The 57,671-nt window shown below is 72.2% G+C and carries 46 protein-coding genes, 2 tRNA genes and 3 pseudogenes (2 of these 51 only partly in view); 24 read left to right on the top strand and 27 right to left on the bottom strand.

Going from position 1 to position 57,671, the window contains the following annotated elements:
- A protein-coding gene (locus OV079_RS04390) for a metallophosphoesterase family protein (protein WP_267766423.1) crosses the window boundary here: on the bottom strand, positions 1–553 show its beginning. It extends 629 nt beyond the left edge of the window; the window shows 553 of its 1,182 coding nt (coding positions 1–553); it begins with the start codon at positions 551–553; the stop codon falls past the left edge of the window.
- A 527-nt stretch (positions 554–1,080) separates the two neighbouring features.
- Between OV079_RS04390 and OV079_RS55560 the strand changes: the two genes are divergently transcribed.
- The 8 genes and pseudogenes from OV079_RS55560 to OV079_RS04355 all read left to right on the top strand — a co-directional run bounded on the left by OV079_RS55560 (position 1,081) and on the right by OV079_RS04355 (position 9,819).
- The gene (locus OV079_RS55560; protein ID WP_267766422.1) at positions 1,081–1,662 is read left to right on the top strand and encodes an RNA polymerase sigma factor; all 582 of its coding nucleotides are present in this window, start codon (positions 1,081–1,083) and stop codon (positions 1,660–1,662) included.
- On the top strand, positions 1,659–2,399 hold the full coding sequence (locus tag OV079_RS04380; RefSeq protein WP_267766421.1) for a hypothetical protein: 741 nt from the start codon (positions 1,659–1,661) through the stop codon (positions 2,397–2,399). The genes OV079_RS55560 and OV079_RS04380 overlap by 4 nt, the downstream gene beginning before the upstream one ends.
- A gap of 15 nt (positions 2,400–2,414) precedes the next feature.
- Positions 2,415–4,733, top strand: coding sequence for a CHAT domain-containing protein (locus tag OV079_RS04375; RefSeq protein WP_267766420.1), 2,319 nt, complete (start codon positions 2,415–2,417; stop codon positions 4,731–4,733).
- A gap of 423 nt (positions 4,734–5,156) precedes the next feature.
- Positions 5,157–6,263, top strand: a complete 1,107-nt coding sequence (locus tag OV079_RS04370; protein ID WP_267766419.1) for a trypsin-like serine protease — start codon at positions 5,157–5,159, stop codon at positions 6,261–6,263.
- Positions 6,264–6,414: 151 nt separating this feature from the next.
- Positions 6,415–7,380, top strand: coding sequence for a hypothetical protein (locus tag OV079_RS04365; protein WP_267766418.1), 966 nt, complete (start codon positions 6,415–6,417; stop codon positions 7,378–7,380).
- Between the two features lie 43 nt (positions 7,381–7,423).
- On the top strand, positions 7,424–8,341 hold the full coding sequence (locus OV079_RS04360) for an arginine deiminase-related protein (protein ID WP_267766416.1): 918 nt from the start codon (positions 7,424–7,426) through the stop codon (positions 8,339–8,341).
- Between the two features lie 226 nt (positions 8,342–8,567).
- Positions 8,568–9,164, top strand: a pseudogene (locus OV079_RS57240) (hypothetical protein); the annotation flags it as partial.
- A gap of 19 nt (positions 9,165–9,183) precedes the next feature.
- Positions 9,184–9,819 carry an SGNH/GDSL hydrolase family protein gene (locus OV079_RS04355; RefSeq protein ID WP_267766414.1) on the top strand — a complete coding sequence of 212 codons (636 nt, stop codon included), beginning with the start codon at positions 9,184–9,186 and terminating at the stop codon, positions 9,817–9,819.
- Between the two features lie 129 nt (positions 9,820–9,948).
- Here OV079_RS04355 and nadA read toward each other — a convergent pair whose 3' ends face one another.
- Positions 9,949–11,394, bottom strand: coding sequence for a quinolinate synthase NadA (gene nadA, locus OV079_RS04350; protein ID WP_267766413.1), 1,446 nt, complete (start codon positions 11,392–11,394; stop codon positions 9,949–9,951).
- A 141-nt stretch (positions 11,395–11,535) separates the two neighbouring features.
- Here nadA and OV079_RS04345 point away from each other — a divergent pair, with 141 nt between their 5' ends.
- From OV079_RS04345 to OV079_RS04335, 3 genes are all read left to right on the top strand, one after another.
- Positions 11,536–13,458 (top strand): thioredoxin-like domain-containing protein, encoded by a 1,923-nt coding sequence (locus OV079_RS04345; protein WP_267766412.1) that lies wholly within the window; start codon positions 11,536–11,538, stop codon positions 13,456–13,458.
- A 72-nt stretch (positions 13,459–13,530) separates the two neighbouring features.
- Positions 13,531–14,865: a hypothetical protein gene (locus OV079_RS04340; RefSeq protein WP_267766411.1), complete on the top strand. Its 1,335-nt coding sequence runs from the start codon at positions 13,531–13,533 to the stop codon at positions 14,863–14,865.
- A gap of 584 nt (positions 14,866–15,449) precedes the next feature.
- Positions 15,450–15,899 carry a hypothetical protein gene (locus OV079_RS04335; RefSeq protein ID WP_267766410.1) on the top strand — a complete coding sequence of 150 codons (450 nt, stop codon included), beginning with the start codon at positions 15,450–15,452 and terminating at the stop codon, positions 15,897–15,899.
- A 66-nt stretch (positions 15,900–15,965) separates the two neighbouring features.
- On the opposite strand, the gene OV079_RS04330 is transcribed toward OV079_RS04335, so the two are convergent.
- From OV079_RS04330 to OV079_RS04315, 4 genes are all read right to left on the bottom strand, one after another.
- The gene (locus OV079_RS04330) at positions 15,966–16,979 is read right to left on the bottom strand and encodes a radical SAM protein (RefSeq protein WP_267766409.1); all 1,014 of its coding nucleotides are present in this window, start codon (positions 16,977–16,979) and stop codon (positions 15,966–15,968) included.
- Between the two features lie 82 nt (positions 16,980–17,061).
- Complete coding sequence (locus OV079_RS04325) at positions 17,062–17,913, bottom strand: UbiA family prenyltransferase (protein ID WP_267766408.1); 852 nt, start codon at positions 17,911–17,913, stop codon at positions 17,062–17,064.
- Between the two features lie 279 nt (positions 17,914–18,192).
- Positions 18,193–19,230, bottom strand: a complete 1,038-nt coding sequence (locus OV079_RS04320; RefSeq protein WP_267766407.1) for an MYXO-CTERM sorting domain-containing protein — start codon at positions 19,228–19,230, stop codon at positions 18,193–18,195.
- 302 nt (positions 19,231–19,532) lie between these two features.
- Positions 19,533–21,182, bottom strand: coding sequence for a vWA domain-containing protein (locus OV079_RS04315; RefSeq protein WP_267766406.1), 1,650 nt, complete (start codon positions 21,180–21,182; stop codon positions 19,533–19,535).
- A gap of 646 nt (positions 21,183–21,828) precedes the next feature.
- Here OV079_RS04315 and OV079_RS04310 point away from each other — a divergent pair.
- Together OV079_RS04310 and OV079_RS04305 are read left to right on the top strand one after the other, a co-directional pair.
- Positions 21,829–23,025: a glycosyltransferase family 4 protein gene (locus OV079_RS04310; protein WP_267766405.1), complete on the top strand. Its 1,197-nt coding sequence runs from the start codon at positions 21,829–21,831 to the stop codon at positions 23,023–23,025.
- A gap of 42 nt (positions 23,026–23,067) precedes the next feature.
- Complete coding sequence (locus OV079_RS04305) at positions 23,068–23,640, top strand: low affinity iron permease family protein (protein ID WP_267766404.1); 573 nt, start codon at positions 23,068–23,070, stop codon at positions 23,638–23,640.
- Between the two features lie 64 nt (positions 23,641–23,704).
- Here OV079_RS04305 and icd read toward each other — a convergent pair whose 3' ends face one another.
- The 5 genes and pseudogenes from icd to OV079_RS57235 form a co-directional block, all read right to left on the bottom strand.
- The gene (gene icd / locus OV079_RS04300; protein WP_420829391.1) at positions 23,705–24,934 is read right to left on the bottom strand and encodes an NADP-dependent isocitrate dehydrogenase; all 1,230 of its coding nucleotides are present in this window, start codon (positions 24,932–24,934) and stop codon (positions 23,705–23,707) included.
- A gap of 136 nt (positions 24,935–25,070) precedes the next feature.
- Entirely contained in the window at positions 25,071–28,424 is a 3,354-nt protein-coding gene (locus OV079_RS04295; RefSeq protein WP_267766402.1) for a tetratricopeptide repeat protein, read from the bottom strand.
- A 939-nt stretch (positions 28,425–29,363) separates the two neighbouring features.
- The gene (udk, locus tag OV079_RS04290) at positions 29,364–29,999 is read right to left on the bottom strand and encodes a uridine kinase (protein WP_267766401.1); all 636 of its coding nucleotides are present in this window, start codon (positions 29,997–29,999) and stop codon (positions 29,364–29,366) included.
- Between the two features lie 408 nt (positions 30,000–30,407).
- Entirely contained in the window at positions 30,408–30,734 is a 327-nt protein-coding gene (locus OV079_RS04285; protein WP_267766400.1) for an AAA-type ATPase lid domain-containing protein, read from the bottom strand.
- A gap of 169 nt (positions 30,735–30,903) precedes the next feature.
- A pseudogene (locus OV079_RS57235) lies at positions 30,904–31,750 on the bottom strand (sigma-54-dependent transcriptional regulator); the annotation flags it as partial.
- Positions 31,751–32,247: 497 nt separating this feature from the next.
- On the opposite strand from OV079_RS57235, the gene OV079_RS04275 reads away from it, so the two are divergent.
- Positions 32,248–33,312, top strand: a complete 1,065-nt coding sequence (locus OV079_RS04275; RefSeq protein ID WP_267766398.1) for a sensor histidine kinase — start codon at positions 32,248–32,250, stop codon at positions 33,310–33,312.
- Between the two features lie 222 nt (positions 33,313–33,534).
- Here the strand turns inward: OV079_RS04275 and OV079_RS04270 are convergent, their stop codons facing one another.
- Both OV079_RS04270 and OV079_RS55555 read right to left on the bottom strand, forming a co-directional pair.
- Positions 33,535–34,143, bottom strand: a complete 609-nt coding sequence (locus OV079_RS04270) for a c-type cytochrome (protein WP_267766397.1) — start codon at positions 34,141–34,143, stop codon at positions 33,535–33,537.
- Positions 34,144–34,578: 435 nt separating this feature from the next.
- A complete protein-coding gene (locus OV079_RS55555; RefSeq protein WP_267702332.1) occupies positions 34,579–35,967 on the bottom strand; it encodes an OmpA family protein in 1,389 nt (462 codons plus the stop codon).
- 855 nt (positions 35,968–36,822) lie between these two features.
- Between OV079_RS55555 and recA the strand changes: the two genes are divergently transcribed.
- Complete coding sequence (recA, locus tag OV079_RS04260) at positions 36,823–37,893, top strand: recombinase RecA (RefSeq protein WP_267766396.1); 1,071 nt, start codon at positions 36,823–36,825, stop codon at positions 37,891–37,893.
- A 360-nt stretch (positions 37,894–38,253) separates the two neighbouring features.
- Here the strand turns inward: recA and OV079_RS04255 are convergent, their stop codons facing one another.
- The 7 genes from OV079_RS04255 to OV079_RS04225 form a co-directional block, all read right to left on the bottom strand.
- Entirely contained in the window at positions 38,254–38,676 is a 423-nt protein-coding gene (locus OV079_RS04255) for an HNH endonuclease (protein ID WP_267766395.1), read from the bottom strand.
- A gap of 45 nt (positions 38,677–38,721) precedes the next feature.
- On the bottom strand, positions 38,722–38,934 hold the full coding sequence (locus tag OV079_RS04250; protein ID WP_267766394.1) for a hypothetical protein: 213 nt from the start codon (positions 38,932–38,934) through the stop codon (positions 38,722–38,724).
- A gap of 14 nt (positions 38,935–38,948) precedes the next feature.
- Positions 38,949–39,021, bottom strand: a tRNA-Ala gene (locus OV079_RS04245).
- Between the two features lie 23 nt (positions 39,022–39,044).
- Positions 39,045–39,117: transfer RNA gene (locus tag OV079_RS04240), tRNA-Ala, on the bottom strand.
- Between the two features lie 318 nt (positions 39,118–39,435).
- Positions 39,436–39,603, bottom strand: coding sequence for a hypothetical protein (locus OV079_RS04235; protein WP_267766393.1), 168 nt, complete (start codon positions 39,601–39,603; stop codon positions 39,436–39,438).
- 579 nt (positions 39,604–40,182) lie between these two features.
- On the bottom strand, positions 40,183–40,704 hold the full coding sequence (locus OV079_RS04230; RefSeq protein ID WP_267766392.1) for an SRPBCC family protein: 522 nt from the start codon (positions 40,702–40,704) through the stop codon (positions 40,183–40,185).
- On the bottom strand, positions 40,692–41,066 hold the full coding sequence (locus OV079_RS04225; RefSeq protein WP_267766390.1) for a YgaP family membrane protein: 375 nt from the start codon (positions 41,064–41,066) through the stop codon (positions 40,692–40,694). Before OV079_RS04225 ends, OV079_RS04230 begins: the two co-directional genes overlap by 13 nt.
- 647 nt (positions 41,067–41,713) lie before the next feature.
- On the opposite strand from OV079_RS04225, the gene OV079_RS04220 reads away from it, so the two are divergent.
- The gene (locus OV079_RS04220; protein WP_267766388.1) at positions 41,714–42,139 is read left to right on the top strand and encodes a hypothetical protein; all 426 of its coding nucleotides are present in this window, start codon (positions 41,714–41,716) and stop codon (positions 42,137–42,139) included.
- A 61-nt stretch (positions 42,140–42,200) separates the two neighbouring features.
- Positions 42,201–44,486, top strand: coding sequence for a neutral/alkaline non-lysosomal ceramidase N-terminal domain-containing protein (locus OV079_RS04215; protein ID WP_267766387.1), 2,286 nt, complete (start codon positions 42,201–42,203; stop codon positions 44,484–44,486).
- 66 nt (positions 44,487–44,552) lie between these two features.
- Here the strand turns inward: OV079_RS04215 and OV079_RS04210 are convergent, their stop codons facing one another.
- On the bottom strand, positions 44,553–44,876 hold the full coding sequence (locus OV079_RS04210) for a putative quinol monooxygenase (RefSeq protein WP_267766386.1): 324 nt from the start codon (positions 44,874–44,876) through the stop codon (positions 44,553–44,555).
- A gap of 53 nt (positions 44,877–44,929) precedes the next feature.
- Entirely contained in the window at positions 44,930–45,841 is a 912-nt protein-coding gene (locus tag OV079_RS04205; RefSeq protein WP_267766385.1) for a DMT family transporter, read from the bottom strand.
- Between the two features lie 144 nt (positions 45,842–45,985).
- On the opposite strand from OV079_RS04205, the gene OV079_RS04200 reads away from it, so the two are divergent.
- Both OV079_RS04200 and OV079_RS04195 read left to right on the top strand, forming a co-directional pair.
- Entirely contained in the window at positions 45,986–46,498 is a 513-nt protein-coding gene (locus OV079_RS04200) for a GNAT family N-acetyltransferase (protein WP_267766383.1), read from the top strand.
- Positions 46,498–47,388, top strand: a complete 891-nt coding sequence (locus OV079_RS04195) for a class I SAM-dependent methyltransferase (RefSeq protein ID WP_420829500.1) — start codon at positions 46,498–46,500, stop codon at positions 47,386–47,388. Before OV079_RS04200 ends, OV079_RS04195 begins: the two co-directional genes overlap by 1 nt.
- A 102-nt stretch (positions 47,389–47,490) precedes the next feature.
- On the opposite strand, the pseudogene clpA reads toward OV079_RS04195, so the two are convergent.
- Together clpA and clpS are read right to left on the bottom strand one after the other, a co-directional pair.
- Positions 47,491–49,867 (bottom strand): annotated as a pseudogene (clpA, locus tag OV079_RS57230) (ATP-dependent Clp protease ATP-binding subunit ClpA).
- Positions 49,854–50,198, bottom strand: coding sequence for an ATP-dependent Clp protease adapter ClpS (gene clpS / locus OV079_RS04175; protein ID WP_267766377.1), 345 nt, complete (start codon positions 50,196–50,198; stop codon positions 49,854–49,856). The pseudogene clpA and the gene clpS overlap by 14 nt, the downstream one beginning before the upstream one ends.
- 201 nt (positions 50,199–50,399) lie before the next feature.
- Between clpS and OV079_RS04170 the strand changes: the two genes are divergently transcribed.
- A complete protein-coding gene (locus OV079_RS04170) occupies positions 50,400–51,467 on the top strand; it encodes a GNAT family N-acetyltransferase (RefSeq protein WP_267766376.1) in 1,068 nt (355 codons plus the stop codon).
- A 187-nt stretch (positions 51,468–51,654) separates the two neighbouring features.
- Here OV079_RS04170 and OV079_RS04165 read toward each other — a convergent pair whose 3' ends face one another.
- The 3 genes from OV079_RS04165 to OV079_RS04155 form a co-directional block, all read right to left on the bottom strand.
- Complete coding sequence (locus OV079_RS04165; protein ID WP_267766374.1) at positions 51,655–52,263, bottom strand: peptide chain release factor-like protein; 609 nt, start codon at positions 52,261–52,263, stop codon at positions 51,655–51,657.
- Positions 52,236–52,361 (bottom strand): hypothetical protein, encoded by a 126-nt coding sequence (locus OV079_RS04160; protein ID WP_267766373.1) that lies wholly within the window; start codon positions 52,359–52,361, stop codon positions 52,236–52,238. Before OV079_RS04160 ends, OV079_RS04165 begins: the two co-directional genes overlap by 28 nt.
- A 246-nt stretch (positions 52,362–52,607) precedes the next feature.
- Positions 52,608–54,158 (bottom strand): hypothetical protein, encoded by a 1,551-nt coding sequence (locus tag OV079_RS04155; RefSeq protein ID WP_267766372.1) that lies wholly within the window; start codon positions 54,156–54,158, stop codon positions 52,608–52,610.
- A 485-nt stretch (positions 54,159–54,643) separates the two neighbouring features.
- Here OV079_RS04155 and OV079_RS04150 point away from each other — a divergent pair, with 485 nt between their 5' ends.
- From OV079_RS04150 to OV079_RS04135, 4 genes are all read left to right on the top strand, one after another.
- Entirely contained in the window at positions 54,644–54,772 is a 129-nt protein-coding gene (locus OV079_RS04150) for a hypothetical protein (RefSeq protein ID WP_267778869.1), read from the top strand.
- A complete protein-coding gene (locus OV079_RS04145; protein ID WP_338088867.1) occupies positions 54,760–55,110 on the top strand; it encodes a hemerythrin domain-containing protein in 351 nt (116 codons plus the stop codon). The genes OV079_RS04150 and OV079_RS04145 overlap by 13 nt, the downstream gene beginning before the upstream one ends.
- Positions 55,111–55,124: 14 nt before the next feature.
- On the top strand, positions 55,125–57,254 hold the full coding sequence (locus tag OV079_RS04140) for a prolyl oligopeptidase family serine peptidase (RefSeq protein ID WP_267766369.1): 2,130 nt from the start codon (positions 55,125–55,127) through the stop codon (positions 57,252–57,254).
- Positions 57,255–57,329: 75 nt separating this feature from the next.
- Positions 57,330–57,671: the 5' end (the start) of an FG-GAP-like repeat-containing protein gene (locus OV079_RS04135; RefSeq protein ID WP_267766368.1), read on the top strand. The gene runs 843 nt beyond the window's last position; 342 of the gene's 1,185 nt are visible here — the first part of the coding sequence; it begins with the start codon at positions 57,330–57,332; its stop codon lies off the right edge, out of view.

The raw sequence follows: 57,671 nt of genomic DNA, 5'->3' as shown, positions 1-57,671 counted from the left end.
TGGGGTTCTGCTCGCGCAGCGCGGCGACGTGGTGGGCCAGGTAGGCCGCGCCGCCGGCGTCGACCGACGTATTGGCGTCGATCTTGACCTTGCCGCCGCTGCCGCTCGGCGGCTCGAGGTTGCCGTGGAAGTCGTTGAACGCGACGATCTGGACCTTCACGAAGGTCTCCTCGCCGGTCGTCTCGGTGGTCCCGTCGGTCGTCGCGTCGGTCGTCCCGACCGTCGTCTCGCCGGCGGTCTCGGTGGCCGTGGTGTCGGTGCCGGTGCTGGTGACGCCGTCGGTCGTGTCGGTCCCGACCGTCGTGGTGGTGCTCGTCGTCGTGCCCTCGGTCGGGTCCGGACCGGTCGTCTCACTCGCCGTCGTGTCCGTGCTCGTCGTCCCGGTGGGCGGCGTGTCGGTAGTCGATGTGGTCGGCCCGCCGTCGGTCGTGCTCGTGCTCGTGTCGTCGGTCGTCGTCGGCTGCGTCGCCGAATCACCGCCGCTCGCACCGCACCCGCTCGCCGCCAGCGCGAGCGCCCACGCGGGCGCGCGCAGGGGTTGCATCCAATTCATCTGCATAAGTCTTGGGCTCCCGAAGTCGGGCGTGCATACCACGAGGCTCCGCGGCGAGGTGTCACGGTCGCGCCAAGCTCACGCCGCTGCCGCCATTCACTGGAGCTTCCCCCGGGGCGTCGTGGGGCCTGGCCCGAGCCGCGCGAACCCGCGATCGCGGGGGAAAGCCCCCGCTTCCACCTCCGAAGCCGAGTGGGTGTCTCTCGAGGCATCATCGCATTCGCGGCGCGACGATGCTCGGCGCATTGCGGGCACTCGCGTCGTCGCAATCATCAGACCGTCGATTCGGCGACCGTCGCGGCGGCTCGACCCGGCGCCTCGCGGGCGAAGCCGCGCCCCGCGTCGCCGAGGATCGGCCCGCGGCCCGGCCCCGGCTCGCGTGCGAAGATCCGGGAGCGACCAGTTCCCTCGACGCCGGCGCGGCTGACCGGGCCGCGCCCTCGTCCTAGCTCACAGCAATCCGTTCAGTGTGGACCGCGCGGCGCCGTGCTACCAGAAGCCATGTCCGATTGGACCCGAGAGAGCTCGTGCGCGCGCTCGACAGCCGCGATCCGGCCGAACTGCAGGCGCTGGTGACCGAGCTCGAGCCACCGGTCATCGCGGCCCGCGCCCTGCTGTTTCACAGGAAACCGTGGCTCCGCGTCGGCCCCGAGCGCAGCAAAGAAGACGACGTGCAGTCGGTGCTCACATACCTGTTTAATCGCGACGCGAGGGTCCTGCGGAAGTTCGGCGAGAGCCCCGATTTCGTCCACAAGGAGGGCGCGCTGCGGCGATTCGTGATGGGGGTCACGATGCTTTGCTTGCAGAAGCTGTGTCGTAAACGGGCCCTCGCCTGGGAACTCCTGGAAGAGGACATGACCTCGACCGACCCCAGCGACACCACCGGCTCGAGCATCGAGGTGCTCGACCGCTTGATGGACGCCAAGCGGGCCGTGGGCGCGCTGTCGCCGAGCGACCAGGAGCTCTTCGCGCTCATCTATGACCAGCAACTGTCGCAGGACGAGCTGTGCGAGCGGCTCGGCATCTCGGCGCAGACCTATCAACAGCGCAAATCGCGGCTCCTGCGGCGGCTCGCGCAGTTCTTGAGGCCCCAGGGAGGTACGGCATGAAGGCCCCGACGAACCACTCGAATCCGGACGACGACGCGCTCGACGCCAAGCTGCGCGCGCTCGAGGACATCCCCGAGCCGTGGCTGGCCGTCGGCGAGGGCCGCACGACCTCCGAGGCCGCGTTCCCCGACGATCCCGCGCTGCGCGAACAGCTGGCGCCGCTCGATCCGGCCGCGCGCTCGCGCATGGCCGCCCACGCGCTCGCCACCCTCTCGGCCCCCACGCCGCCGACCGAGCTCCCGCGGCCCGCTCAGGCGGCCCCGGCCGAGGCTCCGCGACCGGGCAACGTCGTGCCGCTGGCGCCGCGGAACACTCGCTGGCTGCGCTGGACCGCCCCGCTGGCCGCCGCGGCCGCCGCGGTGCTGCTGGTCGTCTTCCGCCCCTCCGGCCCGGCCGGCGACGGCACCGGCGCGGGCGAAGTGCGCGTATTCCCGGCGCTGCGCGGCGACGAGGCCGGCGGCGCCGAATTGCGGGTCACCGGCGGCGATCACTTCTACTTGCAGTGCCGCAGCGACGATTCGCTCGAGGTCGTCGCGGTGCGGGCCACCAAGGCGGGCGAGCCCGCGAATCAGCGGATGCTCGGCGGCAAGCCGGCGCCGCAGGACGGGCGCGGCCAGGCCTTGCACGTCCTCGCCGACCTCGGCCGCGGCACGTGGGAGGTGACCTGCGGCGCGCGCAACGTTCAATCGGGGCAGTTCGTGTGGCTCGGCCCGCCCGCGCGGCTGATCGTCGAATAGTCATTCGGTGCAGCGATGAATCCGGCGATCCTGGCGGCGGCGCTGTGGCTCCGGGCGACCGGCCTCGAACCGCCGATCGATCCGGCCGCCGCGCTGCGCGAGGAGCGACGCGCGGCTCACCGCGCCGGCGATCCCCGGCGCGAGCTCGACCTCGTCGACCGCGAGCTGGCCGCGCTCGCCGGTGATTCGCCGGACCGCCTGGCGGCCGCCTGCGACGCCGCCCAGGCCGGGTTTCGCGTGTGCGGCGAGCGGCTGCCCGAGCTCGGCTGCGCCGGCGAATACCTGCAGCGCTACGCCGACGCCGGCTGTCTCGCCGACCCGCTGCAGCTCCCGCGCCATCACTTCATGTGGGCGCTGCACTGGCAGCGGCAGATGGACTTCGCGGCCGCGCTGGCGGCCCTGCGCCGCGTCGTCGAGGCCGCCCAGCCGCTGCTGCTGGCCCGCCTGTTCCGCCGCGATGCACAGGGCGCGGCGGAGCTCCTCGACCTCACCCGCGACCTCGCCGCCGCCGCCGCGCTGCGCACCGAGCTCGCCGCGCACCTGCGCAACCGCGTGGCCTGGGACCGCAGCTTCGCCGCGCTCTCGCTGTTCCTCGACGTCCTCGCGCGCGAGGGCGACGCCTACGCCGCGGCGGTCCTGCGCAATCAGATCGCCTGGGGCCTGCTCGTATTGCGCGAGGCCGGGCTCGCGGGCGCCGATCCGGTCCCGCTGCTGACCTCGGCGCTGGCCACCTTCACCGCCGACGGCACCCGCGACCGCTCCCAGGCCGACAACGTGCGCATCAACCTCGCCCTCGCGGCCCTGCAGCGCGGCGCCCTCGACGAGGTCGAGCGCGTGCTCGCCGGCCTCGGCGACGCGGCGATGAGCCCGGAGGAGCGCATGTGGCTGCACATCATCCGCCTGCGCGCCGCGCTCGCCCGCGGCCGCGTCGACGAGGCGATCGAGTGGCAGGCCGCGCTCGCCGGCGCCGACCTCGGCGAGGTCGTGCCGATGGGCGAATGGTTCGTCGCCTGGACGCGCGGCCTCGTCGACGAGGCGCGCGGCGATCGTGACGCGGCGATCGCCGCCTACGAGGCCGCCGAGGCGGTGCTCGAGGCCCACGCCCACGCGCGCAACGTCGCCGCTTACGGCGCGGCCGCCGACGGCCGCTATCGCATGTTCGCCGCCACCACCCGGCGCCTGCTCGACCTGCGCCTCGGCGACGGCGACGACGGGGCCGCGCTGTCGCTGGCGCGGAACGCCCGCAACCGGGCCCTGCGGATGCACGCGCGCGAATGGTGCCAGGAGGCCGAGCGGCCGCGCGACGACCTGCCCGGGCCCGGCGCGCTGCACTTGTTGTATTTCCCGCTCGACCCCGCCGGCGCCGACGACCTCGCCCCGTGGGTCGGCTTCGCCGTCACCGCCACCGGTGTGCGCGCCGAGGCGCTGCAGGTCGCGCCGCTCTCCGGCGATATGCACCGCCTGTCCGAAGAGACACTCTCGACATTCTCCGAGCAGCTGCTCGCCCCGTTCGAGGCTGACATCGCCGCCGCCGAGGTCGTGACGATCTTCCCGACCGACGCCCTGCACGCCCTGCCGTTCCACGCCCTGCCGTGGGACGGCGGCATCCTCCTCGACGCGGCGCCGGTGCAGTACGGCCTCGACGTCGCCGCCTGCGGCGAGCCTGCTCCGGGCAACGGCGGGGCCCTCGTGATCAGCGGCAGCGACTATTCACTGCCCGAGGAGGGCCGCGCGGTGACTGCCGCCCTCGCGGCCGGCGGCGTGCGGGTCGACCACCGCGCCGCCGACTCGCCCGAGCCGTTCGCGCCGCTCCTGACCGGCGGGGCCGCGCTCGCCCACCTCGCCGCGCACGGCCAGCACCCGGCCGACGAGGCGGTGTTCGCCGCCGACGTCCAGCTCGCCTTCGGCGGCGCCCACGTGCTCACGCGCGAGACCATCCTGGCCGCGCCCGCGGTGCCGCAGGTCGTCTACCTGTCGGCGTGTCGCTCCTCGTTCGTCGACGCCGACACTCTCGGCGGCGGCCTCAGTCTGGCGCACGCCTTCCTGCTCCGCGGCGCGCGGCAGGTCGTCGGCTCGGTGCGCGACGTCGACGCCGACGCCACCCGCACCTTCGCCCTCGAGTTCTACGCCGCGCTCGCCGGGCTGCCCCCGGGCGACGTCGCCGAGGCCTGGCGAGCCGCCTATCTCCGGCCCGCGCGACCGTCGAGCCGAGCCTTCAGGACGACCTGCGGATGCTGCGGTTGTTCGTGCCGTGATCGTTGCAGGCGCACCGAGGACGACGATGGAGCATTGAGCCAAGGGACCCCGATCGGACGTCGCAGAAGCGAGCAGTGACACCGCTCACTGTCATGGCGAAGTTTCGCGTATCAGTCAGGCCCGGCGCGTGGGCAAGACCTCGATACAGGAGCTCACCATGGTTTACGCGCGATTTCGTCCATCGCCCTCTCGGTCCTGGCGAGCGCTGCGCTCGCCAACCTCCTCGCCTGCGATGTCGAGCCCGACGTCGAGCTCCGCGAGCTCGACGGCGAGGGCGACGCGCCGCTCGACGAGAGCCCCGGCGGCAGCTATTGCCGCGGGTGCGTCACCGACTTCCGCGTCGTCCCCTCGGAGACCCCCGGTCAGGCCCACCTCGAGCTCTGCGTCGACCTCGCGGTCAAGCGCGTCGACAGCGTCAGCACCCTGCCCGGCGCCGCCGGCAACCCGGCGTGGTTCGCCGGCATCGACTGGTCGCTGTGGAACCCCGCCAACGCCGAGGTGGTGTGCGAGGACTGCGATTACCAGGTCACCAGCTCCTCGCTCGGGGGCCACGCGCTGCTGCGGATCTCCGACCTGCCCACCGCGATCACCGACGACCTCACCGGCATGGACATGGTGCTCGGCACCGGCCTCAGCCCCTACCCCGAGAACCTGCGCGAGTTCCCCAGCGTGAGCATCAGCGACGCCAGCGGCCCGTGGAGCTGCGGCAACCTCGGCAACCTCGAGCTCACGGGGGCGCCCGATCCCGGCGGCGTCGGCGACGACGAGATCCAGCCCGACGACGAGATCGCGGCCGCGGCGGTCCACATCGCCTACGACTGGCCGCACGGCGGCGTGCGCTCGTGCAGCGGCGTGCTCGTGTCGCCCACCCAGGTGCTGACCGCCGCGCACTGCTTCCACGCCACCACCGCCCCCAAGCACCTCAAGCTCAGCGTCGGCGAGCGCGCGCCGGTGCTGCAGCCGAACGAACCCACTTTCGGCGCCGTCTCGATCACCACGCACCCGAGCTGGAACGGCGCCAAGCCGGCCCTCAAGTTCGACCTCGCGATCGTCGAGCTCGACCACAAAGTCTCCGTCCCGCCCGTCGCGCTCGCCGGCTTCGATCCGCTCCCCAACTGCGTCGCCAAGGTCGAGGCCTACGGCTTCGGCGTCGGCGCCGTCGCGGCGGACATGTTCGACTGGGGCATCCTGCGCAAGGTCGGGCTCCTGGCCCAGCCCAAGCTCTGCGTCGATGCGGGCGGCCAGCACTGCATCGACACCGACACGCTGCTCGCGTACACCCCGCCGGGGGGCTTCGCCGCCGACGCGCACGGCCTGTGCCACGGCGACAGCGGCGGCCCCGTGGTCGCCACCTGCGGCGATTATCGCCAGGTCGTCGGCGTCACCGCGGCGCGCGTGCTCGCGGTCCCCGACAACCGCGACATCCCCGACGAGACCCCGCTCGAGCCGCTCGCCGCCGCCTTCGCCTTCACGCACCACAACGTGTGCGGCCGCGACGACGCCGTCGGCTTCGCCGCCACGCGCCTCGACAGCCCCGAGGTGCAGAGCTGGCTGGCCGCCACGCTCGGGTGGCCGGAGATCATCGAGGTCCCGCTGAGCAAGTTCTGACGCATCCGCGGCGCGCGCCCGCACCGGACCGCTCGCGCCCGCGCGGGCGGATCCGCGTGTCCTGCCACAGATCGTGCGCGAACCCGAGACTGGCGCGCATGCCCCTCGCGCTCTCGACCCCCGCAACCTCCTTCCTCTGGCGCTCGCGTCCGTGCTCGCCGCCTGCCCCAAGCCCGACGATCCCGAGCAGGACGACGGCTCGGGCGCGCCGGGCGACAGCGAGACCGCGGGCGCCTCCGCCCCGGGCGACACCGCCGAGGTGGCCCCGACCACCAGCACGACGACCGGTGCCGACGAGCCCACCAGCACCGCCACGAGCGAGAATTCCACCACGGGACAGGACCCTTCGGACAGCACCACCGCGGCCGACACGAGCACCGGCGAGCCCGACTTCGGCCACTGTCCGTACGCCCCGGACGGCGTCGACGTCACCCTGACGCGCGTCGAGCAGGGGCTCGCCACCGACCTCAGCGCGCGCGAGTGCGGCGCCGTCGAGCAGCTCTCCGGCCTGCAGGTGATCGCCGCCGGCGTCGATCACCTCGCGGTCTCGGTCTGCGCGGACGCGACCTGCGGCGCCTGCGACCCCGCCGCCACGCTCGACCTCGCGCTCGCAATCCCCGACGGCCTGGTCGGCCTGCCGGCGCAGCTGGCCGCCGGCGACTGCCTGCAGCTGGGCGTCGAGTGGAGCCGCGCGGGCGCCGACCCGACGCAGTGCGAGGTCGGCGGCCTGGCCGTGGTCGGCCTCCGCCGCGGCCACCCCGAGCCTGTCCCGAAGTTCATGTACCGATCCACCGGCGCCGTGCCGCACACCGACCCGGTCGGCCCCTTCGCGCTCACCGGCCTCCTCCACGGCCCGGGCGCGATCGCGTGCCCCTGCGCCGGCGACTGCTGCCCCGAGCCCCCGGGCGCGCGCCGGCTCCGCTTCATCGCCGCGCTGTGGAACGCCGAGATCGAGAGCCCGCCCGTCGACCCCGGCGCCACGATCCCGCTGTTCCTGTTCGGCACGCCGGAGGGTGATGACCTCTACGGCGACCTCTCCCTCGCGCGGGCCGACGTCCCCGGCGACTGCGACGCCCAGCCGCGGTACGAGTGGCTCCTGAGCGTCTCCCCCGGCTGAGGCCGCTGAGCGCCCCGGCCCCGGGTGGTAGCATGCGCGGCCGATGATCGTCACCAGTCCGGCGGACTTCCTGGCCGCCCTCCCCGAGCAGATCGAGGCCCGCGGCGCGTGGGGCAAGCCGACCATGTCGGCCGCCATGGTCGTCAGCCCGATCGGCTTCCGGCTGAGCCCCGAAGCGACCGACAACGCCTACATGCAGGCCGGCGAGATCGACGTCGAACGCGCCTTCGCCCAGCACCACGGCCTCGTGCGGGCCCTCGGCGCCTGCGGCCTGCCCGTCCTCGTCTTCCCCGGCCGCGCCGGCCTCGACGACGCGGTGTTCACCAACAACGCCTTCGCCACCATCCCCGACCGCCTGATCGTCGGCTCGATGCGTCACCCGGTCCGCCGCGCCGAGGCCGCGCGCGACGACGTGCGCGACCTGTTCACCTGGACCTTCGGACATGCCCTCACGGACATGACACAAAAGCCAGGCGTATCCGAGCTGACGGGTCCGCTCGTGATCGACCGCCGGCGCGGCCTCGGCCTGTGCGGCCTCAGCCAGCGCGCCGACGAGCTCGGGTGCGCCGCCATGCACACCGCCTTCGGCCTGCGCCTGACCTTCCGCTTCGCCCTGCAGCCGAGCGAGTACCACACCAACGTGGTCCTCGCGGTGCTGGCCGGGCGCGCCTGCGTCCTCCACCCCGGCTCGTTCGCCGACCCGGAGGTCCCGGCCGCGATCGCCCGCGCCTACGAGGGTCGCACCCTCGAGCTCGACGACGCCGAGAAGCAGGCCTTCGCCGCCAACTGCATCGCCGTCTCGGAGCGCGACCTGATGCTCAGCGCCACCGCCTTCCGCGCGCTCCGCCCGGCCTCGCGCGAGGCGCTCGAGCGCTGGGAGTTCCGCCTGCTCCCGGTCGAGGTCGACGAGTTCGAAAAGGCCGGCGGCAGCCTGCGCTGCCTGATCGCCGAGATCTTCTGACCCCTCGGCCCGCCGATCGACAGGCCGATTCAAGACGACGCGTTCGCCCGAAGTCGGCTTCGCCGAGCCCATCGCTATCACCTGCACTTCGGGACAGGTGACCATCCTCGTCGCCTCGCGCTCGGGTCCGGCGGCGACATCGGTGAGCGCCGGTCCGCAGCCGCGAAGGTCGGCGCGTCCGCGCGCCGCCGTGCGCCTCGCGACCCGCTGATAGACTCCCTGCGCCATGCGGACGCTCTCGATCTCCTTGCTGCTGCTCGTCGCCTGCAACGGCGGCGGCGGCCCCGGCGACACCGACGCCTCGACCGCCGCCTCGACGACCTCGACCTCCACCGCGGACGCGACCACGAGCACGACAGCCTCGACCGACTCCGCCGGCACCAGCGGCGACGAGCCCGTCACCGACACCGCCGCGCCCACGACCTCGACCGCGACCAGCACCACCGGTCCCGTCGATCCGTCCGCGACGACCACCGGCACCACCGACGACAGCACTACCGGCGAGCCGGTCGAGCCGCCGGGCATTCACTACGTCGGCCGCCACGACGACAGCGATCCGAGCGCCATTCGCATGAGTTGGTCGGGCGTCGGCGCGGTCGTCCGCTTCGACGGCACCGACCTCCACGTCGACCTCGACGACAACGGCCGGTGGTTCACCGTCGTCGTCGACGGCGAAGTCCAGCCGCCGCTGAACACCCAGCCCGGCGCCCAGACCTACCCGCTGGCGACCGGCCTCGCCCCCGGCGAGCACACCGTCGAGCTGTACCGCCGCACCGAGGGCTCGTTCGGCGTCACCACCGTCCTCGGCTTCGACGTCGGCGGCGAGCTGCTCGCCCCCGCCCGTGACGCGGCGGATCCAGGTCATCGGCGACTCGATCTCCTGCGGCTACGGCAACGAGGGCGTCTCTCCGTGCAGCTTCTCGGCCGAGACCGAGAATCACTGGCTCACCTACGGCGCGGTCGCGGCGCGGGCCGTCGGCGCCGAGCTGCACACGGTCGCCTGGTCGGGCAAGGGCATGGTCAACAACTACGGCGACGACGTGTTCGAGCCGATGCCGCAGATCTACGACCGCACGGTCGCCGGCGACGGCGGCACCGCGTGGGACCACGCGCGCTGGCAGCCCGACGTCGTCGTCATCAACCTCGGCACCAACGACTTCAGCACCGACAAGGACCCCGCCGAGGACGTGTTCGTGCCGGCCTACGTGGCGTTCTTGACCCACCTGCGCGAGGTCTACCCCGACGCCTTCATCCTCCCGGTCGCGCCGCTCTTGTGGGGCGACGAGGCGACGATGGTCGCGGGCTACTTGCAGAGCGCCGTCGACCAGCGCCACCAGGCGGGCGACATGGACGTCGCCTTCGCCGACATCAACGCCCAGGCCGACGGCTGGGGCTGCGACGGCCACCCGAGCGTCGCCACGCACGAGGCCATGGGCCAGAACCTGGTGACCGCGCTGGGCGAGCACCTCGGCTGGTAGACCACGCCGCCGCCACCGCAACGGCGAAGCAGCGTCAAGCTGTCCCCGGGGACATGTCCCCGGGACCCGCAGCGCTGGACCGCTGCGACGCGCCGGCCGCGAGCGCCCGCGCCTCGCCTCCGCGCCCCGCTACGACGCCGCCGACAGCCCGCGCGAGCGGATGTCTGCGACCAGCGCCGCCGGCAGCTGCTTGGTGCGCGAGAACTCGCGCATGTGGCGGATCGGCAGCTCGCCGAGCTGCGCGATCGTCTGCTCGCCGATCTTCTCGACGTACTTGCGCGGCGCGAACGCGACCAGCTTGTCGCCGGCCTCCGGCGCGCGGACCAGCACCTCGAGCAGCGCGTCGAGCGAGTTCATCTTCATGAACGGGCAGGTCGCGCAGCCGCCCGCGGTCGAGCAGCCCTCGCCGCCGGCCACGCCCGGCACCAGCGGCAGGTGGACATCGCCGGTCGCTACGACGGCCGCGTCGGCCACCGGGAACACGATCTCGACCTCGACCGGGCGCGGCAGCGTCTGCAGCAGCGCGCGCAGCTGGTGGACGATCGCCGTCACCATCCCGGCCTCGGTCCCGAGCACGAACTGCAGGCGCACCGGTGACCTGTCCCCGGGGACATCCCCCACCTTCTTCACCTGCGCGGTGATGTAGTCGAGGATGTTCGACGTCGAGCCGACCACCCCGTGGCCGGCGCGCTGGGCCTCCAGCGCCAGCGCGAACATCTCGCCCGGCACCTCGAGGTGGGCCGTGACGTGGGCGTCCGCGTAGTGCTCTTGCACCCGCCGCACCACCTCGGCGCCGAACATGTGGTGGACGATGCACGAGCCCTGCTCGAAGTGGTGGAAGCGGGGCAGCAGCGCGCGGATGCTGGCCGCGTCGTGGGCCGGGTGGAGCGCGCGCACGGCCGCGTCGTCCATGTCCGCCAGGCTCGTCAGCAGCGCCCGCAGGTTCTCGCCCATGTACGTGTCGGGCCCGAACCACACGTGGCCCTCGGGCACCTGCGCGAACGCCTGCAGCACCGTCTGGATCACGTTCGAAGACGTGCAGGTGATCGTCGGCACCAGCGATTGCGCGTACGCCTTGGTGCGCAGGCTGGTGTTGATATACACGACGTGCAGCGAATCGGGCGTCTGCGCCGCGCGGCGCAGGTAGGCCGCGTAGGCCGGCGCCTCGGCGGCCGCCGCCAGCGAGCAGCCGATCGGCTCCGCGGCCACCCTGTACACCGGGACATGTTCGAAGCCGGCGGCGTCGAGCACCGCGCGGACGTTCTCCGACATGAAGTCGACCCCGAGCACCACGATCGCCCGCGCGCCGTCGCGGCCCATCTGCAGCGCCCGGTCGGCCATCACCAGCGAGTCGGAGATGTGGATGTGCGGCCAGTCGCAGGCGAACAGCACGCCCTGCAATTCCGCGTCCATGTAGAAGTGGGCCACGATCCCCGCGCCGCTGGCCTCCAGCAACTCGCGCAGCCGCCGCACGGTGGCCGGATCGGGGTCGAGGAACGCCGCCTGGGCCTCCGCGAAGGCCCCCTGGGCGGCCGCGCCGCCGGCGCGGAGCACGAGCGAGGGGAACGGCTGCATCGCCGGCAAAGCCTAGTGCCCGGACCCCCCTGTTTCAACCGCCGCCGGCCCGCATGATCGCGTTCGGGAGCGCCACGGACGTCACGCCACCTCACGCCCATCGGCCCTCGCCCGCGCCCCCCGGTCGGCTAGCGTCCCGCCATGGAACGCCTCCGCGCCCCCGAGCTGGAGCCCGCCCGCGCCTGGCTCGGCACCACTCGCCCGCTGCGACTCCGCGAGCTCCGCGGACACGTCGTCGTCCTCGACTTCTGGACGTCCTGCTGCGTGAACTGCATGCACGTCCTGCCGGTCCTGCGGGATCTCGAGCGGCGCTACGCCGACGAGCCGGTGGTCGTCATCGGCGTGCACTCGGCCAAGTTCCCCGGCGAGGCCGCCCCCGAGCGGGTCGCCGACGCGATCGCGCGCCACGACGTCGCCCACCCGGTGGTCGTCGACGACGGCCTGGCGATCTGGGAGCGCTACGCGATCCGCTCCTGGCCCACCCTCGTGGTCATTCGCCCCGACGGCACGATCGCCGCCGTCGCCCCCGGCGAGCCCGACCCTGCCGCCCTCGACACCCTCGTCCGCGGGCTCCTGGCCGAGGGCGAGGCCCACGGCACCCTCGCGCGCGAGCCGCTGACGATCCCGCGCGGCGAGCCGCCACCGCCGCGGCCGCTCGCCTTCCCCGGCAAGGTCGCGGTCGCTGGCGACGGCCGGATCGCCGTCGCCGACTCCGGCCACCACCGCGTCCTCGTGCTCTCGGCGGACGGCGACGTCCTCGTCACCATCGGCTCGGGCCACCGCGGCCACCGCGACGGTCCGCTCGCCGAGGCCCGCCTCGACGACCCGCAGGGCCTCACCTGGGCCGGCGACGGCGCGCTGTGGATCTGCGACGCCCGCAACCACACCGTCGCCCGCGCCGATCTCCGACATGACCGTTTGGACACGGTCGCAGGGACAGGTTCTATGGGACATGTCCCGATCGCCAGCCCCTCGCCGGCCCGCACCACCGCCCTGCGCTCGCCCTGGGACCTCGCCCTCGTCGGCGAGCGCGTCCTGGTGTGCCTGGCCGGCTCGCACCAGCTCGGCGTGCTCGCCCCGGCCGCGGGCGGCGGCTTCACCGTCGACATGCTGGCGGGTGACGGCCGCGAGGCGCTGGTCGACGGCCCGCCGCGGGTCGCCTGCTTCGCCCAACCCTCCGGCTTCGCGCGCGCCGGCGACCAGGTGTGGATCGCCGACAGCGAGACCTCGGCGATCCGCGAGCTCGACCTCGCGAGCGGCGACACCCGCACCCTCGTCGGCGCCGGCCTGTTCGACTGGGGCGCCGAGGACGGCCCGTTCGCGGCCGCGCGGCTGCAGCACCCGCTCGCGGTCGCGGTCGCCGCGGACGGCGACCTCGTGGTCGCCGACACCTTCAACGACCGCCTGCGCCGCCTCGACCGCCGCGCCGGCCGCGTCTCGACCCTGTCTCTCGGGACAGCTCACGAGTCCCTGCGCGAGCCGGGCGGCCTCGCGGTCCTGGCGAGCGGCGACCTCCTCGTCGCCGACACCGGCCACCACCGCCTGGTCCGCCTCGCCGCCGACGGCCGCTTCAAGGGCGAGCTGGAGGTCCGCGGCGCGCCTCCGGTGCCGGCCGCGAGCGACGAGCCGCCGCCGCCGCTCGCCGCCGCCCCGGCCACGCGCTGGTTCGACCTCGTGCTGGAGCAGGCCCCCGCGCTCGCGCCCGGCCGCGTGTCCGGCCGCCTGCGCCTGCTCGCGCCCGCGGGCTGGAAGTTCAACGACGGCGCCCCGCAGCGGCTCGCGCTCGAGGTCTCGCGCCGCTCCGATCTGGTCACAACCGCCGACCGCATCACGCTTTCGGGACAGGACCGATCCGACATGTCCGTGGAGCTCGACCTCGCGGTCGCCGAACTCCCCACATCGGAGGTCCGCAGCGAGCTCCTCGTGCGCGTCGACGCGGTGCTGTGCGGCGGCGACCCGGAGGTGTGCGCGCCCTCGCAGGCGTGGCTGCGGATCCCGCTGCTGCTCACGAACGCCGGCGCGGCCGCGTTCTCCGTCGATCTGGCGCTGGCGAGCCCCGTCTGAGCGATCTCGCATCCCGGCGCCGGCGCGTCGGCCGGTGCGCACGTCGAATCACGGTGCTATGGCTTTGCGACGATGTCTCGCCGCTTGCTGCTCCTGGCCCTCACGAGCGCCGCCTGCTTCTCCGACGACCCCCCGCAGCTCACCGCCACCGTCACCAGCGACGACACCAGCACCAGCACGACCATCGGCACCACCGCCGTCACGCCGACCACCACCACCGGCGACGAGACGACGTCGACCTCGACCACCGGCACCACCGAGCCGGTCGTGCCGACCACCTCCACCGGCGACACCTCGACCACCGACGACACCTCGACCACCGGGGAGCCCGTCGTCGATCCGTGCATGGACAAGGACCCGATCTGCCCCGAGGGCCCGAGCGGCGCGCCCGGCAGCGGTTTGGAGCCGCTGGACCGCTGCAACTTCGCGCTCACGCGCGCCCCCGAGTGGGACAACCTCGGCCCGCTCGCCGACGCCCTCGCCGAGACCCTGCCGACCCGCACGATCGCCGAGCTCCTGACCGACCTGAACAACGTCGCCGAGCCCGCGCCGACCGTGCCGGGCGACGTCGCGGCGCTCGAGCTGGCGTTCCGCTGGGACGACGAAGACTTCAGCAAGGCCTGGTGGGTCCCGCAAGGCCTCACCGGCAGCGCCGACGCCTACGATGACGGCCGGCTGGAAGGCCGCGACGTCGTCCTGATCGGCTGGTGGTTCGCCAAGGAGCTGGCGATGCTCTCCTTCGACAAGGGCGTGCGCGTCAGCCTGGTCGACTTCACCGACGCGCCCGACCTCAGCCTGCGCCACATCCTCCTGGTCGAGCCCGTGCCCGGCGACCCGGTCGACTTCAAGCCGGTCCCGATCCGCGCCGCCAGCATCGCCTGGTACGGCGACACCCTCTACCTCGCCGACCCGACCCAGGGCCTGCGGGTGTTCGACATGTCGCGCCTGCTCGCGGTCAACCCCGGCGTCGACAAGGTCGGCTACGACTCCAAGATCAACGACTACTACGGCGGCCTCTACTCCTACGTCGCCATGCAGATCGGCGCCTACAAGCCCGCCTCCGACTGCGCCCCGCGCTTCTCCACCGTCGCCCTCGATCGCAGCACGAGCCCGCCGGAGCTGGTCGTCGGCGAGTTCTGCGACGGCGTCGACGCCTGCGATGGCGCCTCCGACGGCCGCGTCTTCACCTGGCCGATCGACCCGGTCACCGGCCGCCTGCCCTCCCTCATCACCTGGGCCAGCTTCGCCGCCTACACCGGCGAGAGCCAGATCGAGGGCATCACCCGCAGCCAGGGCACCTTTACCTGTCGAGCAGCGCCCCGCCCGGCGACGCCGGCGCGCTCCACGTCGTCCCCGCCGCCGGCCCCGGCGTCCCCCACGGCTGGATCGACACCCCCAGGGCCGTGATGCTCGCCGGCGACCGGATCTGGAGCCTGTCCGAAAAGCCAGGCGCGAGGTTCGTCTTCTCTGCCAGCCGCGCCGCCTACGAGTGAGCCTCGCGTATCCCTGTCCCACAGGACAGGCTATCTCTGCCGCCGCCAGCGAGGACGCGAGCCTGTCCGAAAGGCCAGATAGACTCGCAGCCGCCTGTGCGCGCGCCGGGTTCGCGAGCCTGTCCGAAGGAACACCTTCCGCGTCGCGCGCCCTCGAAGGGACACCTTCGCCCCCGCGCGATCGGGGTCGCGTGGCGTCGATAACCTCGCAGTCGTCTGCGCGCGCTGGGTCCGCGAGCCTGTCCGAAGGAACATCTTCCGCGTCGCGCGCCCCCTGCGACGCTCGTGGTTCCGCGGCCCCTCGCACCCCTCCGCGCCGTCCAGAGCTCCGCGCTTCTCGTAGCTCGCTGTCGGCGCCCGCCCCCTGGGAATTGCGACATGTGACAGCCCCGTCGCGCCCTCGCCCGCTCGCGCGCCAAAATGTCGCTGGACCCCCCGGCCCGCGCCCCTAAAACCGCGATTCCTCGCTGGCACGCGTGCTGCAACCGAACGCCGCAGGTGTCTCCGGTGTTCCAGCGCCTCGTCCGTCCCGTCCTCGACGGCCTCAGCCTGCTCGTCTTCCTGTTCGCCGTCACCTGCGCAGTGCGCCACATGCTCGGCCCCGGCTGCAGCGGATACGCCTGCCTCGACTCCGCGCGCGACGAGCTGCAGACCTCGGCCGCGCTGCTCGAGCAGCAGGCGCACCTCGACCTCGACGGCCTGCAGGCCAGCCTGGCCCACGGCGACTCGCTGACCGAGTTGCACGTCCCGGGCCGCCGCGGCCGCCTGGAACCGCTCGACCCGTGGCAGCGCCCCCTCGTGCTCCGCCCGCTGGACGGCGAATGGCTGCTGGAGCTGCGCTCGCGCGGCCAGGACGGCCGCCTCGACACCGACGACGACCTGTACTTCCGCATGACCCGCGCCGGCGAGGCCGTGTTCGACGCCGAGACCGCCCGCCACATGCCCTGAGGACAGGTCAATTACCAGCCGGGCGCCCCGCGTAGCGAACGCCCGCCGCATGCCCTGCAGGACCGCTCAGCCCGCGCGCCCGGGCGCCCCGTCCCCGCGGCGCAGCGCCGCCGCGATCGCCTGCGGGTCGAGGCGGAAGATCAGATCCGTCTCGACGTACGGGCTGATCGCGCAGCCGTCCCCGGCCTGCGGGTGCGGCATCTCGAAGAACGCGCGGGCGAACCCGACCTCGCGGCCGTTCAGGTACTTGCCTGTCCCCGAGGTCAGGTGGCACGGCACCACCCGGCCCTCCGGCATCACCGTGGCGAAGTAGCGCCCCGCGTGGCAAGCCGCGCAGTCGTGGAACCGCGGCGCTCGTCGCAACCTGCGCAAAAAGCCAGGCGAGGCCCCGAGCGGCAGCCCGCGCGCGCGCAGGCGCTCGAGCCGATCGGCCACCTCGGCCAGCACCGCCGGCGTGAGCGCCGGATGCAGCCCGGCCTCGGCGTCGAAGCACTCCTCGTGCGCCGGCTGAAAGTACGCCCACACCCCGAGCGACCCCGCCAGCTCCGCGATCTCCTCGATCCGCGCGACGTTCCACGGCCCCACCACAGTGATGGTCGCCACCGACATCCCGAGCCCGCGCGCCTGCTCGATCGCCGCGATCACCCGCGCGTACGAGCCCGGCCGCCGGCGCACCAGATCGTGGACCGGCTCCGGCCCGTCGAGCGACAGCACCACCATGTCGAGGATCCCCGACATGTCTTTCAGGACATTTCCCGTGCGCCAGCCGTTGGTGTTCATCGACGTGAAGCAGCCGGCCCGCTTGGCGTGACCGACGATCCGCGGCGCGTCGCGGCGGAGCAGCACCTCGCCGCCGGAGAAGCTGGCCCGCGCCATCCCGGCCGCCCGCAGCTCGTCGATCGCCGCGCAGAACTCGGCGTCGCTCATCTCCTCGGCGGCGCGCTCGGGGATCTCGCAGTACTCGCAGCGAAAGTTGCACCGGTGCGTGAGGATGAAAGTGACGCTGAACGGCAACGGCTTCCCGACCGCCCGCGCCGCCCCCAGCCGCACCAGGTCGCGCGCCTTCGCCAGCGCAGTCACCTCGCACCTCCCGCGCCCCACGCCCCAAGCGCCTCGATCCCATGACCTCGCGGCCCTCGTGCCGCCCTCGCTCCTCGCGCCGTCACCCCGCACCTCCCGGCGCCAGCGCGTAGATCGCAGCCCCCGTCGCCAGCGCCAGCGCCCGGTGCCGCCGCCGCGCCCGTGCGGGGTCTGCCTGACCGATCAGCCATGCCCCGAAGGCCAGCCCCGTCGCGCCGCCCAGCGCCGCCCACGGACCGAGCAGCGTCGCCGCCGCCAGCGACCCTCCCACGGCGAGCCAGCGCCCGGCCGCGGTCACGCCGGCGGGCCCCAGCCACTGCGCCGTCGTATACGCCCCCGCGCGCCGATCCTCGCCGACGTCGGCGCGCTCGTGGACCAGCTGGTTCTGCAGCAGCAGCGCCGTGAACACCAGCGACATGCCCCAAAAGCCAGGTGTGCGCGGCGTCCCGACCAGCGCCAGCAGGGGCGCGAAGATCGCGGCGTTCGCCAGCGTCCCGACCCCCGGCAGCCGCTTGAGCCGCGGACCCACGCTGTACAGCGCCCCCGTCGCCAGGCTCACCGCCGCCGCCCCGGGGCCGCCGCTGTGGCCGGCGGCGACCATCGCCAGGGCCCCGCACGCCAGCGCCGGCACCACCGCCGCACTCCCCACGTCGGTCCCGACCAGTGGGTTCTTGCCCGGCGCGTCGGCGCCGCGATCGCCGTGCGCGTTCAGCCCGTAGGCGCAGGCCAGACACAGCGCGCCCGCGAGGATGCCCCAGAGGACAGGCCTCATCGAACATGTCCCGGAGAGCATGTCCCCGAGCGGCGCCCCGGCGAGCGGCAGCGGCACGAAGTGGGCCCACTGCCGGACCCGCAACGCCCGCAGCCCCAGCGCCAGCGGCGCGCGAGCCCCGGCCGCCCACGCCGCGCCGAACGGCTGGCGCGGGCTTGCCACGGGCGCTCGGAGTAGGTCACGCCCGCCGACGATACCCCGCGCCGTCCCCCGGGTCACGCGACCGCGCCCCCGCGCCGACGAACGCGAGGGCGCGGCAAATCACGCCCGTACGAGCCGGTGCACGTCGCCATGCCGCGGCTGGCGACGCTCACGAGCCTCGATGCTGCCGACCGTCAGCCCCCTCACCGCGGCCCCAGCCCCCATCGACACGAACCGCGATCGACGAGTTCGGCCCGGCCCGTGACGGTGCGACCGGTACGCGAACGATCGGCGCCCACGTCAGCGCCGACGTCGCCGCGAACCCAGCCCGGCCAGGACGAACAACCATGCCCAGGACGCACCGTCGCCGCCGACCCGGCAGCCGGACTTCTCCGCCGGCGGCTCCTCGCCGAACGGCGTGCCGTCGTCGTACTCCAGCGGCCCCACGCACTCCCAGGACTCGATCTGCTCCTCGGTCGGCTCTTCGGTCACCACGTGCGGCTCGCCGGCCTCCGCGCGCGACAGGCACTGCGGCGCTCCCGACACGGATGTCCCATCGACCAGGTTGGTCACGCCGAGCACCACGCAGTACTCCGCCTGCGCCGCCGTGAAGTCGATCGTCCAGCTGACGTCGTGACGCGCCGGGTACGCGAACCGTCCGTCCGGGTCCGGCTGGCCCGCGGCGTCGAGGCGCTGGACCCAGACCAGGGCGCTGGCCGCTTGCGTCCGCGGCAGCGACGACGTCTCGACGTACAGCGCCGGCACCTTGTCGATCTCGGTGAAAGTACACCGCTCCGTCTCGCCGCAGCTGCTGGTCAGCTGCGATTCGCAGCAGACCCGGCCGCGGTAGCCGATCGTGCTCTCCAGCGGGTCGACGACGTCGGCCGTCGGTGGTGCGAGCGCCGCCACCGGCTCGGCCTCGACCGTCAGCGGGAAGGTCGCTTCGCCGTCGGCGTTCCCCACCCTCACCTCGTACACGCCCGCCTGCAGCGGCTCGACCGGGCGCACCACCACCGCCACCGTCCACGACGGCTCGCCCTCTCGGAGCGCCGGGCCCAGGCGCAGCACCTCGATCTCCGTCGCCAGCGCCTCGCCGTCCAGCGTCAACGCGACATCCACCAGCGCCGCCGCCTCCGCGAGCTCCACGTCGTACAGGCCCCCGAACAGCGCGAAGACCCCGCCCTTGGCCGTGTAGAGCATCTCCGGCGGGTTATCGATCTCCCAGATGGAGAGCCCCGGCTCGGGGACCGAGACCGAACACGCCGACGCGCGGTCGGGCGTCGACGCGACCGCAGCGGCCAGGATACATGCCCCAAGAAACCTGCTCTTAAGTTTCATCGTCGTCCTCCACCGGCGTCGCCGCTCCCCGGCGTCCGCGCGCGCCTCGGTCGTCGGCACCCCGACGACCACGATCCCATTGCGGCGCGGCGGACCGCGGAGACCATCCTCACCGAGGATATCACGCCATCGCTCCCCCTCGCCCCACGCTCGCAAGACACCTCCGAGGCCCGCCGACCTCGGCGCGGCCCATCGCTCGCTTGGGACACGACCGGGGTTCAAGCACCCCTCGCGCGCCCTGGCACGGGCCAACAAGGCGCGACGGACGCGGCTCGCGAACCCCGTGAACCCCGGCCGCGGCGCTAGCACTCCTCGGCCGCGTCGCGCAGGCAGGTCGCCGTATAGGTCGCCCCACGCACGCGCGGCCCGGCGCGGCGCAGCTTGAACTCGACGTTGGTGTCGTCGTTGTCGCACGGCACCGACTCCACTCCGGTCTCGGGATCCTTGATCGTCGACATGTCGTCGCGCTTGCTCGGCGTGAGGCCGCGTGGGTCAGTGAGGACGATCGTGCACACCGAGCTGCCCTCGGGCACCTCCCACTCGTCCTCGCCGATCGGCAGGCACGGCGGCAGGTCGACCACCTTGTCGTCGACGCGCTGCTGGATCTTGCAGTCGGCGTCGAGCGCCTCGGTCGAGAGGTCGCGGTCGGCCACCATCGTCGTCCCGCACACCGGCCGGAACGCCCGCTCGATCTGCTTGGCGATGCCCTCGAGCGCCGGCGTGTAGTCGTCCTCGCAGATCGAGTAGAGGTTGCGATCCTCGCCCGCGAACGCCTCCGCGACCGCGCGCTCGCGCACCGGCGGGACCGCCGTGCTGCCGCTGCCGTCGCTGTTGTTGACGCAGCCGGGGGCGATGCCGAAGTTCAGGTCCTGCTCCGAGCCGGCCTCGGCCTCCGCGTACACGATGTCGGCCTCGCCGCGCTCGTAGCCCGCGGGCACCCCGGCGATCAGCGACACCAGCACCTCGCGGCTCGGGTCGATGATCTGCTTGTCCGCGCGGATCTTGGCCAACAGATCGACGTAGCGCGAGATCGGCCGCAGCACCGCGTCGGCGTCGGCCGCCCCGGGCTCGCCGTCGATGCTGTAGTTCGCCGGCTCGCACCCGTCGTACACCGGCCCCGGCCCGCTGCACTGCACGCCCGCGTTCCAGCAGGTCGCGCTGGTCGGCGCCGGCCCGTTCGGGTCCTCCCAGAACGTCTTGTCGTCGATGAAGATGTCCTTGAAGCCAGGTTCGAACGAGCAGTCGGTCTCGTCGGTCACCAGCACCACCGACAGCAACGCGTTGTCGCGCATGAACCCGTAGTGGCCCTCGCTCGGCGCCAGCGCCTTCTTCAGCGCCAGGTACATCGACTCCAGCGGCTGCTCGTGGCCGCAGCCGTTGATGCCCTGCGGCCCGAAGCACGCGAACGCGTCGGCCACCTCGACCCCCGCCGGCAGGTTGCTGACGTCGTCGATCTTCTCGATCCACGGCCGCGCCCGCCGCTCGGGATCGAGGTCGGTGCTGGTCGGCGTGATCGCCAGCGCGTCGCTCGTCAGCCCGCACACGTCGGTGCAGGCGAACGCCGCGTCGATGTCGTTGAATTGGAACGCGCCCTCGCCCAGCCGATCGAGGCAGCTGCGCAGCACCAGGTCGCCGCCCTCCGGCGTGGTCGCGGCCGCATCGCAGCGCGGATTGCCGCTGTCGGTGGTGGTGACGCCGATCCGGTAGTGGGCGCCCATCTCGTCGAGCCGGCGGGCGAACGCCTCGAAGTTGCGGGCCAGCCGGGCCTGCTCCTCGGCCATCGAGCCCGAGTTGTCGATCACGAACAGGATGTCGACGTCGCCGCCCTCGTCGAGCGGGATCCGGATCTCGTTGTTCTCGGTCTTGCAGAGCTCGACCCCGACCACCGGGTGCTCGAGACACGCACCGAGGGCCACGGACACGAGGGGAAACAGGATTGCGCGGGACTTCATGGCGATGGGCTCCGTTGTTGTCGTCCCCGGTTGCAAGCTCGTGGCCGCGTTGATCTCGTTGAGAAAATCGCCGCCGGCGCGCCGCGATCCAGCCAACACGATTGGCCAACCCGGTTGATTCGCCAACATGGTTGCCAACTGCGGCCCGCAAACCACATCTACGCAGTCTCGTTCAATCCGGCCACAATCGCATATTCAGCCGCACGCCACGGTCGCTCGCCCGCCGAATGTCAACCATGATGGCACCTCTCGACGACGCCCGACGAGCGCAATCGCGCCTGCTCCCGCCGGCTCGCTCGCACCTCCGGTTGCGCTCGCTCGCCGAGCTCGCGCCCGATCTGTCCCGAAGGTCAGCTCGCCACCCACGCCGCTCGCCGCCGACCTTGCGCGACGACACGGCCTCACGAGCGCACGATCGGCGGTCTCGCCGGCACGTCGTCGACGCGCCCGCAAAGTTCGCCGCCCTTCAGCCCGACCGCCCGGCCGCGAGCGCGAACTTTCGGCGCTCGGCTCGCTGCACGCGTCGCATCGCGAGCCGCGCCGGCGCTCCCTGCCGCTCGTCGACCGCGACGCGGACCGACCTGCGTGCCGGGCCACGGCCCCGCGCCGCGACCGGGCCCATCGATCTGATAGCATCGGCGCGCTCGTGCGGCTCGCCTACCTCTCGCACTACTTTCCGCCCGAATCCAACGCCCCCGCGGCGCGCGTCCACGAGCTGTCGCGCGCGCTGGTGCGGGCCGGCCACGAGGTGCACGTCGTCACCGGCCAGCCCAACCACCCGCACGGCAACATCTACCCCGGCTACCGCGCGGCCGAGTACCGCCGCGAGCGGGTCGACGGCATCGACGTCCACCGCGTGCCGACGCTCCCGGCCGCCAGCCGCGGCGTCCTGCAACGTGGCCTCGGGTACATGTCCCTTCCGACATCTCAGATCGCGCTCGGCGCGGCCCGCCTGCCGGCCGTCGATCTCGTGCTGGCGACCTCGCCGCAGATCCTCACCGGCGTCGCCGGCCTCGCCCTGGCCCGCCTGCGCCGGGTCCCCTTCGTGCTCGAGGTGCGCGACCTGTGGCCCGACGGCATCGTCGCCGTCGGCGCGCTCAAGCCCGGGCACCCGATCGTACGCGCCCTCGAGGTCGTCGAGTCCACGCTCTACCGCGGCGCCGCCGGCATCGTCTCGGTCACCGACAGCTTCGTCGACCACTTCGTCGCCCGCGGCGTGCCGCGCCAGCGGGTCGCGGTGGTCAAGAACGGCATCGACACCGCCCTGTTCGCCGCCGACGCCGCCCCGGCGCCGCTGCGAGCTCAGCTCGGGATCCCCGAGGACGCGCTGCTGCTGCTCTACTGCGGCACCATCGGCATGGCCCAGGACGTCGGCCTGCTCGCGCGGGCCGCCGCGCTCGCCGGCCCCGGCGACGACTTCCACGTCGTCGTCGTCGGCCACGGCGTCGGCCTGCCGGCGCTGGTCGACGAGGTCGCCGCGCTCGGCGTCGGGCACCGCGTCCACATCCTGCCCTCGGTGCCGCGGCGCGACGTCCCGGGCCTCATCGCCGCGGCCGACGTCAGCGCCGTCATCCTGCGCGACGAGCCGACCTTCGCCCGCTACCTGCCGTCGAAGATCTTCGAGGCCATGGCGATGCGCCAGCCGATCCTCCTCGGCGTGCGCGGCGAGGCCCAGCGCCTGGTCGAAGGGGCAGGTGCCGGCCTGGCCTTCACGCCCGGCGATCCGGCCGACGCCCTGGCCAGGCTGCGCGCGTTCGCGGCGCTCGGTCGCGACGGCCGCGCGCATGGGCGAGGCCGCCCGCGCCCACGTCCTCGCGCATCACGACCGCGACCGTCAGGCTGAGGACCTGGGCCGCTTCCTCGAAGCGATCGCGCGGAGCCACGCATGACCCACCCGCACCGTCCGCGCAGCAAACTCGGCCGCACGCTCGAGCGCGCCTCGGGTCACATCACCCGCTGGTCGGGCAGCTCCTGGGCGTTCGCGCTGGCGGTCCTGACGATCGCGGTGTGGCTGGTGACGGGCCCGCTGTTCGCCTTCTCCGACACCTGGCAGCTCGTCATCAACACCGGCACCACGGTCGTCACCTTCTTGATGGTGTTCCTGATCCAGCGGGCTCAGAACAAGGAGTCGCTGGCGGTGCAGCTCAAGCTCAACGAGATCGTCGCGGCCCTCGAGGGCGCGTCCAACCGCCTGATCGACATCGAGAACCTGTCCGAGGCCGAGCTCGACGTCATCCACCGCCACTACCACAAGCTGGCCGAGATCGCGAAGCACGAGAGCGACATCCGCCGCTCGCACTCGATCGAGGAGGCGCGCCACCGCAGCCGCGCCGGCCACAAGTCGCACCCGCGCGCCAGCCACGGCTTGCACGACGCCGGCGCGAGGTGCGAGCCGCCGACCTCCGGCGCGAAGGAACATGTCCCGGGGGACAGCTCGCGCGCCGACTCGACCCAATGACTTCGCCCCCGCGGCGCTCTGGTGCGGAGCCACGCGGGGGCGAACCTTCACGCGGCGATGCGGCTCAGGCGGCCGACTTCGGCGCGTCCTTGATGTGCTTGATGATCTCGTCGCCGAACTCGCTGCACTTCTTCAGGGTCGCGCCCTCCATCATGCGATGGAAGTCGTAGGTCACGGTCTTGGCCGCGATCGCGCGCTCGACCCCGAGGATGATGAGGTCGGCCGCCTCGTCCCAGCCCATGTAGCGGAACATCATCTCGCCCGAGAGGATGACCGAGCCGGGGTTGACCTTGTCCTGGCCGGCGTACTTCGGCGCGGTCCCGTGGGTCGCCTCGAAGATGGCGTGGCCGCTGACGTAGTTGATGTTGCCGCCCGGCGCGATGCCGATGCCGCCGACCTGGGCCGCGAGCGCGTCGGAGATGTAGTCGCCGTTGAGGTTCAGGGTGGCGACCACCGAGTACTCGTCGGGGCGGGTCAGGATCTGCTGCAGGAACGCGTCGGCGATCGCGTCCTTGATCACGAGCTTGTGATCGCCGCGCTGGATGATCTGCCAGGGCCCGCCGTCGAGGTCGACCGCGCCGTACTCCTTGCGCGCGAGGGCGTAGCCCCAGTCGCGGAAGCCGCCCTCGGTGAACTTCATGATGTTGCCCTTGTGGACCAGCGTGACACTCGGCAGCTTGTACTGCAGGGCGTGGTTGATGGCCGCGCGGACGAGGCGCTCGGTGCCCTCGATGGAGACCGGCTTGACGCCGAAGCCCGCCGTGTCGGGGAAGCGGACCTTCTTGTAGAGCGCCGGGAACGCCTCCGAGAACAGCTTCTTGAACTTCTCGTTCTCTTCGGTGCCCTGCTGGAATTCGATGCCCGCGTAGATGTCCTCGGTGTTCTCGCGGAAGATGACCATGTCGGTCGCCTCGGGCCGCTTGACCGGCGAGGGCACGCCGGCGAAGTAACGGACCGGCCGCAGGCAGGTGTAGAGGTCGAGGATCTGGCGCAGCGCGACGTTGAGGCTGCGGATGCCGCCGCCGACCGGGGTGGTCAGCGGGCCCTTGATGCCGACGAGGTAGTCGCGGAACAGGTCGAGGGTCTCTTGCGGCAGCCAGTTGCCGGTCTGCTTGAACGCCTTCTCGCCGGCGAGCACCTCGCGCCAGGCGATGCTGCGCTTGCCGCCGTAGGCCCGCGCGACCGCGGCGTCGAACACGCGCACCGAGGCGGCCCAGATGTCGGCGCCAGTGCCGTCACCCTCGATGAACGGGATGATCGGTTGGTCGGGGACCTGCAGGCCCTTGTCGTTCATTTTGATCGCTTCAGCCATCGCCCTGTCGCTTTCCGTGAGGTGTCCTGGCCAAATAGGCCGTTGGCGCGGTTCGCCGCGGACCGGGGGTATACCACGGCGGCCCGCCCGTCCTGTCCGCGTCCGCGTGCGACCGTGCTCACCCGCCGGCGCCCGCCACCGCGGCCGCTGCGGCGTCTCCGGCGGCGATCCGACCGCTCTCACGCTCGACCTTGAACGCCTTGCCGTCGAAGTGGACGGTGATTCTTTCGTAGCTCACCGGCCTGCCGAGGGTGTGGCCCTGATGACGGACCTGCAACGAGGGCCCCCCGCCGGCCGGCAGCTGGACCGCGAACAGGCCGGTGATCCCGGCGTCGGCGACATCGCCCGCCAGCGGCGCCGACGGATCGGCGGTGAGCGCGAGACGCACGCCGAGGTCGTCCCACACGAGGAAGGTCCAGCTCGACGCGCCCGCGAACAGCTGCAGGCGTCCGAGCTCGCGGGCCACGCTGGCCTCGGGGATCTTCGCGTCGGGCGCCGCGAGCAGGCGCGCCAGCAGCACCGCCGCGTGCAGACGCGCGAACCGTCGCGGATCGTCCGCCCCCGGGCGCCCCTCGCCGGCCGCCACTTGTCGCAAGAGCCGCAGCGCCTCGTCGACCCGTCCCGCGCCCGCCGCCGCTCGCGCGAGGCGGATCGACGCCGTCGGATCGTCGGGCCGGATCGCCACCAGATCCTCGTACTGCCGGTAGGCCCGCTCGAACCACCCGTGGCGCAGGAAGATGTCGCCGAGCAGCGCGCGGCTCTGCGGGTTGTCGGCGTCGAACTCGACGATCTCCGAGAAGATCCGCTGGGCCTCGTCGACCTGCTCGTGGGCCACGAACACCTCGCCGATCTGCTGCGCCAGCACCGGCGTCATCAGCCCCTGCTCGCGCAGCGACCGGCCGCGGGCCAGCGCCTCCTCGAGCTTGCCCTGCTCGCTCAGCAGCTGGATCAGGCGCCGCTCGCCCTGAGGGTCGCCCGGGCTGCGCTGCAGCGCCGCCTGCACCATCTGCAGCTTGCGCGTCGGCGCGTCGGCCCCGATCACCAGCTGCAGCTGCCGATCGAGGTCGTTCCAGTCGACCCCCACGCCGAACATCGCCCGCTCGACCGCGCCGATCAGCCCCTGATCGACCAGCCGGCGCAACAGCCCGCGCGCCAGGTAGTTGCGCGCGTCGGGCTCGCCGGCGAAGTGCCCGAGCAGCAGGCCGATGTCGGCCTCGGTCGCCGCGCGCTCGTGCAGCAGCTGCAGGAACACCCGCTGATCTTTCCACCCGCCGATCTCGCAGCTCCCCGCCGCCGCCTCGTAGGCGTTGAGCGCCGAGAACATGTCCGATCGGTCAGCCAGCCGCTTCTGCCACAAGATCCGCCGGTGGGCCAGGCTGCGCGCCGCCGCGTCGGAGCACGGCAACTTGAGCCCGCGTGGCACCGGCGAGATCACCGGCTGCGGCGTCTTCGGCGGCGACTTCGTGATCGACGACTTGCGGTCGAGGTCGGGCAGCTCCGCGGGCTTGTCCGCGCTCGCCAGCTCCTTCCTGCCGCCCCCCGCCCGACGCGCCCTTGTTGGCCGCGGCCACGGCGCGGGCGCGGGCGCGGCCGCGAGGTCGTCGTCGGCCCGCAGCTCCTCCATGGGCGCCATCTTCTCGGCCTCGCTCACGGGTTCGGACGGCGCCGCGTTGCCGAGCCCGCCGAGCACCCCGCCCGGGGCCACCGGCGCGGCCGAGGGCGGCGGCGGCGGCTCCGCCTTCGCGACCTGCTGCGCATCGGCGGGCGTGCTCGCCGACACCGGCGGCGGCCCGCTGGCGACCCGCTCCTCGGCTCGCACCGCCGGAGCAGACTCGCTCGCGCTGTTGCAGCCGAACGGCGCCGCCGCGGCGGCCGCGATCATGCCGACCACGGTGCTGCTCTTTGGTTCATGTTCCTTGAGCCATGTCGCGTCGGCGATCAGCTGCAGCCCGCCGAGCTGACGTCGGCGCCGCTGGATGCCCTGCTGGGCGTAGGCCGCCTCGCTGTCGAGCGCGAGGAACGAGGTGAACGGGGTCATGAGCCCGTACTCGAGCCCGAGCGCGAGGATCTTGCCGCGCACCGCCTCGAGCCCGCGGCTGTCGCCGAGCAGGCGCTCGATGTACTCCGCGGCCCACAGCTTGGGCACCATGCGGTCGAGCGAGCCGCCGACATACGCCAGCGGATACTCCTTGGTGAACGCCTCGCCGCCGAGCCGGCCGGAGATCGTGACCTTGTCGGGCAGGTCGTGGTGCGTGCGCGCCAGCAGCAGCAGCTCTTGCCCGCGCGACAGCTTGCCGCCGGCGCTGATGAACACGTCGTCGAGGCCCTCGCCGAGGCCGAGCTCGAGGTCGGTGATCGTCGGGGTCTTGAGCGCGCCCGACAGCTCGAGCGCGCGCACCACCGCCTGCTCGGGGCCCTCGACGCGCAACGCCTCGCCGCCGCCGACGCGGGCCAGGCGACCGAGCATCGCCGCGTCGATCTCCGAGCCGACGCCCACCGTGTAGAGCCGCGCGCGCGAGCCCGTCATCGACCGCCGCAGCCGCTCCGCCAGCGCCTCGCCGCTGCGCTCGCCCGACGTTGCCAGGCCGTCGCCGACGTACACCACCGCCGGTTGCTCGAGCCCGTGCACGCGGGCCAGCGCCTGCTCGAAGATCGCCCCGAGGTCGGTCGCGCCGCCGGCCGCGTGGGCCGCCACCCGCTCGAGCGCCGCGCTGATGGCCTCCGGCGTCGCCTCGGCCAGGCCCTCCTCCGGGTACAGCACCTTCGCCGCCACGTCGGCGCTCATCACCGCGAACTTGTCGCCGGCCGACAGGCTGCGCAGCAGCGCCTCGGCGACCGCGAGCTTGGTCTGCTGCTCCGACGGATCGCCGGCCGCCGAGGTGTCGACCACCACCACCACGTCGCCGCGCGGCGCCGGCAGCTTGGCCATGTCGAGGTCGGGCGCGAAGCGGACCATCACGTAGCTGGCCTGGTCGCCGCCGGCGCTGAAACGATTGGCGCGCAGCGGCACCCGCGTGCGGTCGGCTTTTCGCGTCAGCTCGAGCTCGAAGTCGGCGCGCGGTGTGTAACCCGAGCGGCGCATCGTCACCTGCCGGCCGTCGGTCGACACCCGCGCCTCGCCGAGCGTCGCCAGGTCGTAGTCCTGCTCGAGCCCGCGGCGCAGCTGCACCTCGAGCGAGAACTCCTCGATGCTGGCGGCCTCGCGCCCGCGCGGGGCCGCCAGCGGGTAGCTGTAGCGGCGCTTGCCCTCGCTCTCGGTCATGAGCTGCTGGTAGCGCAGCACCACCCGCCGCTCGCCCGCCGGCGGCACCGGGTAGATGCGCGCCCGCACCGTGCGCGCGTCGATCCACTCGAGCAGCGCCGGATCGTTGTCGCGCCGCACCGCCGCCTCGTAGGTCGCCGCCGCCTGCTTGCGCTCGACGATCTCGCCCTCGACCAGCTGCCCGTTCGTCTCGAGCGCGAAGCTGACCAAAGAGCATCTTCGGGGACCGTGAACCAGTACCAGCCCTCGACCGCCGTGCCCGACGGGTTGAAGAACCGCTGATCGACCAGGGTCTCGGCGATCTCGTCCTCGAGCGCCACCCGCACCGTCTGGCGCTGGATCGACAGCGGCAGCGCCGGCGTCCCCGGCGGCGCCGCGCGATCGACCGCGTAAAGCGCCCCCGAGCCCGCGCCCGCGCGCAGGCCTCCGCCCGCGCGATCGCCCATGCCGCCGGTCCAGTCGTCCCAGAACGCCACCGGCTCGACCGTCGGCGCCCCGCCCTTCACCGTCGCCCGCTCGCCGGCCTCGACCTCCGCGCGACCGCCCGCCGCGCTGACGATCGCCAGCCCCTCGGCGACGTAGACCTGCGCCTCACCTGACTCGAAGGACAGGCTCGCGCCGCCCGCCGACAGCGACACCTCGGCGTCGCCGACGGTGTGGACCACCGCCTTCTGGCCCTCCTCGAGCGGCGGCGCCTCGACCCAGATCTGGCCGGCCTGCAGGGCCACGCCGCCGGCGATCTTCACCTTCGTGCCGTCGCGCAGGAACACCCGCGAGCCGTCGCTCAGGCGGACCAGCGCGCGCACCTGGCCCTGTGGACAGCTCCGCCGTCTCCGGCAGCGGCGTGCGCGACAGCAGGCGCTCGCTGCCCGACACGGTGGTCAGCAGCACCTCGCCCGCGGCCAGCTCGAGGTTGGCGCCGAGCCGCTCCGACTGCACCGGCGGCGGCTTCTTCCACGGCTTGACGATCGCCAGCGCGGTCGCCGAGCCGACCGCGAGCAGGAGCACACCGAGACCCAGCCAGCGCTTGTTGCGAGAGGACGCCATGACGGCTGAGCAGGATGGCACAGCGCCGACGAGCCCGTCGACGGCGGCCTCGCTGGCGAACAACGTTCACCCGGCGTCGATTTTCGCGCCTCGCGGCCTCGATTATCGCGCGTCGCGGCGGCTCTGCTCGATCACGCTGCGCAGCTTCGACACCACCAGGTCGAGCGCGACGCGGTTGTCGCCGCCCTCGGGGATGATGAGGTCCGCGCGGCGCTTCGACGGCTCGACGAATTGCAGGTGCATCGGTCGCACGTGGCGGTAGTACTGCTCGCGCACGGCCTCGAAGGTGCGCCCGCGCTGCTCGATGTCGCGGCGGATCCGGCGGAAGATGCGGATGTCGGGGTCGGTGTCGACGAACAGCTTGATGTCGAGCTCCGTCCGCAGGCGCTGGTCGACCAGCACCATGATGCCCTCGACGATCACCACCGGCGTCGACTCGACCCACCGCGGCTCGGGCAGCCGGCGGTGCGTCTTGAAGTCGTACGCCGGCACCGCCACGCGACGCCCGGCCTTGAGCGCGACGATGTGCTCGACCAGCAGCTCCGTCTCGAGCGACTCGGGGTGGTCGAAGTTGATGTGACAGCGGTCCTCGTACGAGAGGTCGGCGCGGTCGCGGTAGTAGGCGTCGTGCTCGATGATCGTGACGCCTTCGGGCGGAAGAGAGTCGCCGATCTTGCGCGCCACGGTCGTCTTGCCCGATCCGCTGCCGCCGGCGATCCCGATGATCATCGAGCTCATGCGGCGGAACGTAGCACGCCGCGCGCCTTCGCGCTTTTCGCGCGCACGCCGACGCGCGTGCGGGACCGCCGTGAGCTAGCCTCGCGCCGTCAAGACGCCGGCCATCGTCCTCGCCGCCGCAGATCGGCCACCCGCGCCCGCGGGGCCGCGTCCTCTCGCGGTCACGACGCACTTGCACGTGCTCGTGATCACCGCCTCGCCGTCCGCCCCAGCCGGCCTCGACCGCGCCGCGCAGCGACGCAGGCGTCGAGATCCCGGCGCGGCCATCGCCACGAACACGTGGACGGACACCTGTTCTCTCGAGCCCTTCACGCCAGGTCCGACCGGGCGCGCTCGACTGCCGCCCGTCCGTCGCGCCGCGATACTCCTGTCCGTGAGGACATGCCCCCACGGACATGTCCATCACGCCTAACTGCCGCGGCGCAGCCCGTACTTCTCCATCCGGTACGACAGCACGTGCCGGGGCACCCGCAGGTACGCGGCGGCCTGGGTGATGTTGCCGCGCTTCAGCGCCAGCACGCGCTCGATCACCCGCTTCTCGAGATCGACCAGCGACAGCCCGTCCTCCGGCAGCGCCGGCAGCCACTCGTCGCCGCCGGCCGCCACGGCCGGCGCGGCGGCCGTGCGCGGCGGCAGGTCCTCCACCTGCAGCACCTCGCCCGAGCACAGGATCACCGCCCGCTCGCACGCGTTCTCGAGCTCGCGCACGTTCCCGGGCCATGTCCGCGAGGACATGTCCGAGCACATCCTCCGGGATCTCGACGTCGCGCCCGCCGGCGCAGCGGGCCACGAAGTGGCGCACCAGCTGCGGGATGTCCTCCACGCGCTCGCGCAGCGGCGGCAGCTCGATCTCCACCACCCGCAGGCGGTACAGCAGGTCCCCGCGCAGGTCGCCCGGGTCGCGGTTGGTCGCCGCGATCACGCGCACGTCGACCGGCACCGGCACGTCGCTGCCGACGACGTCGACCACCCGCTCCTGCAGCACGCGCAGCAGCTTGGCCTGCAGCGGCGCCGGCAGCTCGGCCACCTCGTCGAGGAACAGCGTGCCGCCGTCGGCCTGGCGGAACCGGCCCGGGCGGTCGCGCACGGCCCCGCTGAAGGCCCCGCGCACGTGGCCGAACAGCTCCGACTCGAGCAGCTCGGCCGGGATCGCCGCGCAGTTGACCGCCACGAACGGCCCCGCGTGCCGCGGGCTGCGGGCGTGGATCCGGCGAGCGATGAGCTCCTTGCCGGTCCCGCTCTCGCCGGTCACGAGCACCGGCGCGGCGGCCCGGGCCACCCGATCGGCGAGGTCGAGCGCGCGCGCCATCGCCGGCGAGTGACCGACGATCGGCCGCTCCACCCCCGCGACCTGGCGCTGCAGCCGGAGCAGCTCGGCCCGCATGCGCCCGCGCTCGAGCGCCTTGGCCACCGTGAGCAGCAGGTGCTCGCGATGAAACGGCTTGCCGATGAAGTCGAACGCGCCCGCCTTCATCGCCGCGACCGCGAGATCGACGTCGCCGTAGGCCGTGATCACCAGCACCGGCGTCTCGGGCGAGCGCGCGGATCTCCCGCAACACCTCGAGCCCGCCGACGTTCGGCATCTTGACGTCGGTGATGACCACCGCGTGCCGCTCGGGGTCGAACCGCCGCAGCCCCTCGGCCCCGTCGCGCGCCCCGTCGACCGCATAGCCGGCCTTGCGCAGGTTGAACAGCCCGAGCTCGCGGCCCGAGTCGTCGTCCTCGATGAAGAGCAGCGCCTCTCCCGACATGTCGCCCGCAGCCTAGCCGACCGCGTGCGCGCTCGCCTGTCGTCGCGGGACCGCTCACGCGTGCGACCGCCCGCGCGCTCGCCCGCTCGCTCACCCGTGCGGCCTCCTGCGCTCGCTCCCGCGGACAGGCGCGACGCGTCCCGCCACGGGGGTCGAGCTCAAGCTTGCAGGATCTCCGGCGCCCGCGCCGATGGCGGTTTAGCCAGGCCCTCTCCCTCCCCAGCGCACGAGGGACCGGCCCTCGGCAGCGCCTCGCGCCAGATCGCGGCTCGATGGCCGCCACCGGCGGCGAGCGCGGGACGAAGCTCCGTCCGCTCGCCGCCGGACGCGCCGGATATTGACTTCCCCGCCCGGCCCGGGGACACCGAGGAGGCGTGAGCCCGCCGTCCACCTCTCGCGCCCCCGAGTCGCCCCCGCCGGCGCGCGACCGATCGGACATGCCCGATCGGTCCGGCGCTTCAGGACATGTCCTCGGCGACATTCCCGAAGAGCCATCCATGCTCTCACCGCGCGCCTTCGTGCGCGTGTGGCTGCCGATCGCCGCGTTCACCGCCCTGCACTACGGCACCGGCATGGAGCACGACTGGGCCCACGACGTGCTGCGGCGCATGTATTACCTGCCGATCGTGCTGGCCGCCTTCGACCACGGCCTGCGCGGCGGCTTGCTCGCGGCCGCCGTCTCCTCGCTGGTCTATTTGCCGCACGCCTTCTCGCTGTCCCCGGGGCACCACCACGATCCCGGAGGCGGCCTCGACAAGGCGCTCGAGGTGCTGCTCTACAACCTCGTCGGCGCGACCGCGGGCCTGTTGGCCGACCGCGAGCGCAGCCGTCGGCGTGAGCTCCAGCGGGCCCTCGCCGATCAGCAGCGGCTCACCCGCGAGCTCGTGCGCGCGGGTCGCCTCTCGGCCCTCGGCGAGGTCGTCGCCGGCCTCGCCCACGAGATCAAGAACCCGCTGCACGCCCTCGCCGGCACCGCCGAGGTCGTCGGTCCGCTCATCCCGCCCGACGCCGAGGAGCGGCGCATGTGGGACATCCACGTCGCCGAGCTCGGCCGTCTGTCGCGCCTCGCCGAGCGCTACCTGTCGTTCGCCCGCCCGAGCCCGAGCGAGCTCGTCGCCCTCGATCTGCGCCGCGTCGCCGAGCAGGTCGCCGAGCTGTGCGTCGCCGAGGCTCGGGGCAAGCGCGTCGAGGTCGAGCTCGACCTGCCCGACGCGCCCGTCGACATCCGCGGCGACCGCGACCAGCTGGCCAGCCTCGGCCTCCACGTCGCGGTCAACGCCCTGCGCGCGATCGCCTCGACGGGACGCCCCGGGCGGCTGCGGATCGCCGCGCGCGTCGACGGCGATCACGCGCTCCTCGTCCTCGACAACGACGGCCCGCCGCTGACCGAGAGCGAGCGCAAGCAGCTGTTCACGCCCTTTTACAGCGGCGACGCCCAGGGCACCGGCCTCGGCCTGGCGATCGCCGCCCGCGTCGCCGACCAGCACGGCGGCAGCATCGACGCCGACAACGCCGGCCTGGGCGTCCGCTTCAGCCTACGCCTGCCGCGGATCACCGCCTGAGCGCCGCGCTCTCGTCCAGCGACGACACCGGGCGCGTCAGACATGTCCTCTGCGACATGCCCTCGCGAACATGGCGCCCGGGACATGCCGCGGATCACCGCCTGCGCGCCGCGCCCTCGTCCAGCGACGACACCGGGCGCGTCAGGCATGTCCTCTGCGACATGCCCTCGCGAACATGGCGCCCGGGACATGCCCCGAGCGCCATGCTCCGGCGCGCCTCGACTACATCTTCTTGACGTAGGCGGCGACCGCGTCGATCTCTTCCTTCGACAGCTTCTCCTTGAACGGCTTCATCTTGGTGCCGTCGACGCCGTCGGCGATCGCCTTGACCACCGCGGCCTTGCTGTGCTTGCCCTGCCAGTCCTTCGCGGACATGTCCGGGATGTTGTTCTTCTTCTGCGCCTCGGCGCCCTTGCCGTCGATCGCGTGGCAGACCTTGCACTTGGCGTCGTAGATCGACTTCGCGTCGATCTTCGCCGAGGTGTCCTCCGCCTTCTTCGGCTCGGTCTTCTTCGGCTCGGTCTTCTTCGCGTCGGTCGCGGGCGCCTTCGCGTCGCCCTCGGGGGCCTTCGCCTCGCCCTCCGGCGCCTTCGCGTCGCCCGCGGGCGGGTGCCCTCGGCCGCCTTCGCGTCCTCGGCCGCCTTCGCGTCCGCCGCCGCCTTCGCGTCCTCGGCCGCCTTCGCGTCCGCCGCCGCCTTCGCGTCCGCTGCCGCCTTCGCGTCCGCTGCCGCCTTCGCGTCGTCGGCCTTGGCCTCGACCTTCTTCTCCTCGACCTTCTTCTCCTCGGCCTTCTGGCCGCTGTCGCAGGCGACCAGCGCCACCGCGGCGCACAGTCCGACGTTGCGGGTGATTCTCAGGACGGTCTTCAGGGTCATGTTCGCACTCCTTGTCGGCCCGCGGAGCTTGTCGCGGAGGGGGCCAGGGCCGCGAATCGTACCGAAGCGTCGCCAACGCGACAAGTTGCCGCCCGAGCGCGCCAGCGCGCGAGCGAGGCTCTCTGCATCGCCCCGCGCGTCGCTGCCCCTGCGTCGACAGCGACGCGAAGGCTTCCGCAGCGCAGCCCGACGCGCGCGCCCCTGCCCGCGAGCCTCGCTCGCCATGTCACCGCGCTGTGACGAGCGCGCGCCGCAAGCAGCGTCGCGTCCTCGCTACCACTCGCTCCGCCCCGCTCACCGCCGCGGCGGCCCCGAACAACGGCGAAGGCCGCCGCGAGCGAGCTCGGGGCGGCCTTCTCTTCCACGCCGACCGAGGGTCGGCGCGCCACGATCACTGCACGAGGATCGTGAACTCGATGCGGCGGTTCTTGGCGCGACCGGCCGCGGTCTTGTTGGTGTCGACCGGCTCGTCCATACCCGCGCCGCGCGACTCGATGCGGGCGTTGTCGATGCCGTGCTCGACCAGGTACTCCTTGACGGCCGCGGCGCGCTTGCCCGAGAGCGTCTTGTTGTACTCGGGCGAGCCGGTGCTGTCGGTGTGACCCGAGATCTCGATGCGGATCGACGGGAACTCCTTGAGCACCGCGACCGCGCGGTCGAGGACCGGCCGCGACTTCGGCTTGATGGTCGCCTTGTCGAGGTCGAAGTAGATGCCCTTGATCGTGCCGGTGAACTTGGCGAGGGCCGTCGGGATCTCGTCGGGGCAGCCGTCCTCGTCCTGGTAGCCGTTGCGGGTCTCCGGCTGCGTCGGGCACTTGTCGTCGGGGTCGAGGATGCCGTCGCCGTCGGTGTCCGGGATCGGGCAGCCATCCGGCTCGACGCCCGGATCGTCGGGGCACTTGTCGACGATGTCGAGGAAGCCGTCGCCGTCGCGGTCCTTGAGCGGGCAGCCGTCGGGCGCGACGCCGGGGACATCCGGGCACGCGTCCTGGCTGTCCATGAAGCCGTCGCCGTCGCGGTCGCGCTCGGGACAGCCGTCGGGGGCGATGCCCGGCTCGAACGGACAGGAGTCGGCGTTGTCGAGGAAGCCGTCGCCGTCGCTGTCCTTCTCGGCCGCCGGCGCCTTCTTCTTGCGGTTCAGCGTCAGCGACAGGCCGAGCAGCACCTCGGGATAGATGACCGCGCCGTTGTCGACGCGGAGGCGGGCCGCGACGACGTTGCGGACGTCGAGGCGCAGCATCGCGTAATGCGAGATGTAGTACTTCACGCCGCCGCCGTAGTGCGTCGACTCGTCGATGTCGTTGCCGAGCGCGCCGGTCGTCCCGATCGCGCCGCCGCCGACGAGGACGAACGGAGTGATGCGCCAGAACGGGATCTGGCCGATCACGTGCGCGCGGAAGTTGAAGAGGATCGCCCGCGTGTCCGGCGAGTCGGTGTTGGTGATGTGAGTCGGCATGACGCCGCCCTCGATCTCACCGCCGAGGAAGCTGAGCGGGTAGTACGCGAAGCGGGCCCCGATCTCGGGCGCCACCTTGCGGTACGGCTTCCAGAACTCCTCGCCGCCCGACTGCAGCGACTGCAGCTGGCGGACCGGGTCGAACAACTCGTGCGCCGAGCCGCCCGGCATGAAGATGCCGCCGAAGATGCCCAGCTCGAACATGTTGCGCTCGGGCCGACAGCGTCTGATCCACTTGACGCTGGTGTCGTTCTGACACTTGTCGCCCGACTTCTTCGCCTTCTTCCCGCTCGCCCCGCCGCTCGCCTTGGCATCGGTCTTCACGCCCGACGTGTCGGCCGAGATCGAAGCACCCGCCGAGGGCCCTTCGGGCGTCGGCGCCGGGGTCGCCGCGGGCTCGGCTGCGGGTGCCGCGGCGTCGCCGGCCGGCTGAGCCGCGAGCGCGGGCGTCGCTACGAGCCCAGCGACCAGGGCAGCTCCGAGTCGGATTGAAAAGCGATTCATCTGTCGTCTCTCCTCGAGGGAAACCGGAACACGCCGCGCGACCCGGGCGCGTGCTCGGAGTGGGGGACCGCAAGGCGGTGGGTCGAGTGCTGTGCGTCGAGTCGGCCACGCGATGGGGAACTGGGGGTCGGGCAACTCACCACGAGGGCTTCGCCCTCGGCTCTGCCGTTTATGGCACACCGGGGCCCCGGCTGGGAACCCACCCTGCGGGCGTTGCAACACCCAACAGGGCCGTCCGGTTGTCGCACACAATCGAGGAACACGCGAAAAGGCGGTGAAATCCTGGGCATCGCGACCCCGTTCGGGACAGGTCTGCACGCCACCTGCCAGTAGCGTTCTGGGGGCTCCGGGACCCTGGTAGACGCGGTTCCTCCGCGGTTTGCACCGTCGCGGAGCGGCGGACCGGACGGAGACCTGCGGGGACAATCCCCGACCTGAAACTACCAACCGCGATCCGCGCCAGACCTTTCGGACAGCTCAGGAAAGCCGCCGCGAAGATCGCCCGAGAACCAGCGCTAAAACCCACGGACGGAAGCCGTAATTAGCCCGGCCAGCCCGCGGGACAGCGGAGCCCGCGACTGTCCAACCGATGGGCCATGTCCCGAAGGCCATGACCTCAAGTGCTCGCAACTCTTGCGAGCGAGCGTGAGCATGTCGCCCGCAAGGACGAGCGGCATGGCAAGCCAACGAAATCCCGCGACTCCTCTCGTCGTCCACGAACACCGCGTCACCCTGCAGAAGGCCATCGACAGCATCGTCCAGCGCTTCGGCAAGGGCGCCATCATGGCTCTGGGCGGCGACCCCGGCGATCGTCAGTCCTTCGAGGTCGTGTCGACCGGCTCCCTCAACCTCGATCGCGCCCTGGGCATCGGCGGCCTGCCGCGCGGGCGCATCGTCGAGATCTACGGCCCCGAGTCGTCGGGCAAGACGACCCTCATGCTGCACGCGATCGCCGAGGCCCAGCGGCAGAAGCTCGCCTGCGCCTTCATCGACGCCGAGCACGCGCTCGACGTCAAGTACGCCCAGCGCCTCGGCGTGCGCCTGGAGGACCTGCTCATCTCGCAGCCCGACTGCGGCGAGCAGGCGCTCGACATCGTCGACACCCTCGCGCGCACCGGCGGCATGGGCCTCATCGTCATCGACTCCGTCGCCGCCCTCATCCCGCGGGCCGAGCTCGAGGGCGACATGGGCGACCAGCACCTCGGCCTGCAGGCCCGCCTCATGAGCCAGGCGATGCGGAAGATCGCGGGCATCGCCTTCACCACCAACACCCTCGTCGTCTTCATCAACCAGCTGCGCCACAAGATCGGCGTCACCTTCGGCTCACCGGAGACGACCACCGGCGGCAACGCCCTCAAGTACTTCGCCAGCGTCCGCCTCGACATCCGCCGGATCGCCACGGTGCGCGACGGCGAGGACGCGGTCGCCAACCGCTGCCGCGTCAAGGTGGTCAAGAACAAGTGCGCGCCGCCGTTCACCGAGGCGCAGTTCGAGATCGCGTTCGGCACCGGCATCGACCGCGACGCCGAGATCCTCGACTGGGCCCTCACCCGCAACATCGTCACCAAGGCGGGCAGTTGGTTCTCGCTCGGCGACATCCGGGTCGGCCAGGGCCGCGCGGCCGCGCTCGAGTGGTTGCGCAACCATCCCACCGAGCGCGACGCCCTGCTGGCCCGCGCCATGACCGACCTCGCCGTGCCCACCTCCGGCGAGCCGGCCGAGGAGGAGGAAGCCCGCGCGGCCTGAACGCGGCGAACTCCTCGCGCCCAGCTCGAGCCTCGCCGCATCCTCGCGGCACCTCGCGCGTCCTCACGGCCCCTCGTGGCCCCCTCGCGGCCTCCTCACGGCGGCCGTGCGGCATCCGTGCGGGACCCGTGCGGCACCCGAGCGGCGCCCGTGGGCACCCGAGCGGCGCCCGTACAGCGCCCGTGCGGCACCGAGCGGTGCCCGTGCGGGGCCCGTGCGGCGCCCGTGTGGCACCGAGCGGCGCCCGTGCCTCGCTACGACCTCGCCGGCGAGCACGGCCCCTCGGTCGTAGGCGCTCCTCATCAAAACAAGAGCGGGCGGAAGCATCGCCTCCGCCCGCTCACCCTCGCGGCTGCTCATTCACGCCACCTGCAGCTCGCGCTCGAGCAAGAACTTCCACAGCGGCTTGTTGCTCTTGCGCGCGTTGCACGGCCGGCAGCACGGCACCAGGTTGTCCGGCTCGTTGCTCCCGCCGCGCGAGCGCGGGATCACGTGGTCCCGCGTCACGTTGCGCCGGGTCAACCGCGCGTTGCAGTACGCGCAGAAGATCAGCACGTTCCACTCGTAGAAGCGGAACTCTCGCGTGAAGCACGGGTCGAGCCGGCCTCGAATCACGTCGGCGACGGACGCCTTGACGAACTTGCTCATGTCCCGGAACCGGCCCAGACGCCCGTCACCCTTGCGCAGCGCCCTCCGACGGAGGTGCCGCGCCAGGTAGAAATCGGGGCCCCGCTCCGGGCGGGTACACAAGGTGTCGTAGTGGTTCTTGATCAGCGACTGCATGGCTCTCCTCCCCCTCTCACCGCTCGGCTTTCATCGCCGTGGATCTCAATCGACGTAGATGAGCGTGCTCCACGTCGGCACGGCCACCACCTCGCTCGCGCGGAACTCGACCCTCGCCTCGACCTCCATGTCCTCGCCCGTGAGACGGACGCGGTCACCCGCGCGGATGCACAGCTCGCCGAGCCGGTGCTCGGTCAAGGGGATCCGGATGCAATGATCCAGAGTCCGGTCGTTCAAGTTGGCCTCGATCGTTCGCATACTCACCTCCTCAGTGGACAAGGCGGGGTTCGAACCCGCGACCTCCGCGCTGCCAGCGCGGCGCTCTCCCGGCTGAGCTACAAGCCCGGAACAAAAACACGATGTCTCGATGGAGAAGGTCGGACTCGAACCGACGACCTCCTGCTTGCGAAGCAGGCGCTCTCCCGACTGAGCTACGACCCCATTGTCCGATGCGTCACCGCACCGCCACGCACCCGCGCCGGCGAACGACCGTCGCCCACCGACGATCCGTCGATTCGCAGCGGCCGATCATTCTCCCGATCGCATTGCCAACATGCCCGAACGGACATGTCGCTGCATTCGCCGCGTCACCCGCAATCGGGCGACCCGTCGAACGCTGCGAACATCCCTACCGGGAAGTCGGAGCGCGGTCGGACACGCCGACCGATGCCTCAGGCTCGGGCTCAGGCTCGGGCTCAGGCTCGGGCTCGGGCTCGGGCTCAGGCTCGGGCTCGGAGCCGGACGCGCAGCGGCGGTGCTTCAGGCCAGATACGCGAGGAAGCGCTGGAAACCGCGTCCATGCCATCCCGCGCGACCGGCCTGCCGATCGGCTGCAAGACCCGCCGAGAGCTCCACCGCCGGGATCATCGGTTCGGCTGTGGGATTCTGGGGGATCGTGCAGGGAAGGATGTCGTGGACGGAACGCATGGCGCCTACCTCATGAATGCCCGCAACACTACCAGTCACGCGACGGCCCTGTCAAGCACAGTGCATGAGAATCGCGACTCATCGCAATCATCACAGCTCCGAGTCGGCCCTCGCCGACCGGCCGGCTCAATCACCGCACTTCGGCGCGCGCCCTCGCGCCCGGCCTACCGCGGGCGCCGGTCGCCCCATGACCGCCGTTCCGAATCGAACACCGTCTCGCTCGCCTCCGGGTCGGGGCGTACGAGGAGCGCCGTCACGGGACGGCGATCGGCGAGCCGGCCCCGGACCGGCCGCGCTCCCACAGGCCACGCCAGCCGCCGAGGCAAGGGGCGCATGACTGAAGCTCGACCTCGCGCGGCTCCATCCAGGACGGCGAAAGGTCCGCACGCTCAACCGTCGCACGCGTCCAGCATGTCTTTTACGCCATGTCCTTGGGGACACATACTGCATCGCCGCGGCCCCGAGGTATCGCATCCGTCCACGGGCGCAGCGCACGAAGCCACGAACGCCGAAGGTCGAGGCGCAACATGCGTCTCGACCTCGGCGAATCCGGCCGTCACCCGGCCGGAGCTCACGACCTCAGTACCGTGCCGGCGGGTCGCTGGCCGGGAACGACTCGTCGGACTCGAAGTCGACGCGGTCCTGGAACGACGCGCGGCGCTCCTCGTCGACCCGCTGGCGCGACTGCGCGAGCGCGGGCTCCGGGGACTTCCACTCGCCCGTCCCCTCGCCGACATCGGCCTGCTCGCTCGCGCGATCGCTGCGCCACTCGAGGATCTGCTTCAGTCGCGCGAGGTCGCGGCCCAGCGCCCGCTGGGGGTCACGACCGATGAAGCGCGCGACCCACGCCCCGAGCTCGCCGGCCACCGGCTCCTGATACAGGCGCACCCACACCTCGGTGCCGCCCGACGACGTCGCTCGGAACTCGACGCAGCCCTCGCAGGGCCGTGCGGCGCCTTCACGCGAGCGCCACGCGATCCGCTGACGCTCGATGTCTTGCGTCACCTCGACCTCGACCTCGACGGGTCGCCCGAACGGCCCCTCGGCCAACCAGCTCCAGCCGCCGCGGTCGAGCCGCGACACGCGGTTCACGTCGGCCATGAATGGGGCAGGTTCTGGAAACGGCGCCAGAACGAATACACCTCGCCGGCGGGCCGATCGATCGTCACCGCGGACTCGGCCACCACGGCGCGCCCGGGATCGACGCCGGGATACGGCGCGCCGCGGCGCTCGGTGTCGATCTGCATCGCCCGGTAGAACACGCTCTGACCGGTCACGCCGCGGCGCATCAAGGAGCCTCCGGCCAGCGCGACGACCAGCGAAAGCGGCCATCGGCGCGCCCGCACCAGCCCCCACGCGACCATCCAGGCCCCTGCCAGCAGCGAGGCAGCGCGCTCGCGCTGCCCGACATTTTGCGCGCAGACCGTATCTGCGCCTCGCACGCATGAGCTCGAATTCTCCATCGCGGGCCTCCGCGGAGTACATGGACGCCATCGCCCGGTCGCGCCAGCGACCGCGGCGTTTTCCTCGTCCGGCCGCGCCGCCACGGTCGAGCTCGCCGGAAGGACCCATGAAGCTCTGCGGCATCCTTCTGCGCCCCCGACGTGAGCTCGCCGCGAGTCGCCGCGCCCACCGCACCCGGCGGCCTCGCCGGCTGTCTGTTCGGTCAGGTCGCGCCGGCCCTCGCCCCCCGACGAGCTCGCGCCCATCGTGCGGGCCGAGGTTCGTCCTGCTCGACCTCATGCACGATCAGCTCAGCGAGCGCGGCGCTCGATTCATCTGTCTTTCAAGACATGTCCCATCGACAAGCTCGATGCCCGTCCTCGGCGCCTCGAGCGACCGAGGAAACAACTTCGCAGATCTCCGAGCACCGCCTCCTCTATTCCGGGCAACGTCTCAGCGTCGCCTGCGCGACGCAACGCCCGTCCGCATCGGCGCTGGAGCGAACGCTCCGCCGGGCCCTCGTCGAAGCCCCGACGCCGGCCCGCGCCCGGCGGACGAGAGTCCGCCAGGCCTCGCGCGAGGCAAAACATTCGCGCCACGCGACCACGCGAGCCACCGCGATCGCGGGCGCGCCAGGCCCCTCCCGCGTACAATGTGGGCAGTCGTCATGGCGATCACCCTCGACCTCTCGCACGTGCCGCTCGCGCTGTCCCGGTTCGACGGCGAGCAGAGTCTGGACGAGGTCGAGCAGTACATCGATCGCATGTCCGAGATCCACGCCCGCCGGCAGCCCTACGTCGGCATCGTGTGGATGCGCCGGTACGCTCGCGGTGCGGCGCACACCGAGCGGATGGGCCGGTGGATCAAGGACACCGAGGAGACCACCCGCCGCTACTGCATGGGCGTCGCCATGATCAGCCAGTCGACCGGCTTTCGCTTCGCGCTGGCGGCGATCTTCCTGATCCGGCCGATGCCGTGCCCTTATCTGGTCTGCGGGACATGGTCCGAGGCCATCGCCTATGCGCGGGCCCAGGCCGGCAAGAGCGGCGTCGTGCTGCCCGAGCTGGCCAGCCCGTGGCCCGAGCTCGCCTGAGGTCGGCCGAGGCCGCGGGACCTCACTCGGCACCGTCCCGCGCGCGCTGTACCATGCCGGGATGCGTCGTCCTGCCCTCGCCTTGCCCGCCTTCCTCGCGCTCGCCGCCTGCGGCGACGACACCGGCACCTCCACCGGGGCGTCGGCCACCGACACCAGCACCTCCACGAGCGGGCCGACCACCTCCACGACTGTCTCTTCGGACAGCCAGAGCGACACCGCGACTCCGCCGACCACCAGCGGCGGCAGCGACAGCGACAGCGCCACGACGGGCACCGCCACCTCGCCGACCGGCGGCGACACTACCACCGGCGGCGAGGTCACCTGCGATCAGTCGCCGCACTACCGCGTCGGCGCGGCGATCCGCGACATCACCGGCCCCTCCGCCGAGCTGGTGATGATGGGCTACTCGATGCCGGAGCAGAAGGCCGAGGGCATCAGCACGCGGCTGTGGGCGCGCGCCTTCGTCGTCGAGCACCCGTGCAGCGGCACCCGGATCGCCTTCGTCAGCGCCGACCTCGGCCAGGTGTTCCAGGGCGTCCACCTCGAGGTCGTCAAGCGGCTCAAGGAGAAGCTCGGCGCCGACCGCTACGACTTCGACAACATCGCCCTCTCGGCCACGCACACCCACTCCGGCCTCGGCGGCTTCTCGCACTACACCATGTTCAACCTCGCGGTCGGCGGCTACGACCCCGACAACTTCGAGGTCATCGTCGCCGGCATCGTCGACGCGATCGTCGCCGCCGACGCCGGCCTCGATCACGGGGTCGTCAAGATCGCCCAGGGCCCGCTGCAGGACGCCAACTGGAACCGCAGCCCGCAGGCCTACGCCGAGAACCCCGACCCCGAGCGCGCCGCCCACGAGGCCGAGATGATGCGCGACACCAACACTGCGATGACGGTGCTGCGATTCGAGCGCACCGGCGAGGGCGAGCTCGACGGCCAGCCGATCGGCATGCTGACCTGGTTCTCGAGCCACGCCACCAGCGTCTCGAACCAGAACCGCCTCGTCAGCGGCGATCACAAGGGCCTCGCCTCCTACTTCATGGAGAAGCACTTCGGCGCCGACTACACCGCGCCGAATCCGTTCGTCGCCGCCTTCGCCCAGAGCGACGCCGGCGACGTCTCGCCGAGCGAGGTCGTCGTCGGCGAGCCGAAGAACACCGTCGTGCGCCCGTGCGACGACAGCCCCGACCCCGACTGCGACGACCTCGGCAACGCCGTCGTCCACGGCACCTGGCAGTACGAGCGCGCGCTCGAGCTGTTCGACGAGGCCGGCGAGCACCTGCGCGGACCGGCCGCCGGCCGGCTCGCCTTCATCGACATGGAGAACGTCACCGTCGGCCCCGAGTTCACCGGCGAGGACGAGCACACCACCTGCCACGCCGCGATCGGCTTCTCGATCGCCGCCGGCGCCGAGGACGGCGTCGCGGTCGCCTTCATCGAGGAGGGCATCGTCTACGGCGACCTGCCCAAGGTCACCCTCGTGCCCGAGGACCAGGCGTGTCACGAGGAGAAGACCATCCTGCTGCCCGTCGGGCGCATGCTCCCGTATCCGTGGTCACCGACGATCTTGCCGGCCCAGGTGCTGCGCCTCGGCGGCCTCGCCATCCTCCCCGCCCCGTTCGAGGTCACCACGATCTCCGGCCGCCGCCTGCGCAACACCGTCCTCGCCGCGCTCGAGGGTACGGGCGTCACGCGGGCGGTGATCGCCGGCCTGTCGAACGGCTACTCGAGCTACGTCACCACGCGCGAGGAGTACGCGATCCAGCACTACGAGGGCGCGTTTACGCAGTTCGGCCCGTGGACCCTGGCCGCCTGGCAGCAGGAGTTCTCGCAGGTCGCCGAGGCGCTGCGCGACGGCGTCCAGGCGCCGCACAAGGGGACCCCGCTCGACCTCAGCGACGACCAGATCGTCAACGTCCCCGGCGTCGTCGCCGACTCGCCGTGCGCCCTGCTCGACGCCATCCTGTGCCTCTCCGAGAAGTTCGGCGACGTCGTCGCGCCTCCGCCGGCCAGCGCCGGCCCCGGCGACCTGGTCAAGGTGACCTTCCGCGGCGCGCACCCTCGCAACGACCTGCGCACCGGCACCGGCTACCTCGAGGTCCAGCGCGACGACGGCGGCGCGTGGACGGTCGTCGCCCGCGACTGGGACCCCGAGACGCGGTTCCGCTGGCGCCGCACCGGCGGCCCGCTGAGCCCGACCTCCGAGGTCGACGTCGAGTGGAAGCTCCCGGACGACGTCGTGCCCGGCACCTACCGGATCGTCTACAACGGCGACGCCAGGTCGCTCATCGGCACCTACACCCCGATCTCGGGCACCTCGCCGACCTTCACGGTGCAGTGAGGCCAGCGCCTCGGGACATGTCCTTGCCGACATGTCCCGAGCGACACTGCACTTCAGCCCTGCCCCTCAGGCCAGGTCGACCGGGTGGAAGTGCGAGAACGGCCGGCCGAGCTCGGCCACCTCGGACGGCGCGATCCACTGGCACACCGCCTCGAACTGGGCCCACAGCTGCCGCACCACCGGGTTCTCGTGGGCGCGGCGGACCGCGTCCTCCGAGGCCCACTCGAACACCTCGAGGATCGAGCCGTCGGCCGCGCGCATCACGATCGGCTCGCGGTCGGTGGCGAGGTCCTGGGCGCGCAGCGCGGGCACGTGGCCGCGCAGCAGCTCGAGCAGCTCCTCGGCGCGACCGGGGAGAGGACGGTAGCAGGCGATGACGATGACTCCCATTTCACAGCCGTAGCGCGCGTGCAGAGGGCGGTCAAGGCCGCGAGGGCGTGAGCCTAACGCGGCGAGCGCGACACGCTGGCGGCGTAGATCGCCGCCAAGGACAGCGCCGTACCAGCGGCCTCGACCGCGCCGAACGGCTCGGCGAACACCAGCACGCCCCACAGCGTGGCGAGCACCGGTTGCAGCAGCAGCAACAGCGAACCGCTCGCGGCCGGCACGTGCGGCATGGCCCGCGAGATGAGCGCCCACCCGCCCACGTGCGCGCCGACCCCGAGCAGCAGGAGCAGCCCGAAGTCGCCGGCGGTGGCCACCGCCAGCGACTCGCCCGACGCCAGCGCCGCCACCACCAGCAGCGCCCCCGCCGTCGCGCTCGACACGAACAGCGCCAGGGCGACCCCGAGCGGCCGCTCCCCGCGCTGGGCTGTCCGCAGGGACAGGTAGTAGCCGGCGTAGAACACCCCCGTCAGCAGGCCCAGCAGCACGCCCTGCAGGTGGACCGGGCTGCGCTCCAGGCCCGGCAGCGCCAGCATCACGGTGCCGACCAGGGCCAGCAGCGCGCACACCCCGAGCCGCCGCGTCAGCCGCTCGCCGAGCAGCAGCGCCGAGAACAGCGCGACCCAGAACACCTGCGTGTTGGCCAGCAGCGTCGCCAGACCTGTCCCGGAGTACAGGATGCTCTTGTGCCACACGAACAGGTCGCCGGCGAAGCAGGCGCCCGCCAGCGCCGCCCACGCGACCGCAGAGCCGCGCCGCTTCGCCTGTCTGTTCGGACCTGTCCGCGAGGCCAGCCACGCCAGCGGCAGCAAGGCGACCGCCCCGAGCCCGCAGCGATACGCGCCGATCGCCGCCGGCCCGAGCGCGATCCACTTGACGAACAGCGCGGTCACGCTGATCACGGCCGCGCCGAGGGCGACCAGCAGCAGAGGCGCGCGCGGAGGGGTGATGTCGGCCATCAGCGAGTTCAACCGTGGCGCCGAGCTCTACCCGCGGCGGCGCGGGCGCAGGGACGGCGCGCGTCCACGTCGGCGCGCGCGACACTAGCCCGCCGCCCGGGTGGGCACAAGCGGCTGTTCCCCGCGGCGAGGCTCGCGTAAGGTCAAAAGTCGCCGATGCTCGTCCTCAGCCCCGCCACCGCCCACGACCTGGCCGCTTTGCAGGTGATCGAGCGCTCGGCCACCGACCTCTATTACGAGGCGGGCTTCTCGCGCCTGGCGATCCGCCCGCGCGGCGACGACGACATGCGCGCCCTGCTGGGCCAGACCACCATCCTGCTGGCGCGCGACGGCGACGACGCGATCGGCTACGTCAGCTACTACCCGCGCGGCCCGTACATGCACCTCGAGGAGATCGCCGTCCGCCGCGACCGCCAGCGCCGCGGCAGCGGCCGCCAGCTCGCCGACCAGGTGCTCGCGGCCGCCCGCGCCGACCCCCAGTGCAGCCACCTGTCGCTGGTCGCCTTCTGCCGCGCGCCCTGGGCCCTCCGCCTCTACGACCGCCTCGGCTTCCGCCCGCTGGTCGCCCTGCCCGGCCCCTTGCCCCACGCCGAGCTGCTGAACGAGCTGCTGCCCGAAGCCGCGGCGGACGAGCCGCGGCAGGTCATGGTAATGCCGATCGCATCGTGATCCGCCGCGACCTCCACCAGCAGAACCGCCTCGCCTGGGACGCCGCCACCCCCGCGCACAGCAGCCACAAGCGCGACGAGGCCCGCTTCCTCCGCGCCGGCGGCACCACCCTGTTCGACGACGAGGTCCACCTGCTCCTCGGCACAGGTCCAGAGGGACATGTCCTCGAGGACATTCGCAAGTCCGGCGCGCGTCCGCTGAGCGGCCTGCGCCTGCTCCACGGGGCGTGCAACGCCGGGCAGGACACCCTGTCGCTGGCGCGGCTGGGCGCCGACGTCACCGGCGTCGACATCAGCCCGACGGCGATCGCCGCCGCGCAGACGCTGGCCGAGGAGACGGGCATCCCCGCGCGCTTCGTCGTCGCCGACCTCTACGACTGGCTGCCGACCCAGGAGCCGGTGTTCGACGTCGTGTTCATGACCTACGGCGCGCTGCTCTGGATGTCCGACCTCGACGCCCTCTACGCCGCGCTCGCGCGGGTCCTCAAGCCCGGCGGTCGCTGCATCGGCCTCGAGTTCCACCCGCTGGCGATGATGTACGAGCAGGGCCGCCTCACCTACCCGTACGACGGCGGCGCCCACGTCGTCGGCGAGACCGGCGTCGGCGACTACGTGGCGGCCTCCGGGACCGCCCTGGCGCCGTCCGGCTTCGTCGAGGGCCAGGTCGGCTTCAAGAACCCGCACGCCACCAACGAGTTCTCGTGGGGCGTCGCCGACATCCTCGGCGCCCTGCGCGCGGGCCTCGTGCTCGAGGTCGTGCGCGAGTACCCCTACGCCAACGGGTGCAAGATCTGGCCGGACCTGGTCGAACAGCCAGGTCGACGCTACGCCCCGGCCGGCGGCGCGGTGCCGCCGCTGATGCTCGGCTGGTCGTCGCGCCGGCCCGAGTGAGCGCCGCGCCTGGCCCTCCAGCCAGGTGCCGACCGCTGGCGGGCGACCAAAGAGAACGCACCTGGCCCCATCGACCAGGTGCGCTCTCGCGTCCGCCGCGGCTCAGTTGAGCAGCGTCTCGGGCTTGGCCGGCGCCGGCGGCGTCTCCGGCTCGGGGGCGTCGAAGCGGAACGTCAGCTTGTCGTCGGCGCCGACGTCGACCGTCACGTGGCCGCCGTGCTCGAGCTTGCCGAACAGCAGCTCGTCGACCAGCTTGGCCTTGATCTCCTCGTCGAGGAGGCGGGCCATCGGCCGCGCGCCGTACAGCTTGTCGTAGCCCTTGCGCGCGACCCACGCGCGGGCCGCCTCGGCGAAGCTGAACGTGACCTTGCGGTCGGCCAGCTGCAGCTGCAGCTCGCGCAGCATCTTGTCGGCGACCTGCAGGATGACCTCGGGCGGCAGCGACTTGAACACGACGATGCGGTCGAGCCGGTTGCGGAACTCGGGGCTGAACGTGCGCTCGAGCGCCGCCTTGGGGTCGCCGACCTTGGCGTCCTCGCGCTCGGCGAAGCCGACCTGGCGGGTCGTCATGTCGGTCGCGCCGGCGTTGCTCGTCATGATGAGGATGACGTTGCGGAAGTCGGTCTTGCGGCCGTTGTTGTCGGTCAGCGTCGCGTGGTCCATCACCTGCAGCAGGATCGCGAACAGGTCGGGGTGGGCCTTCTCGATCTCGTCGAGGATCACCACGCTGTGCGGGTTCTTGCTGACCGCGTCGGTGAGCAGCCCGCCCTGGTCGAAGCCGACGTACCCGGGCGGCGCGCCGATCAGGCGGCTGACGCTGTGCTTCTCCATGTACTCGCTCATGTCGAAGCGCAGCAGCGGGACCGCCAGCTGGGCCGCGAGCTGCTTGGCGAGCTCGGTCTTGCCGACGCCGGTGGGGCCGGCGAAGAGGAAGCTGCCGATCGGCTTGTCGACCCGGCCGAGGCCGGCGCGCGAGCGCTTGATCGCGGCCGTGACCGTGGCCACCGCCTCGTCTTGCCCGAAGACCAGGTCACGCAGGCCCGCCTGGAGCGACTGCAGCACCTCGCGGTCGGAGGTCGACACCGACTTCGGGGGGATCCGCGCCATCCTGGCGATGACCGCCTCGACGTCGCTGGCGCCGACCGGGATCTTCGGCGGCGACGGGGCCGGGCGGCCCGGTTGAACGTGACCTGCAGCGCCTTCGCGGCGGGCGGCGGCGGCGGCGGCGCCCCGAGGCGCACCGCGGCGCCCGTCTCGTCCATCACGTCGATCGCCGAGTCGGGCAGGTGGCGGTCGCGCAGGTACTTGTGCGCCAGGCGGGCGCACAGGTCGAGCGCCTCGTCGCTGTAGGCCACCGCGTGGTGCTCTTCGTAGGCCGGGCGCAGGCCCTTGAGGATGTCGATCGTGTCCTCGACGCTCGGCTCCAAGATCTCCACCTTCTGGAACCGGCGCGCCAGCGCCGCGTCGCGTTCGAACGACTGCTTGAAGTCCTTGTAGGTGGTGGCGCCGATGCAGCGCAGCTCGCCCGACGCCAGCGCCGGCTTGAGCATGTTGCTGGCGTCCATCGTCCCGCCGGACGTCGCGCCGGCGCCGACGATGGTGTGGATCTCGTCGATGAAGAGGATCGCGCCGGGGTCCTTCTGCAGGGCGGCGATCACCGCCTTGAGGCGCTCCTCGAACTGGCCGCGGAACTTGGTGCCGGCGAGGACGGCGCCCATGTCGAGCGCGTACAGCTTGGCATTCAGCAGCGCCGCCGGCACCTTGCCCTCGTGCACGCGCAGCGCCAGGCCCTCGACCACCGCCGTCTTGCCGACGCCGGGCTCGCCGACCAGCACCGGGTTGTTCTTGCGCCGGCGGCACAGCACCTGGACCACCCGCTGGATCTCCTGCGTGCGGCCGATGAGCAGCTCGATCTTCCCTGCCGCCGCCTTGGCGCTGAGGTCGACGCAGTAGGCACCGAGCGGGTCGCCCGCCACGCGCTCGTCGTCGTCCTCTTCACCGCCGACCGGGTTCGGCGCCGGTCGGCCCTGCGGCGCGCGCTCGCTGCTGCCCTTGCCGATCCCGTGCGACAGGAACAGGGTCGCGTCGCGGCGCGTCACCCCGTGCTCGCGCAGCACGTAGGCGGCGAAGCCTCGCTCTCGGCGAAGATGGCGATCAGGAGGTTGGCGCCGGTGACCTCGGTGCGGCCGGAGCCCTGCACATGAAGGATCGCGCGCTGCAGCACGCGGCCGACGCCGATCGTCTGGTGGACCGTGGCCTCGGCCTCGTCGGGCAGGCGCTCGACGTTCTGCTCGATGAAGCCCTCGAGCTCGCCGCGCATCTTGTCGACGTCGGCGCTACAGGCCTGGAGCACCTTGCGCGCGCTGGCGTCGTCGAGCAGCGCGAGCAGCAGGTGCTCGAGCGTGATGTACTCGTGGCGCCGCCGCTGGGTGTCGGCGATGGCGTGGTTTATCGTCTGCTTGAGTTCATTGCTCAGCATCGGGGTCTTCCTCGGGCTCCATCGACGCCATCAAGGGGCACTCTTGTTGGCGCGCGAGCATGTGTACCTGGGCGACCTTCGTCTCGGCGATCTCGTGGGTGTAGACGCCGGCGACGCCCACGCCGTGGTTATGCACGTGCAGCATGATCGCCGTCGCCTCGGCTTCGCCCTTGTGAAACACGGTCTGCAACAGGCGGACGACGAACTCCATCGGCGTGTAGTCGTCGTTGTGGAGCAGGACGCGGTACATCCGTGGGCGTTGCGTCTTGCGCTCCGTGCGACTCTTCAGCGCAACACTGCCCTTGGGGCTGGCTTTCTCACGGCTGGACATGCTGCTGGCACTCTAGTGTAGCCCTCGCGGCGGGGCTTTCCACCCCGCCCGCAGGCGGACCTGTGCTAGCGTACACGAGTCACGTGCCGGATCTGACGACCCGCAGCGTCACAAGCCTGGCGAGCGTCGACGCCGCGTCTTGGGACGCGCTCGCTCACGAGGGCTGCCCTTCTAAAGCACGGGTTCCTGCGGGCGCTCGAGTTGTCGGGGTCGATCGGCGACGAGGCGGGTTGGCGGCCGGTCTACGTGCTGGTGGAGCAGCACGGCGCCGGTGGCGCAGGGTCGCCCCCGCGCCTGGTCGGTGCGGCGCCCACGTACGTCAAGCGTCACAGCTACGGCGAGTTCATCTTCGACTGGGCGTGGGCGCGGGCGGCCGTGCAGGGCGGCCTGCGCTACTACCCCAAGCTGGTGATCGCGGCGCCGATGACCCCGGCCACCGGTCCCCGCATGCTGATCGCCGCCGACGTCGCGCGCGACGAGATCGTGCGTCACCTGATCGCGGGCGTGCGCGACGTCGCGGACGCCGAGCGCTGCTGGTCGATCCACTGGTTGTTCACCACGGCCCGCGAGCACGACGAGCTGGCCGCGCACGGCTTCATGCGCCGCGCCAGCTACCAGTATCACTGGCACAACGAGGGCTACGCCGACTTCGAGGCCTTCCTCGCCACCATGACCTCGCGCCGGCGCAAGCAGCTCCGCAAGGAGCGCGCCCGGGCCCGCGAGGGCATCGACGCGCTGGAGTGGGTCCGAGGCCCCGACCTCGGCCCCGACGACCTGGCCGACATCGACCGCTACTACCGCAGCACCGTGCGCGCCTACGGCGGCCTCGACTACCTTCAGACAGGTTTCTTCGAGCATGTCCACAAGGCCATGCCGGAGCAGATGCTGTGGGCCCGCGCTCGCCGCGGCGGCCGGACCATCGCCGGCACCCTCTACTTCGAGACCGACGCGGCGCTGTTCGGCCGCTACTGGGGCTGCGACGAGAACGTCCCGTTCCTCCACTTCGAGGCCGCCTACTACGCGGCCATCGAGCGCTGCATCGCCCGCAAGACCCCGCGCTTCGAGGCCGGCGCCCAGGGCGAACACAAGCTGCTGCGGGGCTTCGCGCCGGCCCGCACCCACAGCAGCCACTGGTTCCGCCACCCCGGCCTCGCCTCCGCGGTCGAGCGCTACCTGGTCGAGGAGACGGTCGCCGCCCACGAACAGATGCGCGAGCTCGAGGACTACCTCCCGTTCCGCGAAGGCACGCCCGACCCCGAGAAAGAGTGAGCCGCGGCCCGCGCGAGGCCGCATGACCGACGCGCGAGCCGCGAACGAGCGACGTATGACCCGTCGCCCGTCGGCGCGCGCCGCTCTGTCGCCGCGCGCCCTCTCTGACTCGTCGCGGGCCGCGTCGGTGCACGCGCCGGCGCATCGGCGCGCGCCTCACTTGCTCACCGCATCGGCGCGCGCTCTCTTACTCGCCGCGCGACGCTGCGTTCGGGTCGAGGTCCTCGAGGTGGCCGCGCACGAACCGGCGGTAGGTCATTCGCGTGCCGCGCCGGTGGTCGACGACGACGTCGCCCTGGACCTGGATCGTCCGGATCTTGTCGCCGCGCATGCCGCTACCGGCCTGAGCCTTGCGGGCGGCGCAGCGGTCGGCCCGCGCCGCCTCGCGCTGCTCGGCCGCCAGCCGCGCGCGCAGCAGCTCCAGCGCGGTCTCGCGGTTGATGCTCTGGCTGCGGCCGCCGTCGACGCGCACGTGGTGACCGCTCGGCTTGTGACGCAGGTGGACCGCGGTCGACGTCTTGTTCCGGTGCTGCCCGCCCTTGCCGCTGCCGCGGCAGAACTCCTCCTCGAGGTCCTCCGGGCGGATCTCCACCGCCACCGCCGACGCCGGCTCGAGCACCACCACGGTCACGGTGCTCGAGTGGACCCGGCCGCGCTTCTCGGTCGGCGGCACGCGCTGCCAGCGGTGGCCGCCCGCCTCGTCGGCGAACCATCGCGGCGTCGCGCGACCGCTCGCCTTGAAGCAGAGGAACCCGGGGCGCGCGTCGATCACTTCCAGGTCAAGGTGCTCCCGCACCGCCAGCTCTGGTACACCGCGAACTGCTCGTGCACGAGCAACTTGGCGTCGTCGCCGCCCTCGGCGGCCCTTATCTCGATGATGAGCGTGGTCTTCATGGCTGCCTGTCCGGCCGCGCCGTCGCGAACGCAGCGCGCCACCCGGGCCGGCGCGGCCTCGATCTCGACGACCCCGCGAGGGTCGTGAGACCTGCTGCACCCGGATGGCGCGAAGGACAGGTGATGCTCAACCGCGACCGACGAGCACGCCGCCGCGCACCCGGAGGGCGCGGACGGAGCGCGAGCGGATCGTGGCGCGCATGACGGGCAGACCATACGCGCGGCGGGGCGGCGAAGCAAGCCGCGTCAGCCGGGATCGATGGGCGCGCACTTGAACTCGACCTCGATCTCGGCCTCCTTGTCGTTCTGGACCGCGACGCAGGTCTCGGGGCACAGCACGACCTTGCCGGCGTCGAGGTAGAACGACGCCGGCGCGCACGCGCTCGCGTCTTCGACCTGCTGGAACACCTCCGCGTCCATCGCGTTCATCGGCGTGAACTTGACCAGGATCGACTCCTCGTCGAGCTCCTTGCCCTCCGGCGGCGCCGGGACGGCGAAGTCGCACGCGATGGTGGCGTCCGCGATCACCCCGCTGGCGAGCGCCTGGAACAGCGCGTCGTAGGAGGTCGTGTCGCACAGCGGGAAGCGCAGCGCGCCGGTGGCCACCGACAGGCTCTGGTGGCCGATCCCGCCGTTGACCCCGCTCGGGCACTTGGTGGTCACGATCGGGTCCTCGGCCGAGTACGGCTGATCGGGCGGATCGTTGAACGACAGCCCGACGATGCTGTAGAAGCTGTAGTTGCGGGTCTCGGGCGTCGGCCCGAAGTGCAGCGGCGACAGCTCGCGCAGCTTGGCGTCGAACTTGTCGGCCGCGTTGGCCCCGCCGGCGATCGTGTTGTTGTCGTTGTAGTGATCGTTGCCGTGCGAGCAGACGACGCGGTCGTCCGACACCTCGATCATGATCTTGAACGCGTCGTCGCGCAGCCACGCCTGCCAGCCCTTCGGGGCGAACTTGAACAGGTCCTGCTGCACCCCGTTGAACGTGTCGAGCAGGCGGCACCACGAGTCGGTGCTGTCGATCTCCACGCTGTAATGATAGAACTTGCCGGCGTTGTTGATCGGCTGGCTCGGCGGATTGGTGCAGCCGCCCTTGGGGATCCCGGACAGCGGCGCCTCGATGCACACCTGCGTCGAGGTGTACTTGCCGTAGCGCGAGATCAGGATGACGCGGTAGTCGAGCCCGCTCTCGCCGATGATCTCGGCGAAGTTGTCGTTGATGTTGTCCTGCACGCCCTTGATCTCGGCCGCCATGCTGCCCGAGTTGTCGATCACGATGATGATGTCGACCGGGCGCGGCACCAGCACCGGCACCGCCGACTGCGTCCCGCAGGCCGACGGCATGATCTGGCACGTCGCCGAGCAGCCGCCCTCCGGCCCGTTGAGCTCGCCGAGGTCGCACTCCTCGCCGGGGCCCGGCAGCCCGTCGCCGCACACCTCGAGCTCGCAGCCCGCGCCGCAGCCGACGCCGATCCCGTTGTTGTCGCCCTCGTCGCACGCCTCGCCCGGATCGACGTGACCGTCGCCACAGAACGGCGCCGCCGGCTCGCTCGTGCTCGACGTCCCGGTCGTGCCGCTCGTGGTGCCGAAGCCGCCGGAGCCGCCGCTCGAAGGATCGCCCTCCGACGTCGTCCACGCCCCGCTCGACTGCGACGACTCCATCCCCGTCGTCGTCGTCGTCGTCGTCGTCGCGGGCGATGACGGAGAGGTCTCGGTCGCGACGCCGAAGCCGCTGTCGCTCTCCGCCACCTCGGCGCGGTCGCCGTTGCACGCCGCGAGGAGCGCGGCACACGTCCCCACTTCGAACATTCTATGCATTCGCATACGAGGCCCTCTCCCGCCGCCGCCGCGAGCATCCCGTTCGTCGGCGCAGCCAGTCGCGCGAACAACCGCGCGATCAGAAGGTGGGACGAGGTCGGCTCGCGCGCCATCAAGAACCCGTCAGCATCGGCGCCCGCCACGGCGCGAGCATTCACCCGCGAACGTCCGCAGCGACGCGAATGCACCGTGTTCCGCGGCCGAACGTCGCGCACCGTGGAGGCGCACGACCGACCTGCCGCTGTGACGGTCACCACCGGAGATCGGAGCGCGAGCCGACATCAACGCGACGTTGATGACATTCCCGATCGGACATGCCCTCAAAGACATGCACCGCGGCGACGCCCGCGCCGCCGCGACCGAGCGCGGTCCGGCCGCCGAAGCCCGGCCGCGCAGCTCCGCGCCAGGCGGCACGGCTACATCACGTCGTTGGTGCCGGCGTCGATCGGTCGCATAACCACCCGACCATGTCGGAGCCGGCGATCTGGGACCTCCTCGAGCGCGACCACGAGGCCGTCGGCGCGCAGCTCGCCAAGCTCCAGGCGGCCCCGAAAGCGCGGCGCGCGGGCTGTTGCCGCCGCTCGTGTGCGAGCTGACCGCCCACGCGCGGGCCAAGGAGGCCGTCCTCTACGGCCACCTCCTGCACGACGAGCGGGCCCGCAGCCGGGTCGTCGAGGCCCTCCAGGAGCTCGAGCGGATCCGGGCCGCGCTCACGGACCTCGAGCTGCTGCCGGCCGGCGACGACAAGTGGCCCTCCCGGCTCGCCGCGCTGGCCGACGCCGTCCGGAACCACTTCCGGGTCGAGAAGGTCGAGCTGCTGGCGATCGCCCGCCAGGCGCTGAGCAAGGCCCAGGCCACCGAGCTGGCGGCCAGCTACCTCGCCGAGCGCACGCGGATCAAGGCCGACCTCTCCTGTTTCGCCGAGTCGCGCTGAGTTATCGTCGGCGCATGGCCAGGAGCTCCCTGTTCGCGGTCACCGTCGCCCTCCTCGGCGCCTGCACCGAGTCCGCGCCCCCGCCCCCGCTCGCCGGCGTGCGCGAGACCTGCGACGACCCTCCGCCGGCCACGCGCCGGCAGGACCTCGTCGAGACCATCCACGACACCCCCGTCGCCGACCCGTACCGCTGGCTCGAGGTCGAGAGCGATCCGGAGGTCAAGGCGTGGATGGCCGCGCAGGACGACTACGCGCGCGAGCGGCTGGCCGCGCTGCCGCGGCGCGACGCCATCGCCGCCCGCCTCGGCGAGCTGCTCGACATCGACGCCATGTCCGCGCCCTACCACCGCGGCGGCAACTACTTCTACACCCGGCGCCACAAGGGCGTGCAGAAGCCGATCTACTACCTCCGCCGCGGCGAACAGGGCCGCGAGGAGGTCCTGATCGATCCGAACAAGCTGAGCTCCGACGGCAGCGTCGCGGTCCACGGCATCTTCCCCGACTTCGCCGGCCGCCTGCTCGCCTACAAGCTCAGCCGCAACAACGCCGACGCCTCGACGATCTACCTGCGCGACCTCGCGACCGGTGACGACCTGCCCGACGTCATCGAGGGCGCGCGTTACGCCACACCGGCGTGGACCCCCGACGGCAGCGGCTTCTACTACGTGTGGCTGCCGACCGACCCGAGCATCCCGCCCTCCGAGCTGCCGGGCCACGCCGAGGTCCGGTTCCACCGCGTCGGCGAACCTGCCTCGAAGGACAGCATCGTCGCGCCGGCCACCGGCGATCCCTCGCGCTTCGTCGGCGTCGGCCTGTCACGCGACGGGCGCTGGCTGTTCCTGCATCATCAGCACGGCTGGACCAGCAGCGACGTCTATCTGCGCGACCTCCACGCCGGCGACACCGAGTTCAAACCACTGGTCGTCGGCCGGCGCGCCATCTACGACGTGACCGCCTGGCGCGACCGCTTCTACGTCCACACCAACGAGGGCGCCCCGCGCTACCGCGTGTTCGAGGTCGACCCGCGAAACCCCGCGCGCGAGGACTGGAAGCTGCTCGTGCCCGAGGCCGACGCCACCCTCGAGGGCCTGCAGATCGTCGGCGAGCGGCTCGTGCTCGCCTACTTGCGCGACGCTCACAGCGCCGTCGTCGTGCGCGGCCTCGACGGCAGCTTCGTCCGCGATCTGCCCCTCCCTGGCCTCGGCAGCGCCAGCGGCCTGGTCGGCAACCCCGACGAAGATCGGGCCTACTTCAGCTTCTCGTCCTTCACCGAGCCGAGCCAGATCTTCGAGACCTCGATCGCAACCGGCGCCACCCGTCTGTGGCAGCGCATCGATCTCCCGGTCGACACCAGCCGCTTCGTCGTCGAACAGATCCGCTACCCCTCGAAGGACGGCACGCCGATCTCCATGTTCGTGGTGCGGCGTCGCGACCTCCCGCTGTCGGCCGACGCCCCCGCCCTCCTCACCGGCTACGGCGGCTTCTCCGTCAGCATGACCCCCGGCTTCTCGGCCCGCGCCGTCGTCTGGCTCGAGCACGGCGGCGTGTTCGCCGTGCCCAACCTGCGCGGCGGCGGCGAGTACGGCGAGGACTGGCACCGCGCCGGCATGCGCGAGCACAAGCAGAACGTCTTCGACGACTTCGCCGCGGCCGCGCGGGCGCTCGTCGAACGCGGCTACACCCGTCACGAGCGCCTGGCCATCATGGGCGGCAGCAACGGCGGACTCCTCGTCGGCGCCACCATGGTCCAGCACCCCGAGCTCGCGCGCGCGGCCGCTTGCGCGGTGCCCTTGCTCGACATGGTCCGTTACACCCAGTTCGGGGCCGGAAAGACGTGGATCCCCGAATACGGCGACCCCGAGGACCCGCGCGATTTCGCCTACATCTATCCGTACTCGCCGTACCATCATGTGACGGCGGGGACGCGATACCCCGCGATGCTGATGCTCGCCGCCGACAGCGACGACCGCGTGGACCCCATGCACGCCCGCAAGTTCACCGCCCAGATCCAGCACGCCAGCAAGCGCCCGGCGTGGCTGCGCATCGAGTCGAACGCCGGTCACGGCGGCGCCGACCTGCTGCATCAGACCATCGCCCGCGAGGCCGACACTCTGGCCTTCCTCCTGCACCACGTCGCCCCCTGAGATCGCAGACTGCGGGCAATCCCGCGCCGCGGCCTCGCGTGGACGAACGCGAGGCCGCTGACATAACCTGCGATCATGGTGGACTGTCGGATCGCGGGCCTGCTCGCGCTCGTCGCCGGCGCGAGCGCATGCTTCGTGCCGAACCCGCTGTTCCTCGTCGGCGACAGCGACGACGCGACCGGCGACGCGAGCCTGGACCCCGCGACCTCTGGCGACGCGAGCACCAGCACCGGCCCTGCCGCCAGCAGCGGCCCCGCCGAGACCGGTGATGCACCCGGCACCACCGGCGACGACTCGCCCGTCTGCGGCAACGGCGAGCAGGAGCTCGGCGAGCAGTGCGACGACGGCAACCAGATCGCCGGCGACGACTGCGAGCTCAATTGCCACCGGCTGTTTCGTCCGTGGGACCAGCCCGTC

The sequence above is a fragment of the Nannocystis pusilla genome, assembly GCF_026626665.1.
GTDB lineage: Bacteria > Myxococcota_A > Polyangia > Nannocystales > Nannocystaceae > Nannocystis > Nannocystis pusilla.
The sequence above is the reverse complement of the archived record's forward strand: the minus strand, read 5'-3'. Positions and strand labels throughout refer to the sequence as shown.

What these genes read in the sequence shown, in the direction of transcription:
- OV079_RS04380 (WP_267766421.1), top strand. Translation starts at nt 1,659, where the DNA reads ATGAAGGCCCCGACGAACCACTCGAATCCGGACGACGACGCGCTCGAC.
- OV079_RS04375 (WP_267766420.1), top strand. Translation starts at nt 2,415, where the DNA reads ATGAATCCGGCGATCCTGGCGGCGGCGCTGTGGCTCCGGGCGACCGGC.
- OV079_RS04360 (WP_267766416.1), top strand. Translation starts at nt 7,424, where the DNA reads ATGATCGTCACCAGTCCGGCGGACTTCCTGGCCGCCCTCCCCGAGCAG.
- nadA (WP_267766413.1), bottom strand. Translation starts at nt 11,394, where the DNA reads ATGCAGCCGTTCCCCTCGCTCGTGCTCCGCGCCGGCGGCGCGGCCGCC.
- OV079_RS04345 (WP_267766412.1), top strand. Translation starts at nt 11,536, where the DNA reads ATGGAACGCCTCCGCGCCCCCGAGCTGGAGCCCGCCCGCGCCTGGCTC.
- OV079_RS04340 (WP_267766411.1), top strand. Translation starts at nt 13,531, where the DNA reads ATGTCTCGCCGCTTGCTGCTCCTGGCCCTCACGAGCGCCGCCTGCTTC.
- OV079_RS04320 (WP_267766407.1), bottom strand. Translation starts at nt 19,230, where the DNA reads ATGAAACTTAAGAGCAGGTTTCTTGGGGCATGTATCCTGGCCGCTGCG.
- OV079_RS04315 (WP_267766406.1), bottom strand. Translation starts at nt 21,182, where the DNA reads ATGAAGTCCCGCGCAATCCTGTTTCCCCTCGTGTCCGTGGCCCTCGGT.
- OV079_RS04305 (WP_267766404.1), top strand. Translation starts at nt 23,068, where the DNA reads ATGACCCACCCGCACCGTCCGCGCAGCAAACTCGGCCGCACGCTCGAG.
- icd (WP_420829391.1), bottom strand. Translation starts at nt 24,934, where the DNA reads ATGAACGACAAGGGCCTGCAGGTCCCCGACCAACCGATCATCCCGTTC.
- udk (WP_267766401.1), bottom strand. Translation starts at nt 29,999, where the DNA reads ATGAGCTCGATGATCATCGGGATCGCCGGCGGCAGCGGATCGGGCAAG.
- OV079_RS04285 (WP_267766400.1), bottom strand. Translation starts at nt 30,734, where the DNA reads ATGTCCTCGCGGACATGGCCCGGGAACGTGCGCGAGCTCGAGAACGCG.
- OV079_RS04275 (WP_267766398.1), top strand. Translation starts at nt 32,248, where the DNA reads ATGCTCTCACCGCGCGCCTTCGTGCGCGTGTGGCTGCCGATCGCCGCG.
- recA (WP_267766396.1), top strand. Translation starts at nt 36,823, where the DNA reads ATGGCAAGCCAACGAAATCCCGCGACTCCTCTCGTCGTCCACGAACAC.
- OV079_RS04255 (WP_267766395.1), bottom strand. Translation starts at nt 38,676, where the DNA reads ATGCAGTCGCTGATCAAGAACCACTACGACACCTTGTGTACCCGCCCG.
- OV079_RS04250 (WP_267766394.1), bottom strand. Translation starts at nt 38,934, where the DNA reads ATGCGAACGATCGAGGCCAACTTGAACGACCGGACTCTGGATCATTGC.
- OV079_RS04235 (WP_267766393.1), bottom strand. Translation starts at nt 39,603, where the DNA reads ATGCGTTCCGTCCACGACATCCTTCCCTGCACGATCCCCCAGAATCCC.
- OV079_RS04230 (WP_267766392.1), bottom strand. Translation starts at nt 40,704, where the DNA reads ATGGCCGACGTGAACCGCGTGTCGCGGCTCGACCGCGGCGGCTGGAGC.
- OV079_RS04225 (WP_267766390.1), bottom strand. Translation starts at nt 41,066, where the DNA reads ATGGAGAATTCGAGCTCATGCGTGCGAGGCGCAGATACGGTCTGCGCG.
- OV079_RS04220 (WP_267766388.1), top strand. Translation starts at nt 41,714, where the DNA reads ATGGCGATCACCCTCGACCTCTCGCACGTGCCGCTCGCGCTGTCCCGG.
- OV079_RS04215 (WP_267766387.1), top strand. Translation starts at nt 42,201, where the DNA reads ATGCGTCGTCCTGCCCTCGCCTTGCCCGCCTTCCTCGCGCTCGCCGCC.
- OV079_RS04210 (WP_267766386.1), bottom strand. Translation starts at nt 44,876, where the DNA reads ATGGGAGTCATCGTCATCGCCTGCTACCGTCCTCTCCCCGGTCGCGCC.
- OV079_RS04200 (WP_267766383.1), top strand. Translation starts at nt 45,986, where the DNA reads ATGCTCGTCCTCAGCCCCGCCACCGCCCACGACCTGGCCGCTTTGCAG.
- clpS (WP_267766377.1), bottom strand. Translation starts at nt 50,198, where the DNA reads ATGTCCAGCCGTGAGAAAGCCAGCCCCAAGGGCAGTGTTGCGCTGAAG.
- OV079_RS04160 (WP_267766373.1), bottom strand. Translation starts at nt 52,361, where the DNA reads ATGAAGACCACGCTCATCATCGAGATAAGGGCCGCCGAGGGCGGCGAC.
- OV079_RS04150 (WP_267778869.1), top strand. Translation starts at nt 54,644, where the DNA reads ATGTCGGAGCCGGCGATCTGGGACCTCCTCGAGCGCGACCACGAGGCC.
- OV079_RS04140 (WP_267766369.1), top strand. Translation starts at nt 55,125, where the DNA reads ATGGCCAGGAGCTCCCTGTTCGCGGTCACCGTCGCCCTCCTCGGCGCC.